Consider the following 57,671-nt stretch of genomic DNA (forward strand, 5'->3'; position numbering starts at 1 on the left):
AAGTTGATGGCGCTATCTCATTCTCTGGTGGTCTATCTGGTGAGCTAGGCATGCAGCCAGGTAAGCAAGTAACGGTTGATACTATCGACGTAACCTCTGTTGGTGGTGCTCAAGAATCTGTAGCTGTTATCGATGCGGCACTTAAATATGTAGATAGCCACCGTTCTGAGCTTGGTGCATTCCAAAACCGTTTTGACCACGCAATTAACAACTTAGATAACATCAACGAGAACGTTAATGCATCTAAGAGTCGTATCAAAGATACCGATTTCGCGAAAGAAACGACTAATATGACTAAGTCTCAGATTCTTTCACAGGCTTCAAGTTCAATTCTTGCGCAAGCGAAACAAGCTCCAAACTCAGCACTTAGCCTACTAGGTTAATCGGTTGAAAGGCCACGTTGACTTTAAGCGTTGTTGATCACAAGCGTCAACGTTAGGCTTCCACAAATTAGCTCGTGGTGAGAGATGAGCGCTAAACAGACCCAGCTTCGGCTGGGTTTTTTATTGCCTGTTATTTAGCGAAGGTATATTTGGAAAAGTGGCGTAATGCTGAAAGGAGCAAAAGCGCGATTCCCTATCACGCTCGTCTCTCGCTGTAGAGAATGACGGGATCGGGAAATGATACTTCCATCATCTATTGCATTGAAGCAGCCTTTCGTCATTCCAGAACCGAACAGAGCGAGGTATCAGGAATCTGCTTTTAGGCTTGATTCGGATTAGACATTAGGCTCTTGTTGTGGTCGAAAGACAATAAACGAGATAGCGTTAACTGCCTTTCACATAGGTGAATAACCAGGAATAAGCAATGTGGTCAACATTCGTCATCTCAAAATCGAGCTGAGCGAGATATCAGAGAGCTGTTGTCTGCTTGAAGTCATACCGCGTGATCTAACATGCAGGTTCAGCGCCTAGGATGGCGTTTAACTTGGTTTAATAACAAAGTAGGCCGGTTATTGGCAATTAAGGATTGGTATTGCTGTGGCTTATTGAGGGGCTGTCTACAATGAGGTGAAGAGCGGCAGTCAGAACCGTCGGTTAAGGAACTCGACAAATATAGCAGGCACAAAAAACGCCACCCTTAGGTAGCGTTTTAATTAAAGCAGATAAGTAATCGGGATTACTTAGTTACTTTAAGAACTGGAGTTTCGCCAACAGTTACAGAACCAGAAAGCTTGTTCAGCTCCTTGATTTCGTCCATGTTAGAGATAACAACTGGAGTAAGCGTAGATTTTGCTTTCTCTTCTAGAAGCGCAAGGTCGAAAGTGATGATAGTGTCACCAGCTTTAACAGATTGACCTTCTTCAGCTACACGAGTGAAGCCTTCGCCTTTAAGTTCAACAGTATCGATACCGAAGTGAACGAAAAGCTCAATACCGTCGTCAGACTCGATAGAGAATGCGTGGTTTGTTTCGAAGATTTTACCGATAGTACCGTTAACTGGAGCTACCATTTTATCGCCAGCTGGTTTGATAGCAATGCCATCACCAACGATTTTTTCAGCGAAAACTACATCTGGCACGTCTTCGATGTTTACGATTTCACCAGAAAGAGGTGCGATGATTTCGATTGCACCAGCATCAGCGCTGTCATCAGATACAAGCTTTTTCAGTTTGTCAAACAGACCCATTGTGTCATGCTCCTAACGTTTAGTTTTATTCTGTAGAATATACTATACCAATCTAACAAATTAGACGACTATTTTTAGCCGTCTAACTTCATTAAGCTCTTGGTGATTACTGAGTTTTCTCAGCGATGAACTTTTCTACACAAGCTTCAATTTCTGCAGCTGTAGGTAGAGATAGTGCTTCGTCAGCCATAGCTTTAACTTCAGCGAAGTTAGAGTTACGGATTACTTTCTTAACTTTAGGGATAGAGATACCGCTCATAGAGAACTCATCTAGACCCATACCAAGAAGAAGTAGAGTTGCACGCTCATCACCTGCTAGTTCGCCACACATACCTGTCCATTTACCTTCTTTGTGAGAAGCATCGATTACTTGCTTGATAACAAGAAGAACCGCTGGAGATAGTGGGTTGTATAGGTGAGAAATCATTTCGTTACCACGGTCTACCGCAAGAGTATATTGCGTTAGGTCGTTAGTACCGATAGAGAAGAAAGATACTTCTTTCGCTAGGTGGTGTGCGATTGCAGCTGCTGCTGGAGTCTCAACCATTACGCCGATTTCGATTTCTTCATCGAAAGCTAGGCCTTCAGCGCGAAGTTCAACTTTGTACTCTTCGATTGCTTTTTTCAGTTCACGGATCTCTTCAACAGAAATGATCATTGGGAACATGATGCGTAGTTTACCGTGTGCAGATGCACGTAGGATACCACGTAGTTGGTCACGTAGAATTTCACGACGATCCAAGCTGATACGTACTGCACGCCAGCCTAGGAAAGGGTTCATTTCTTGTGGAAGGTCCATGTATGGTAGGTCTTTATCGCCACCGATATCCATAGTACGGATAATCACTGACTCGCCTTCCATTGCTTCCGCTACTTCTTTGTAAGCAACGTATTGCTCTTCTTCAGTAGGAAGTGCAGTACGGTCCATGAATAGGAATTCAGTACGGTACAGACCAACGCCTTCACCGCCGTTACGCAGAATACCGTCACAGTCTTTTACTGTACCGATGTTGCCACAAACTTCTACACGGTGACCGTCTAGAGTTTCAGCATGTAAGTCTTTTAGTTTTGCTAGTTCAACTGCTTCTGCTTCGAAATCAGATTTGATTTTCTTAGCTTCTGCTAATTCAGCGTCAGAAGGGTTGATGATGATCTTGTTGTTCATCGCGTCTAGCACAAGCATGTCGCCGTTTTTAACTTGCTTAGTGATATCGTTAGTACCAACGATAGCTGGAAGCTCAAGTGAACGTGCCATGATTGAAGTATGAGATGTACGACCGCCGATGTCACAAGCAAAACCAAGAACGTAGTCTAGGTTGATTTGTGCCGTTTCAGATGGCGTTAAATCGTAAGCAACTAGGATAACTTCTTCATTGATATCTGCTAGAGATACAATGTTGATGCCTAGTGCATTTTTAACGAAGCGAGTACCGATATCACGGATATCAGTCGCACGTTCTTTTAGGTACTCATCATCAAGCGACTCAAGTGCAACAGCTTGCTCTTCGATCACTGTGTAGATCGCGTTGTCTGCGTGCATTTTGTCTTTCTTGATGAGTGCTAAAATCTCTTCTTCTAGCTCTTCATCTTCAAGCAGCATGATGTGGCCTTCAAAGATTGCTTCTTTTTCTTCGCCAAAAGTTTCAAGTGCTTTTTGCTTTACAACTTCAAGTTGTTGAGAAGATTTGTTACGAGCGTCAAAAAAACGCTGAACTTCTGCTTCAACTTGATCGTCTGAGATAGATTGAGTGTTTAGGACAATTTCATCTTCTTGAAGTAGTAGTGCTTTACCGAAAGCAATACCAGGAGATGCTAGGATGCCTGAAATCATAGCCTTACCTTAGTTGTTCAACTGTAAACGGGAGAATGTGTGACTTTAAGTCGTCGACTAATGTCGCGCTTATTGCTATCTATTTCGAATTGCTATCTATTTCGAACAAAGCCACTTTGCTGTGCAAAATGGCTTTGAAAGAAGGAGACCGTATTAGTGTAGTTGATCCATAAGAGCAACTAGGTGGTCTACAGCTTGCTGAGCTTGAGGGCCTTCAGCTGAAATAGTAACGTTAGTACCTTTTACTAGGCCTAAAGTTTGTAGTTTGAACAGGCTTTTCGCGCTAGCGCTTTTGCCGTTAGAAGTCACTGTGATGTCAGCGTCGAAAGATTTTGCTTCTTTAACAAACTGTGCAGCTGGACGAGTGTGAAGACCGTTTTCTGCTGTGATTTCTACTTGCTTCTCGTACATTTTATATACCCCAATTAATTTATTTTTTGTAAGTTTGTAACCAGATTTAGCTTAACTGCTTTAGCTCAAATGCGCTAGAGGCTAGTACGCCATGTTCGTGTTAGAACTTAGACTGGTTATAAATTTTTATCCAGCCATGGTCGTCTTTTGTTGAGTACTCATGACTTTCAGAATTTGTTTATTGCTTCTTTTATTTTGAAGCGAAAAATAAAACAGACCCGATATTACCAAAGGTGAGGCAGGGATCAACAAAAAAGCCCCTAAATGGGGCTTTTTTGGACGAAAAATTGATTTGACCACATATTATTGTTGGTTCTCTTTTTCCGTAAAGATACCAGCAAATAGGGCCGTACTAAGGTAACGCTCGCCCGAGCTTGGTAGTACAGTAACGATAGTTTTCCCTGCAAATTCAGGCAGTTCCGAAATTCTGTTTGCTGCTACTACTGCTGCACCAGATGAGATGCCCGCTAGGATACCTTCTTCTTTCATTAGGCGTTGAGCCATCTCAATAGCTTCTTCAGAAGTTACCGACTCTACACGGTCAATAATGTCTAAATCTAGGTTGCCAGGAATGAAACCTGCGCCAATACCTTGGATTTTGTGTGGTGCTGGTTTGATTTCTTCACCTGCAAGTGCCTGTGCAATCACTGGAGATTCTGCTGGTTCAACAGCTACAGAAGTGATGGCTTTGCCTTTTTCACCTTTAATGTAACGACTTGTTCCAGTGATAGTGCCACCTGTACCTACACCGGCTACAAACACATCGATCTCACCATCTGTTGCTTCCCAAATTTCAGGGCCAGTTGTCTGCTCGTGAATTTGTGGGTTCGCTGGGTTGTTGAATTGTTGCAGTAGTAGATACTTGTCTGGGTCTGAAGCAACAATCTCTTCAGCTTTAGCAATCGCGCCGTTCATACCTTTTGGTGCTTCAGTTAGCACTAGGTTTGCGCCAAGAGCTTTAAGCAGCTTACGACGTTCTAGGCTCATTGATTCAGGCATTGTTAGTGTTAGCTTGTAACCGCGCGCTGCAGCAACAAATGCAAGAGCAACACCTGTATTACCACTGGTAGGCTCAACAAGCTCGATACCTGGCTTAAGCGTACCTGCTTTTTCTGCTTCCCAGATCATGTTTGAACCGATACGACACTTAACGCTGAAGCTTGGGTTACGAGCTTCGATCTTAGCTAGGACGTTACCTTTGCTTACTTTGTTTAGGCGGACTAGAGGTGTGTTACCAATCGTTAGGGTGTTGTCTTCGTAGATCTTGCTCATGCGATATTCCTTCATTTAATGACAGAACTAAACGTAGTATATCTACCAATTTACCGTCTAGTGTCTTTCGATGTTTGTTTAGCTTGAATTTAGATTAAACAAGTTGAAAAAAAGGTAAAAGGATTAAAAAGTTATATCATATAGAGATGTCGCAGGATTCACGCCTATCTTTATTGAAATCAGAACTTCAAAAAGATAGGCGTTGTTAGAGCAGGCTGTAGAACTATAGGCGATAGCTATAGACGAGAGCGTAGGGCTTGGTCTTTAAACTCTGCAACCCACATTGCAGTAGCGCCGCAGACGGCAACTGGCATCACAATCAGGTTTAAAACTGGAATGGTAGTAAACACAGAAACAAGTGCGCCGAAGCTGTAGCTCTTACCTTGCTTTTGTTTCAAATTATTTCTCATGTCATCGAACTTGATTTTATGGTTGTCGAACGGGTAGTCAGCGTACTGAATAGCTAACATCCATGCAGTGAAAATGAACCATAAAAACGGTGCAACAGTTTGTCCTAGCGCTGGAATTAACAAAAGTAGGAACAAACCGATCGCTTTTGGCAGGATATAGACAAGCTTGCGCCATTCTCTTGCTAAAATACGAGGGGTGTCTTTAAGTACATCCAGTAAACCATCATCATTGACTTTTTTACCACTCAGCAGTTCTTCGACTTTTTCCGCGAGTAATCCGTTGAAAGGTGCGGCGATAAAGTTAGCGAGTGTACTGAAGAAATACGAAAACGTAGCCAAAACGGTTAACACAAGTAGCGGCCATAGGATATATGACAACCACGACAAGAAACTTGGCAATGCACCAATCCAGCCTTCAATCCAAGTGTTTAAGTTGGAGAAAATATAAAATAAAGCACCGCCCACGAGTAACACGTTAGCGATAAGAGGAAGCAGTACAAACTTACGGATACTCGGCGATAAGGCAATTTTTATTCCGAAAATAAAATAGCCAAAGCCAGAGCGAGGAACAGATTCAATAGTCATATTTAAATTGGGTCACATGTGAATTTGGTTAAATAGCAAACATCTCTAGTGTACTCGACCGAAATTAAGAAAAAAAGCGTGGTGAAAATCACACCAAGTAATGAACTAATTGTATTAAGTGGTTCTAAAACAGTGGCTACTTTTGATAGAGTAGTGAGATTAGCCAAATTAACCTAACTTAGTGACAGCGTGTTTATAGCTAGTTGACTAAGAAAGCTGAGAGCGAAAAATGCAGGAATTGCGATTTGTACTCATTATTGTTGGCGCATTAGCTATCGCCGCATTATTGTTCCATGGTCTATGGACGAGTAAGAAAGAAGGGAAAGCAAAGTTTGGAGATAAGCCGCTTGGTAAGCTTGATAACGACAGCTTAGATGAAGCTGAAACGATCCCAAACCGTTCATTCGCTCCTGAGGATGATTTTGAGATAATCCGAAAAGAGCGTAAAGAACCGGATTTTGCTGTCTCACCGTCTGCAACTGATCCGCTGATTGACTCAGATCCATTGTCAGCGCCACAGCAAAAAGATGCTCACGAAGACGAAATAGAATTGAATGATCTTCCTTCTTTCAGTGTTGAAGACCCGATCGAAGTTAAAGGTGAGCTTGAACAGGTTGAGGAAGAGAAGGTTGTTGAACCTGAAGTTCCTAACTTTGAATTGACTGACGAGCAAAAACAAAATCACGCAGGCTTTAAAGAGCAGTACGGTTCGTTTGAAGAAGCCTCTGATGCGGTCGCTGATCCACTACTTTCTAGCGAAGGCTTAACGCCAAGCGAACCATTTATTGGGAAAGAAGTGGTTGCTGCACAAAGTGTTACTTCGGTTGAAGAAACTAAGTTAGATAAAGATGCTAACTTAGCTGGGGAAGCTCAGTTGGGTAACGAAGTTAATTTAGCTGACGAAAGTAAGTTAGATGAAAAAGCTCACTCAAATGAAGATCTTGGCCTTGAAGTCATTGTTCTTAATGTCCACTGTGCTGGGGAGATCCCGTTTGTGGGTACTGAACTTTTCCGTAGCATGGAGAACAACGGCCTAGCTTATGGTGAAATGTCGATTTATCACTGCTTTGCACAAGCGAGCGATGAGCCAAAAGTTATTTTCAGCGTAGCAAATATGATGCAGCCAGGAACACTAGAACATGACGACCCTGCTGACTTTACCACCAAAGGTATTTCGTTCTTTATGACGCTGCCTTGTTATGGTCAAGCTGATCAAAACTTCAATTTGATGCTGAGTGCTGCACAGAAAATTGCCGACGATATGGGCGGAAACGTATTGGATGAGTCACGTAACTTAATGACGCCAAACCGTTTGTCTGACTACCGCAAGCAAATCCGAGACTTTATGACGGCAGCTAACGCCTAGCCGTATTGTTTAGCCTTGTAAATAATCTATATTTATAGAAAAGGGCTCCTAAGGGAGCCCTTTTTGATATTTCAATCACGACAGAGAATGATATGAAAGAATCGATTCAAGTTACCTTAGAGCAGTTAAGAGAAACTCTGCACTATCATGCCGTTCGTTATTACGTAGAAGATAGCCCTGAGATCCCTGATGTCGAGTACGATCGATTGATGCAACAACTGCTAAAGCTCGAAGAAGAGAACCCAGAACTTGTGACGGTAGATTCGCCGAGTCAGCGTGTCGGCGGTCAGCCTCTAGACGGCTTCACTCAAGTGACCCATGAGATCCCGATGCTTTCTTTAGATAATGCTTTCTCTGATGACGACTTAGATGCGTTCAATAAGCGCATGTCTGATCGAGCGCCAACTGCGAACCTAAAAACCTTCTGTTGTGAACCTAAGCTTGATGGTTTAGCGGTGAGCCTACTCTATGTTAACGGCACCTTAGTACAGGCGGCGACGCGTGGTGATGGTGCGACTGGCGAAAATATTACCGAAAACGTGCGTACGATCAGCTCGATTCCGCTTAAGTTACAAGGTGAAGGCTGGCCGGAACGCATCGAAGTACGTGGCGAAGTGTTTATGCCAAAAGCGGGCTTCGACAAATTGAATGAGATGGCATTGAAGAAGGGCGAGAAGGTCTTTGTGAATCCACGTAATGCCGCCGCAGGTAGCTTACGTCAGCTTGATTCTCGTATTACAGCAAAACGCCCCTTGGCTTTCTACGCATACAGTGTCGGTGTTGTACAAGGCGCTGAGCTTTCAAATAGCCACTATCAACGTTTCCTACAGCTCAAAGCTTGGGGCTTGCCTATGTGTCCAGAGACAAAGCAACTAAGTTCTCTTGAGGATGTAAAAGCCTATTACCAAGATATCATGACTCGTCGTGACACCTTGGCTTATGAAATTGATGGGGTGGTGATTAAGGTTGATGACATTGCCGCACAAGAAACTCTAGGTTTTGTTGCACGAGCACCTCGCTGGGCTATTGCTTATAAGTTCCCAGCTCAAGAAGAAATTACTCTGCTCAATGATGTTGAGTTTCAGGTCGGTCGTACAGGTGCAATTACGCCGGTTGCTAAGCTTGAACCTATTTTTGTTGGCGGCGTGACGGTGAGTAATGCAACGCTGCACAATGCTGATGAGATCGCTCGTTTAGGTGTGAAGGTCGGAGATAGCGTGATTATCCGCCGTGCTGGTGACGTCATTCCACAAATTGTAGCTGTTGTACAAGATCGTCGTCCTGAGACGGCTAAAGACATTGTGTTCCCGGACGCCTGCCCTGTATGTAATTCTGCAGTGGAGCGCGTAGAGGGCGAAGCTGTAGCGCGTTGTACTGGCGGTTTAGTGTGTCAGGCGCAGCGTAAAGAGGCACTTAAGCACTTTGTGTCTAGAAAGGCGCTGGATGTCGATGGCCTTGGCGTAAAGGTGATAGAACAGCTTGTGGATCGCGAAATGGTCGAAACGCCAGCGGACCTGTTTAAGTTGAGCGCGGGCGTGATTACGGTTCTTGATCGTATGGGACCTAAATCGGCACAGAATGTAGTGAGTGCGCTTAACAAAGCGAAAGACACGACATTGGCACGCTTCCTTTATTCTTTAGGAATTCGAGAAGTCGGTGAAGCGACGGCTATGAACTTAGCTCAGCACTTTAAAACGCTAGAGTTGGTTCAAGCTGCAACTCATGAGCAGTTGGTTGAAGTGTCAGATATTGGTGACATCGTAGCAAGTCACCTCACGAGCTTCTTCTCACAAGAGAAAAACAGAGCAGTAGTCGACCAACTTATCGAGCTTGGAGTTAACTGGCCTGCAATTGAAGCTGTTGCGGATGATCAAGAGCTACCGTTAGAAGGCAAAGTAGTTGTGTTGACTGGCTCACTTTCTAAATTAGGTCGCAGCGAAGCGAAAGCTGCTTTGCAAGCTTTAGGTGCAAAAGTAACCGGTAGCGTGTCTAAGAAAACGGATATCTTATTTGCTGGTGAAGCCGCTGGTTCTAAACTGACTAAAGCACAAGATTTAGGTATCGAAATAAGAACAGAAGAAGATCTAATAGCCCTTATTTCGTAAGTAAATACAGATAAAAAAAGCTCAAAGGCACTCCTTTCAAGGGAGTGCCTTTTTCGTTTCTGATATAAAAGTAATCACTTTTTAATTGTTGAGAAATTTGTTCCTATACGAACTATGAAATCAGGACAGTGATGACGCTCAACATTAATGAAATGTTGTTATAGTTGTTTGCTAAATGCGAGTGATATCAATTTTTAAGAGGCTGCTTTGTTAGTAAGTTTTTGTTTTTTAATGTTTTTACTCTTTGGTCCCTCGGTTTTTTCAATTAGTAGATCTGGATCACTAAGTACATGATAAATTTGCACCAACTCATATTTTTTTAGATGAAAATTAAGTTCTCATTGATCTTTTTTGGGGTGAAGTTAGTCTTATTGGCATGGATGCACATTGTGTATAACCAGAAAGGAAATCGAGAATTCGGTGTTTCAGGATTCTCAAACAAGAAAAGGTATTTCTCTCTACGGCGGCCAACTTTAGGCGGGAAATATTCAAACAGCTATATCCATTTTTAGGAGTTTTATTCCATGGAAAACAAAATTTTCAAACGTACTTTACTTGGTGCTGCAGTAGCGATGATTTCAAGTGGTGCATTCGCATCTGAATCTTCTCAAGTTGGTGTTATCTCAGATTTTAACGTTCAGGCTTACGGTGTAGCAGCAATCTCTGTTGTTAACTACGATTCAGAAAAAACTAAAAACGGCGTAAAAACTGATACAGGTACGGGATACGATTACGAGAATGAATCTCGTATTGGTTTCCGTGCAAGTAAAGACATGTTCGATAACGTGAACGTATTCATGCAAATTGAATCTGGCTACGTTGGTGAAAACGGTGACGGTGCAACACTAGGTAACCGTGATACGTTCCTAGGCCTGCAAGGTGACTGGGGTAAAGTACGTTTTGGTCGTATGCTAACGCCAATGTATGAAGTAATTGACTGGCCTTATGCTAACCCAGGTTTGGGCGCAGTATGGGACTGGGGCGGTGATGTTAAATATAACCGTGACCGTCATGGTGATATGGCTCGATACGACTCTGCTGACTTGAATGGTTTTACATTCAACCTAGCAACAGGTCGTGGTGACTCTAGTGTTAAAGATAACTACTTCTACGGCGCGGCGGCTCACTACCGTTTAGCTGATACGGTTACTTTCCACGCTGCAGTTGAATCTGAATCAGATCGTGAAACAAAAGCCGCAGGCGCTTCAGCTTGGGGTATTTGTGAGACAGCTGCTGGCTGTAAAGACAAAGGCGGTAATACTGTAGCCGTTGGTAGTAACTTCCAGTCTGCTGCAACTGCTCAAGAGCTTGCTGATACATTCGGTTACTTGATTGGTTTTGAGGCATCACTTCCTGCAGGTTTCGGTATTTCTGCAGCCTACAAAGCGGGTGAGTCAGATGTTCAAGGCGGTGCTAAGTCTGAACAGGCTTCATACTCTGTAATTGGTCAATACTGGAACGGCCCTTGGGGCTTCAAGCTAGGTTACGCGGCTAACCTAGAGTCTGAAACTGACGGTGTTAAAAACGCTGATGAAGATAGCGTAATCTCAGGTCAGCTAATGTACGTTCATAACGGTTTTGTTCCTTACATCCGTCTAGCTCAACGCGATATCAAATCTGATGGCGCACAAACAGATACGTTCGTTACACGTATTGGTTTAGAGTACGGCTTCTAATCGAACCCATGCTTTAAGTAAAGAGATGCGCTGACTTGTTAGTCGGCGCATATTCATTTCTGGCCCAGCCTAAGAAAGAAAAGGCATCGAATAATATTATGGGGAAACCCTCGAGGTTGTTAATATGAAAAAAATAGTTTTAGCATCGATTCCTTTATTCTTAATTGGATGTACAACATTAGATTCTAATAGTGATTTTACAGATTCCGTTAAAAGAATAGAGAGTAAGCAAAATTACCAAATCGTCGTTGGTGAGTCGTTGTCTCCTGATGTGCTTGAAGTTAGACAAGGTCAGCTAGTTAACTCGTCTTTAGAGCTAAATTACGTTACCCCAAACAGTACTGTAACGGTACCTGATTCATACATAACGATGGAGCTTCAGTACTTTAAAAATTACAACGAGTATCGCTCTGTCTTAGTTCAAGGTTCTGAAGGTAAAGTGCCATTAAAACCTTATGCGGCTTCAGCTGAAACATGCAGCGATATATGTACTCAAACACAGTATGTGAAATTTCCTGTATCTAATGAAATCTTCAACGAAGCACCTTTTAAAGATCTAATTTTTGATGTCCAGGTTTCAAATGCGAACAGCATTTCGTTTTCTATTCCTGCTGGCTATATCGAAGCAATCGTAAATACGGGTGATAAAAACGCAACAGCTAAGCCAGTGATAGTAGCAGCACCTGTAGCCGCAGCCGCACCTGTAGCTGCAGTTCCCGCGCTTCAGCAAGAGCCGGTAAGCCAAGCTCAAGAGATGTCAAAATATTGGTTTGAACAAATTCCGACGGAACAAAGAGACTCTGTTATTAACTGGTCTGTAGCAAATCGAAATGGTGTTGTTGATTCTTTAGGTGATAATGTCAAAGAGATTGAAATGTTCGAATATTGGTTTAACAAAGCTTCCAAAGAAGAACGTAAAGCGATAATCAAACAATTAATCGAGTTTTAAAGGAAAGGAGCCTAGGCTCCTTTTTTGTTAGTGTAGAACCTTACCATTACTATGCTTGCATATAACGATAGGCATATATTCTACAACACTACTTCCTAAGTCACATTTTATGATCGGTCCAGATGCAGTGCTTCCTACATTTTGGGCGGATACAGAGAAGCTTAAAACTAAGCTAAAAATTAACGCTAGATAACATTTCATAATGACACCTCACTAAAAATCTCTTCAAACAAGAGATATTCATTAGTATGTGAGGTATTTCTCAAAAATCAAAAAAATCAAAAAATTTCCTATGAAAAATAACGAATGCCTATTTTGCTATTTCAATCAGTAACTTGTTGATAGTTGGTGTTTGGGTTTGTTGGAAAATCTAAGCTACTCTCATCATTTGATGTAAAATAGCCATAAACAGCAGACTTTATTTTCGAACATTATATTGCTTCAATGTTTTGTTTCGGTAGCTAGCATTCCTAGATGTTTGAATAATAGTCTTAGGTTTCTAAATAGTTTTTAAGCGATATTTACTTGAGTAATATTATGAACATAAGCGAAGTTGCAAGCCTCACACAGTTATCACCTAAGTCTATTCGTTTGTATGAAGACAAAGGGGTGATATCTGCACCGTTACGTTCTGAAAATGGTTATCGGTCTTATGGTGAGAAGCAGATCAAGGAGCTCGGAATCGTAGCGAAAGCGAGAAGCGCTGGTTTTTCGCTTGATGAGTGTCGTGCGCTTGTTGAATTAGCCGACAACCCATGTCGCGAAAGTGCTGATGTTAAAGCAAAAGCGTTAAGTAAATTGGAAGAAGTGAATAAAAAAATTGAAGACTTATTGATCATTCAGAAGACATTGAAAGAGTGGGTTGAACAATGCCCTGGTGACTCAAATAGCCATTGCCCAATTATCGATTCACTTGTAGAGAAAAAGCCATAAGTTGGTTACTTATGGCTTTGAAGGAGGTTTTTCTTGATTATTGTTTAGTAGGGCTTATCGTGAGAACAATGCCATCGACAGCAGTAATCACGACTTCCTCTCCCGCATCAATATCATGTGTACTCATCGCAGACCATGAGCTATCCCCTAGCTTTATCCTGCAGTTACCTTTTTGTACCGGCTCTAAGAGGCGAGTCTTTCTTCCAATCAGTTGCTTCTCTCGCTGATTAAGGTCTCGAGTAGAGTCTGATTGCTTGTCACTAGATAGCTGTCTTCTCCACCACAGCCAAGTGGTGATAAGCGAGAAGCTCGCAAAGGATAGCCATTGCATCTGCCAACCGATTGGTAGTGCGCCTAATAGGGCCCCGACCAGCATGGCAGATATGCCTATCCATAAAAAGTAACCAGCGGTTCCAATTAGCTCAAGCGCTAACAATGCTAGGCCAAACGCTAACCAATGCCAGTAGTTTACTTGTTCGAGTAATTCGACCATATGTTAGTCCTTACTACCCTTGTCATTTTTATGTGCAAACATCTCTGCAATACCCGCGACAGAACCCATTAATCCAGTCGCTTCGAGCGGTAGCATGATGATCTTACCGTTTTCTGCTTGGCCAATAGACTTCAGTGCGTCGGTGTAACCTTGTGCAATAAAGTAATTGACGGCTTGCATGTCACCTTGAGCAATCGCTGTTGATACCATCTCTGTCGCTTTAGCTTCTGCTTCTGCTGCACGTTCACGGGCTTCAGCTTGCAGGATTGCTGCTTGCTTTTGGCCTTCCGCTTTTAAGATTTCTGATTGCTTGTGACCTTCTGCTTTCAATATCTCAGCTTGTCGTACACCCTCTGCCTCTAAGATATCTGCACGTTTGTTACGCTCGGCTTTCATCTGGGCATTCATCGCAGCAGTAAGATCGGCTGGTGGCTGCACGTCTTTAATTTCGATACGCGTAACTTTGACACCCCAAGGGTTTGTCGCTTCATCAACGATATTCAATAATTTGGTGTTAATCATGTCTCGCTGGCTGAGCATTTCATCCAGTTCCATCGAGCCCAGTACAGTACGGATATTGGTGAGAGTTAAATTACGAATCGCGTGCTCAAGATCATTCACCTCATAAGCCGCTTTAGGCGCATCGATCACTTGTACGAAACACACCGCATCAATAACCACATTTGCATTATCTTTGGAGATGACTTCTTGTGCCGGGATGTCGAGAACACGTTCCATCATACTGATGCGTTGTCCGATTTTATCGATAAATGGAATGATCAGATTCAGACCTGGTTGGAGGGTTTGTGTATAACGGCCGAAGCGTTCTACTGTCCAGTTATTGCCTTGCGGAACCGTTTTTACTCCGGCGAAAATAAACAATATTGCGACGGCAGTAAAGACGCCGATAGTAATCAATGTATCAATAGCCATACAAAATCCTTTGCAAGTTTAAGTTTTTGATAGTTCAGTATTGATACTGGCTCATATTTAAATTCTGAGCAAATTTATAAATGTAAATGGGCCATAAAATATTGATTTTATGGCCCATTTACATTATTTAATTCGATAAACTAATTGATTGAATTGTCAGTTTTCGATGAGATATACGATGCTTATCTTTAGTGCTTTTAGGGTTTAGTTAGTAGAGCAGAGAGTACAGCTGTCGGCGGTACTTACTGGCAACTGGGTTACCTTGTCCAAGCGCACTTAAGATATCCATGAACTCTTTTTTCATATCGCCATCGCAAGCATTTAGATCTTTTGCAAGGAAAGACCACAACAGTTCCATCGCTTCTTCGTTGCGATTCACTTGGTGATATTGCAATGCTAATTCAGATGCTGTCTTAGCGTCATTTGGGTCTTGCTGAAGAGTGGTTTCTAATGCTTGTATTTCAGGGCTGTCTGCTGCTTGCTTGTGAAGCTCAAGCTTTGCGACTAAGCCTTTGTAGTAATTGTCTTGATATTCTAGAGGGATAGTCGACAGTTGAGTTTCAGCTAGATCAAACTGTTGCGTTTCTAGTAAACATTCTGCGATTGCCAGTTTTACCTCGCCTTTGCTCGTCAGCTCTATTGGCAATTGTTGCATTGCTGCGAGCGCTTGTGCGTGCTCGCCTGCTTGCATTTGCTCGAGAGCCTGACGCAGTGCGAGCTCGTCTTGGCTAGGAAGATGTTTTCCTAACATTTCAACAATCGCTTCTATGCTTTGTGGGCCACCCAAACCATCAACAGGCTGACCGTTAACAAACAGTGCAATAGTAGGGAGTGCTTGTACGCCAAATTGGCTAGCAATTGCCTGCTCTTGTTCACAATTCAACAGAGCTAAAGTAAAAGCGCCGTTGTATTGCTGAGTTAATGTTTGCAGTTCAGGGATCACCTGAGCACTTTCTTGGCTCATTGGTGCCCAAAAGTGGATGAGTACAGGCGTCTGCATTGAGGTTTCTAATACTTGACGAAAGTTCTGCTCATTAAGTTCAACAATATGCGGAGATTGCATTTACGTTCCTTGAGGTGTGTTTTGTGGGTACGTTGCAAATATGGGGGGAGATGCTGGTAACTTCAAGATCTAACTTGGTTATCTCAAATAAAAAGAGCCAAAATAGAAAAACGCTATGCTTCTATGTTGATAGAGTGGTGATCTCAACAGGGAAGGCATAGCGTTATCATTGAGGTGGTCAGTGAGGCATAGCGTAAGATACTCAAAACAGAATAAACAACGTAATCGCCAGACTCACACCGACCCAATTAAGGCGGTTTAAAGTCATGAAATATCCAGATTAGGTTCATCAATTGGGAATAATTGATGAGATAGGACAATCATGACATCTTATTGTTACGGAAAAATTACATCGTTACATTAAAGTTTGCGACTGTTGATGCAAAGTTAGTAATTTATGCTGCTTTTCTCAAAATAGGGTCTAGCAAGCGACTCGGTAGAATTCTTTTCAATACCGCGAACACTTTAGTTGGGGTCGTCACTCGGTATCTGAGTTTGGGCTTATCGGCGGTGAGTGCGTGATAAACCGGTTCAATACAACTTTCAGGCGGGAGAACAAAAGCGTTGTTCGATGACTCTTTTCCGAGTCGGTCTTTTTGTTGTTGATAAGCTTCTTGATGAGCGCTGCCAGCAATGGTGATCCATTTATTGAAAGCTTTCAGGGCATTATTTCTAAATTGGGTTTCTATTGGACCTGGCTGCAATAACGAGATATGAATACCACTACCATGTAGTTCTAAACGTAAGGTATCTGTCCAGCCTTCTAGCGCGAACTTTGAAGCGTTGTAAGCGCCACGATATTTCATGGCCGCGAAGCCTAATACGGAACTGTTTTGTACGATTCGGCCTTCGCCGCGTTCGCGCATGTGCGGGAGGATCTGACAAACAAGATGGTGCCAGCCAAAGAAGTTGGTTTCGAATTGTTCTCTGAGACCTTGGGTCGGTAAGTCTTCTAGCGCGCCAGCTTGACCATAAGCGCCGTTATTGAATAAGCCAATAATCCGTTAGGCGCTAGCTCAATAGCAAGTTGTGCAGCTTGCTCAATGCTTTCTTGGTTAGAAAGGTCGAGCTGTATGCAGGTCAGTCCCTCATCTTGCAGACGCTGTACATCTTGCGGATGACGACACGATGCAATGACGTGGAAGCCACGCTTTTGTAGTGCATGCGCACATGTGTAGCCAATACCCGTTGAGCAACCGGTGATCAGAATCGACTTGTTCACGCTTAATCCTTCATTAGAGTCTTTATCGCTCTAGGGTAAAGAATTAGTCTTGATGTTGTAACAAGTTTTTTAATGCCGGTTCGATTCTTGAGTAACTAAAGATAAATCCCATTTCAGTGAGTTTCTTTGGTTTGGAACGAATGCTGTCAAAGAGCAAACAAGAAGATTCCCCCATCAGAAGCGACATTGCCCATTTCGGAGTGAATAGGAAATGAGGTCGGCGTAGTTGCTTGGCGAGTGTGCTGCTGAACAGTTTGTTGGTGACAGGGTGCGGGGCACACATATTAAATTCCCCTTGAGCGTGAGGAATTGACAATAAGTGGTTGATGGCTCTCACCATATCAAGCATGTGAATCCAAGGCATGTACTGTTCGCCTGAACCAAGTGGTCCGCCTACTCCGAGTTTGTAGGGCATTAGCATCTTCTTCAACGCGCCGCCATTTTCGCCTAACACAATCCCTGTTCTTAGTAGTATCACACGCGTCTCATCGGATTGGGCTCTCTTGGCTATATCTTCCCAGTACGCGCAGACTTTGTGAGGAAAACTTTCGTCTTCTACTCGTAGTGATTCATCAAATGGGTGTTGCTGTTGATCGCCATAGTAACCCACGGCTGAGCCGCTAATGAAAGCCTGCGGTGGGTTGCTACTGGCATGAATTAACTCGACCAGTTTTTCAGTAATGTGCCAACGACTGTTACAGATCCTCTCTTTTTGCTCTGTACTCCAACGCTTATCGGCAATCGGTTCACCCGCGAGGTTGACCACCACATCAAAGTCATTGAGATCACTGAGCTCATCAAGAGATTGAATGTAATGAAGGTTATTCTGGTTCAGGTGATTTAGGTTTTGCTTCGCTTTTTCGGGGCTCCGTGTCAACAATGTCACATCGTCAGTATTCCAACTTTTGACCAATTCAGAACCAATAAATCCCGTACCACCAGTTAACAATATCTTCATACCAATCTCCCTATTAAACATAATTATAGACATGGCTTGTTTTTGAACGCCAATCAATACGAAAAAATCACTATAACGATCATAAGGTTTCAATCGTGTGATACCCAAATTACGCCGTATCAATTTACGAAAGAATGAAATTAAATTCATCAGGTTAGGATGTATACCGCTATCACACTTATGCACTTTACTCCGATATGTTACCAACTGCGTAATATTTGTCACATAAGGAATGATAAGGATTTGCCATGATTATTAGTAATTAATAACCAGACACAATTTCAATGACTAGGAGTTGCGATGACGGCAGTGCTTGCTTTGTTTCGAGCCATGTTAGGTAGCCTAAGGGATCTCTTGCCGATCGTGGCTGTGATTGCTTTCTTCCAGCTTGTTGTTTTGCAAGAACCACTCCCTCATCTGTTGTCTATTCTAACTGGCTTAGTGCTGGTGGTTTTTGGACTGACTTTTTTTATCTTTGGCCTTGAAATGGGTCTGTTCCCAATCGGCGAGTCGATGGCTCAAGCTTTTGCTCGTAAGGGGAGCGTGTTTTGGTTATTGACCTTCGCTTTCTGTTTAGGGTTTGGTACCACCATTGCGGAACCCGCATTAACCGCAGTGGCCGCCGAAGCAGCAGAAGTGGCCGCTGAAGGTGGTGTTATTCCTAACTCTCTAGACGAAATGGAACAGTACGCCGATGGCTTGCGTTTCACCGTAGCATTGTCGGTGGGGATCGCCATCTTACTTGGGGTGCTGCGAATCTTAAAAGGTTGGCCAATTCAGTACATGATCATCGGAGGTTATATTGGAGTGGTGGTGCTCACTGCATTTGCCCCTGAAAACATCATTGGGATTGCGTACGACTCTGGCGGAGTGACTACATCGACCATTACCGTTCCGTTAGTGACCGCATTGGGAGTGGGTTTAGCCTCTGCGATTAAAGGGAGAAATCCGATGATTGATGGCTTTGGATTGATCGCCTTTGCTTCACTGCTGCCGATGATGTTTGTCATGGTCTACGGGATGGTGGTGACATGATCAGTGCTCAGCAATTTATCGACACCTTTCTTGGTACTGTCATGGATGTGATTCCGATTGCGGTGATCATCTTCGGTTTCCAATTAGCGGTGCTGCGCAAGCCAGTTAATAACTTAGGCAAAGTGCTGATAGGTTTCTTTTACGTCATTCTTGGGTTGTCGCTCTTTTTGATGGGGTTAGAGCTCGCGCTGTTTCCTTTAGGGGAGACTATGGCAATGCAACTCACCGAACCAAGTTTTTTGACTGAGTTCAAGGTCAGTTCAGGCCTTGCCTTAGTTTGGTTTGATTATTACTGGGTTTACCTTTTCGCGTTTTGTATTGGTTTCAGTACCACGATAGCCGAGCCTTCTTTGATCGCCGTTGCTATTAAGGCAAACCAAGTTTCCGGTGGCAGTATCAGTGTTAACGGGCTGAGGATCTCCGTGGCGTTAGGCGTAGCGATTGGCATATCGCTAGGTAGTTATCGCATCGTGGCTGGCGACCCTATCCATTACTACATCATTGTTGGTTATGTCATTGTGGTGATTCAGACCTTTTATGCTCCCAAATTGATTATTCCATTGGCTTACGATTCTGGTGGGGTTACGACATCAACGGTGACGGTTCCTTTAGTGACGGCACTTGGGTTGGGACTCGCGTCAACGGTGCCAGGAAGAAATCCGCTAATTGATGGCTTTGGGTTGATTGCTTTCGCGAGCTTATTTCCAATTATATCCGTGATGGGGTATGCACAAATAACGCAATGGCTAAACCGATCACAATCCTCTAAGGAGAGCAAAGATGCGCTTTAAACTTATCTTAGCGTTTGTAGAAGAGAGCAAGACCGATATCGTGCTCGACGCCGCGCGTGATGCGGGTGCAACAGGGGCAACCGTGATTAACAATGCCAGAGGGCAGGGGCTAAACCAAAAGCGCACCTTCTTTGGGTTAACGTTAGAGGTGCAAAAAGATGTGCTGCTGTTTGTCGTCGAGGAGCACCTAGCTAGGCATATTCTAGAAACTATCGGTGAAGTCGGGGAGTTTGACCAAGAGTCAGGGCAAGGGATAGCAGTGCAGATCGATGTCGAAGATGCAGTCGGGGTCGCGCACCAAGTTGAAACATTAACTAAGGTTGTGGAGGACGAGTTATGAGTGGCAGTGAAAAAATCCGAGTAAGCGATGTAATGGCTAATACGTATGTGATTATCGATGGACTAACCACTGTGTTGGAAGCGATAGAGATGGCTAAGAAGCACAAAGTGAAAGCTATCATTGTCGATAAGCGCCACGAAGATGACGAATACGGCATCGTATTGATGAATGATATTGCCAAGAAAGTACTGGCTAAGAACCGTTCTCCGAAGCGAACCAATGTTTATGAGATCATGACCAAGCCAGCGCTAAGCGTGTCTGCCGATATGAATGTGAAGTACTGTGCACGCTTGTTTGAGCGTTTTGGTATCAGTCGTGCCCCTGTGGTCAGTGACCATAAAATAGTCGGTATGGTTAGTTACAATAATATCGTGATCAACGGTATGGCGAGAGATGACGTGTAGCTGTTAGATACGTACAATAGGCTCATAAATTTTATGGAGAAGTACGTGTGAAATTATTTTTTGCTTCAGACCTACACGGTTCGCTGCCAGCAACAGAAAAGGTATTAGAACTCTACCAAGCGTCTGGTGCGCAATATTTAGTGCTATTGGGTGACATTCTGAATCATGGTCCAAGAAACCCGATCCCTGAAGGGTATAACCCGCCAGCGGTTGCAGAGAAGTTGAATGCGTTTTCTCAAGAGATCATTGCCGTTCGTGGTAACTGTGATAGCGAAGTGGATCAGATGTTGTTGTCTTTTCCAATGATGATGGATTACTCGTGGGTGCTATTAGAATCAGGCCAACGTATCTTCCTAACCCATGGCCATTTGTACAACACCAATAAACGCCCTGCGCTGAAGGCGGGCGATATTATTGCCCATGGTCATACTCATATTCCTGTTGCTGAATACCAAGATGAGATCTTTATCTTTAATCCTAGCTCGGTGACATTCCCACGAGATGGTCACGCGGCTAGCTACGGTGTATATGAAAATAAAACGTTCAAAGTTATTAGCCTTGAGGGTGACGTAATTGTGAGTGGCGAGCTTTAAATAAACTCAATCGGCGGCGTTAGAAAAGGCTTACTTTGAGTCTACGTGGCCGAGGTCCCTGTCTGGAGCAATGATGTTTCGCACTCTTTGCTTCAGAACTTTAGCTTCAGGAAAACCGTCGTCCGCTTTTCTTTCCCAAATCTGTATTCCATTACAAAAAACCTCAAATCGACCTCCGGTATCAGGGTGTAAACTCACTTGCTCTATCTCTTCACTGAAAGTATGCAGTAACTCTTGGCATAACCAACTAGAACGAAGCATCCAATTGCATTGACGACAATAGTGTATTGCGATGGTTGCCTTGGTGATTGATGCACTTACCGAGCTTGGTTCTGTATTCATAGATACCCCTAAAAATCCTAAAACAGTAGTTTGATGTCAACAGTTAATAAAAAAGGGGCATCATGCCCCTTTCTATTGGTATATCGTTTAATGATATACAGTAAATCACTGTTGAGTTTTAGCTTAATCTGATTTTAGTTTGAGACAATATTAGTTTGAGAATAACACAGTAGAACCATGATTTAAGCTAGTGAGCAGCAGTGCTTTCTGATTAATAATATCAATGCGTCGGCTTTGCTCTGCATCCATCTTAATCACTTGAGTTATCAGTTCTAGCTGCTCTTCCGAAAAATCTTGGCGCTCAGCAGAAGTCACATCTTTAAACTCCGTTGGCGAAATCAGTAAATAGTTATCGTTGATATCCCACTGACCTGTTTCGGAGATATTGATGACGTTTGCGGGTGCAGTCTGAGTGCTATACAACCTAACCACTGACATTCTCAAATACGTACCATTTGGTAGGTATTTTGCATTCGATGACAACTCAACTTTACGCAGTGGTCCGATTGAATCCTCTTGCTTGAGATCGCTAATCAGCGTCACCATTTTCGATTGCCATTCGTGTTGTGTCAGCAAACGCTCTACTTTTGCATCGCTACCCCAGTACAACCAACCGCTAAAGAAAGCAGAGATAACCAGTAAAATAATGGATACTTTTAATTTCATGTTACTGACCACCGTTACAAATGTCGTTTACATCCGACTGGTTTGCGTAAATTCTTAGAGTTACATTCTCGCTCGAGTAATCTTGAGGGTGAATATAGTTTAGAGCTAGATTGTTACCTTGCCCGCCTGTTGCAATCACCTCAGTTGGCTTTAGCATGCCTGTGTGGTTGGTGTTGTAACGCAATACACATTTCTCTATCGCTGGTAGCCAACTAGTCAGAGTCGGGTGGTTAATAGGTGTTTGAACTTTGACACCATTGACCTCTGCTAATGTTCGAAACTCTGACTCTGCTGGGTTCGTTAACGTCAAAACGAGTACTGGCATGATGAAAGCGACAAGCAGTATTCCAAACGTTAACCATTTATTCGAACTTTCATCTTTAGGTTTAACCTGATTGGTTACTGGCTCGACTTCGACATGATTTTCTTGAGCCTTTGCAGTTGGCTCTGGATCAATAGTTTCAGTGATGACCTCATCAGCTAATGTGGTATTAGCAAATGTTAAAATAGGCTCTACGTCACTTTCTGCAATTTCAGCTGTTGTTGGCTGATCGTTTGATGATAGTGGTGCTGAGCGCTCAACAGTCGCGATAAATTGATAACCACGTTTAGGAACGGTTTTTACAAATGCTGGAGATTTGGTTGAGTCTTTTAGCATTTTTCTGAGTGTCGATACCGCTTGCGTTAAGCTGGAGTCGTCCACCTCAAAGCCTTGGTCTCGCCAAACATATTCGTGTAATTCGTTACGAGTGATAACTTCATTGGGTCTTTCTGACAGCATCAGGAGAATGCGGCTTTCATTGCTGCCAAGACGTACGACTTCACCGTCGCTCATCTGATCAACAAGTGAGTTGCTATTTGGGTCAAATACGAACCGCTGTGCGAGAATAAACTTTGTGCCGATATTGCTCATTGAACTCTTCTATTTTGGATGATTTGGGGTGCGAAATAGACAAATCTCAGGTGAAGTTCTGTTAATTCTTCACCAAATCATGGCTTCTTTTATGTTCTTTTATATTTATAACACTCAAGGATAATAAAAACAGATCAAAAAAACAGTGTTTTTATGCTTTTTGACCTTGAATTTACATTTGTCATCCTCATGTTAATGAACAGAAGAGCGGCATAATGTGCAACGCCCCTATGATTATTCAACATAAAGTATAGATGTTTTGGAGTAAAAATGAGCGAAACGGCAACGCAAAATAAAGAGACTCGTGGCTTTCAATCTGAAGTAAAACAACTACTTCATCTAATGATTCACTCACTGTATTCAAATAAAGAAATCTTTCTACGTGAGCTGATCTCTAACGCATCTGACGCGGCTGATAAGCTTCGTTTCCAAGCGCTATCAAATGGCGAGCTTTACCAAGGCGATGCTGATTTAGGTGTGAAACTTTCGTTCAACACTGAAGCAAATACTTTAACGATCTCTGATAACGGCATAGGTATGAGCCGCGACAACGTTATTGAGCATTTAGGTACTATTGCTAAGTCAGGCACAGCTGACTTTTTCTCAAAGCTGTCTGAAGACCAAAGCAAAGACTCTCAGCTTATTGGCCAATTTGGTGTTGGTTTCTATTCTGCATTTATCGTTGCAGACGCAGTGACTGTTCGCACTCGAGCAGCTGGACTTGCTAATGACCAAGCCGTGCAATGGCACTCTGCGGGTGAAGGTGATTACACTATCGAAGACATCACGAAAGAATCTCGTGGTACAGACATCATTCTTCATATGCGTGAAGACGGCAAAGAGTTCTTAAATGAATGGCGTCTGCGTGAAGTGATTGGTAAGTATTCTGATCACATCGGTATCCCTGTCTCCATCTTCACAGCGGTGAAAGATGACGAAGGTAAAGACACCGAAGAGAAGCATTGGGAGCAGATTAACAAGGCTCAAGCGCTTTGGACTCGTAACAAGTCTGATATCGAGAAAGAAGAGTACCAAGAGTTTTACAAGCACGTATCTCACGACTTTGCTGATCCACTAACGTGGAGCCATAACAAAGTTGAAGGTAAGAACGACTACACAAGCCTACTTTACATCCCAGCTAAAGCACCTTGGGATATGATGAATCGTGACCATAAGAGCGGCCTTAAGCTTTATGTACAGCGCGTATTCATCATGGATGATGCAGAGCAGTTCATGCCATCTTACATGCGTTTCGTTCGCGGCTTGATTGATTCAAACGATTTACCATTGAACGTGTCTCGTGAAATCCTTCAAGATAACAAAGTGACTCAGTCTCTTCGTGGCGCATGTACTAAGCGTGTACTCACTATGCTTGAGCGCATGGCGAAGAATGACAACGATAAGTACTTGGAGTTTTGGAAAGAGTTCGGCCTAGTATTGAAAGAAGGCCCAGCAGAAGACATGGCGAACAAAGAAAAAATCGCTGGTCTACTTCGTTTCTCATCAACGGAAGTGGATTCTGTTGAGCAAACCATCAGCCTAGCTTCTTACGTAGAACGTATGAAGGAAGATCAAGACAAGATCTATTACCTAACGGCAGACAGCTATGCTGCAGCTAAGAACAGTCCACACTTGGAGCAGTTCAAAGCAAAAGGCATTGAAGTGGTTCTAATGTACGATCGTATTGATGAGTACGTAATGAATTACCTGACTGACTTCGACGGCAAACAGTTCCAATCGATCACTAAAGCGGGCTTAGACCTAAGCAAGTTTGAAGGCGAAGAAGAGAAAGAGAAGCAAAAAGAGACAGAAGAAGAGTTCAAATCTGTTGTTGAGCGCACTCAATCTTACCTAGGTGGTCGTGTTAAAGAAGTTCGGACTACGTTCAAGTTAGCAACAACACCTGCGGTTGTGGTGACTGATGACTTCGAAATGGGCACGCAAATGGCTAAGCTTCTTGAAGCTGCGGGTCAAGCGGCACCTGAAGTGAAGTACATCTTTGAGATTAACCCTGAGCACGCACTTGTGAAACAGATGGCTGATGAAGCGGACGAACAAGCGTTTGGTCGTTGGGTTGAGCTACTACTTGGTCAAGCTATGCTGGCTGAAAAGGGCTCAATGGAAGATCCGTCACAATTCTTAGGTGCAATCAACGAACTACTGACAAAACGTTAGTCTTTCGACTTTGGGCTAAGCTCATAATTATAATTAAAAGCTCGCTAATGCGGGCTTTTTTTATGAACGTCGCTTAACTTCATCGAAATGTCACTAAAGTTGCTAACAAGACAAACGCAAACGCTGTCGATACATTCTTTAGTCTTAATTTAAGCAAAATTGAATATTAATGTGATAGAATGCTCGACCTAATCAGCTGGTACTATGAACCTATCATCTCCAGTTGTATGATTTTTAAACGTTATACCGAAACTTACCGTTTTGCTTCTGTTTACAGTTGTGCTTAGCCTCAGTTGTTACCTAACCTCTCTTGTTCGACTTAAATTGAACCGGAAAGGCGGGATAGTGAGCTTCGGTATAAATCATAATTTTTATAAGAGGATTAAACATGCGCATCATTCTTCTAGGTGCTCCTGGCGCGGGTAAAGGTACTCAAGCTAACTTCATCATGAACAAATTTGGTATCCCTCAAATTTCAACTGGTGACATGCTACGTGCTGCTATCAAAGCGGGTACTGAGCTTGGTAAGCAAGCAAAATCAGTAATCGACGCTGGTCAGCTAGTTTCTGATGAAATTATCCTTGGTCTAATCAAAGAGCGTATCGCTCAAGATGACTGTGAGAAAGGTTTCCTACTAGACGGTTTCCCACGCACAATCCCTCAAGCTGATGGCCTAAAAGAAATGGGTATCGCAGTAGACTACGTTGTTGAATTCGACGTAGCTGACGATGTGATTGTTGAGCGTATGGCTGGTCGTCGTGCTCACCTTCCTTCTGGCCGTACATACCACAATGTGTACAACCCGCCTAAAGAAGAAGGTAAAGATGACATCACTGGCGAAGAGCTAGTGGTTCGTGATGACGACAAAGAAGAAACAGTTCGTGCACGTCTAGGTGTATACCACGATCAAACAGCTCCGCTTATCTCTTACTACGGTAAAGAAGCTGAAGCAGGTAACACTAAGTACCTTAAGTTCGACGGTACTAAGCAAGTTGCTGAAGTTAGTGCAGAACTTGAGAAAGCACTAGCATAATTGGCTAACAGCCAGTTTTAGAATTTGATATATTGGAAGCGACCTTAAGGTCGCTTTTTTTGTTTCAATTTTTAGTCATATACCAATCTAGATAAACTCGATTGTGCACTGTTTCCGTGGTACGGCTTAGATTCGCGCGGCTAACGATCAATGTGATGTTGTGATCACCTAGGTTAAGAACGATTATTCTTAAATTTAGTAGCACAACAATGATCTTAAACTTATGTAGATTAGTATATTACGTTCCAGAAAATCACATATTGGTCTCAGGTATCTATGGAAAATAATAAAAAGCAGGGCGTTTTACTGGTGAACTTAGGAACACCAGACTCAGCGACCCCAGCTGGCGTTCGTCGATTTTTGAGTGAATTCTTACACGACAAGCGAGTCGTAAACTTAACGCGTTGGTTGTGGTGTCCTATTTTACATGGGGTGATCTTACCGATTAGAGCGCCGAAAGTGGCTAAGCTGTATCAGTCTGTTTGGATGGATGAAGGCTCACCACTGCTTGTGTACTCTCAAAGACAAGCCGAAAAGCTCCAGAAAAAATTACAGATACCCGTAGCGCTGGGTATGACCTATGGTAACCCAAGCCTTAAAACGGGCGTTGAGCAATTAATGGATCAGGGCGTTGAAGACATCATCGTATTGCCTTTATATCCTCAATACTCAGGCACAACCACAGCGGCCGTATCTGATGGCTTAACCAAGGCCTTTAAGCAGATGCCAGTGATTCCGAGCTATCGCTTTATTCGCGACTACTACGCGCACCCAAGCTACGCAAAAGCATTGGCTGAAAGCGTGCGTAGCCATTGGGATAAAAATGGTAGAGCCGATCATTTAGTTTGTTCTTTCCACGGTATTCCGAAACGATTGGCTGATGAAGGCGACATCTACCCACAGCATTGTGAAGCGACAACAGAGCTCCTTGCTGCTGAGTTAGGCTTATCAGCGGACGATATCACCATGACATACCAATCTCGATTTGGTCGAGAAGAGTGGTTGAAGCCATACACTGACGAGACACTTGAATCATTGCCAAGCAAAGGCATCAAAAAAATCGATATTATGGCGCCTGCATTTTCTGTGGATTGTTTAGAAACGTTAGAAGAGATTTCGGATCAGTGTAAAGAGACCTTCATTGACGCTGGTGGCTCAGACTTTAGCTACATTACGTGTCTGAATGATAGAGACTCGCACATCGATATGATGGCGGAGTTAGTGGCGCTGTATCGTTAAATACGACTTCGCCTAAACTGTCATGCACATCTAAAAATAACAAAAGGGCTGCTCATTGAGCAGCCCTTTTTGATCTGGATGTTTCTTCTTGAAATAGGTCTAGATATTAAGCAACCGAAGTTTCTGCTTTTGGCTCTGCTTCAAGCATCATGTTGCTTTCTACGCCATGCATCCATGATACAAGCTTGCCAGCACAAAGAAGAAGTAAGACGCCACTTATTGTCGCTGTAATTGCGATACCACCGAAGATAGACATTGCGCCAAGCTCACCAACGTGAGAACCCACAAGGCCAGCTACGTAGTTTGCGACAGCGTTGAAGCCAAACCATGCACCCATCATTAACGATGCGAGACGAAGCGGAGCTAATTTAGTGACCAACGACAGGCCAATAGGAGATAGACAAAGTTCGCCAAGGGTATGGAAGAAGAAAGCACCGACTAGCCACAGCATTGATGTTTTCACTGTTAGGTCGCCACCTTGCTCCATTACAGCGCCCATCATGCACACAAAACCAAGAGCTAGGAAGAACAAAGCCATTGCAAATTTCACTGGAGAATTTGGTTCACGCTTACCAAGCTTAACCCAAAATGCAGCAATGATTGGTGCAAGTGTAATGATGAAGAATGGGTTCAGAGATTGGAACCACGCCGCTGGGACTTCAAAGCCACCAATCATGCGGTCAGTATATTGTTGAGTATAGATATTCATCAGACCGCCAGCTTGTTCAAAGCCCGCCCAGAAAACTATGACGAATAGACCCATAACCAGAATAACTTTTAATCGATCGAACTCTTCTTTGGTTAGTGGCGTTTTTTCTTTTGATTTGTTCAGTGCTTTTGCTCGCGCAGCTGCGGGCACTGAACCAATGTTACCTAACCAAGATTGAGCCATTGTCATTTGCATGATTAAGCTAATAACCATACCAATACCAGCGGCTAAGAAACCTGCTTTCCAGCCGAAAGAGTCGACAGCAGCGCCTGAAATCAAGCCACCTAATAATGCACCTAAGTTGATGCCCATGTAGAAAATGGTGAATGCACCGTCACGGCGGTTATCGCCTTCTTGGTATAGGTCGCCAACCATGGTCGAGATGTTTGGCTTAAACATACCGTTACCACTGATAAGTAGTGCTAAACCTAGATAAAGAGCATTTACTTGGTCTAAGCCAATAGCGCCGTTAGGAAGAGCGAGTGTAAACTGGCCGAGTGCCATTAATACACCACCCACTAGGATCGATTTACGTTGTCCTAAGTAGTTATCGGCAATCCAGCCACCGATCAATGGCGTGATGTAGACTAAGCCAGTGTAAATACCGTAGAGATCAAGTGCGTCTTTCGTTGACCAACCAAGTCCACCGTTGAGGGTCGTGTCAGTCAAAAATAAAACAAGGATGGCACGCATCGCGTAGTAGGAGAAACGTTCCCATAGCTCTGTGCTAAATAATAAAAATAGGCCTCTAGGGTGGCCAAAGATGTTGTGATTGCTTGGCATAAGTTTTACTAATTTTAGGTATTAAAAGATTTTATAGTCATTCATGTATACACAGTAGGGTAAAAGTCTGCAATAGGCGTATTTTGTGGTCACGATAACTTGGTTTTGCTAAGGTGTTGATATTAAATAAATTTACTTTTAATGTGGCCCATTCTACTTGTGCTGCAAACTAATTTTCCATATTTGACCTGGTTGGTTAGTAACCTTTTTTAAAACCCTATCCAATAAAAATGTTTAGATCTATTGCCCTAGCCTATCGTTATGATCTTATAGGGAATGTTATTCATATTATCTGCGATATACATATGCTTACAGCAATGAGTCTTTTGATCTCTAAATGTTCCTTGTACAATGACTGACCAAATTTTTTACCTATGACTTTTTGGTTGATAAGTCTGTCTATTCCGCGTAATTTCTCGCTTATCAGGACTCATTTATTAACGGCGACTAAACTGTTTTAGGCTGTGGTTAAATGTCCAAAGAACGAAGATGGCGAGTTAAATGAAACGTTGGTATTTACTTTACTGTAAGCGTGGTGATCAAAAACGCGCTCAACAGCACCTAGAAAACCAGGGGGTAGAGTGCTTTTACCCTCAAATAGAAGTCGAAAAGGTAGTGAGAGGGAAAGAGAAGCTGGTCCAAGAACCGCTGTTCCCATCCTATATCTTTGTCCGTTTTGATTATGAGCAAGGCCCAAGCTTTACTACCGTTCGTTCAACTCGTGGTGTTGTCGACTTTATTAAGTTCGGTGCAAGGCCGTATGAAGTCCAAGGTGATTTGGTTTTTGAGCTAAAAGAGTTCGAGAAGTGTTGTAGTAGCGAAGTTGAAGATTGTTGTGTTGAATTTGAGACTGGGCAAGTTGTCAAAATTAATAGTGGCCAGTTTGCGGGTGTTGAAGCTATTTACCATCAGAAAGATGGCGAAGCTCGATCCATTATGCTCGTAAAAATGATCAGCCAAGTGGTTCCGATCAGTATTGAAAACGAAGCACTACAAGCTCACGTATAAGTTAAATATTAAAAAGTAAAAACTAGGCTTAAAACAAAAAGGCGCATAATGCGCCTTTTTTAGTATTTGATTTTTCAAACGCTTAAGCGTTGTAGGCGTCGTTGTGAACGGCTTGTACCGCACGGCCTGATGGGTCTACACAGTTTTTGAATGACTCATCCCACTCGATCGCTTTTGCTGATGAACAGGCAACTGAAGGGCCGCCAGGTACACACTCTGCCGCCGATTCTAGAGGGAATAGCTCCTCAAAGATTTCACGGTAAGCATAACCTTCTTTGGTTGTTGGTGTGTTGTAAGGGAAACGGAACTGAGCAGCTTCCATTTGTTGATCCGTTACTTTTTCTTCAGCCGTTGCTTTCAATGTATCAATCCAGTCGTAGCCAACACCATCAGAGAACTGTTCTTTTTGGCGCCATGCGATTGAATCTGGTAAGTAGTCTTCAAAACACTCACGTAGGATGTGTTTCTCCATTTTACCGTTACCGCACATTTTGTCTTCAGGGTTTAAACGCATAGCCACATCGATGAACTCTTTATCCAAGAATGGTACACGACCTTCGACTCCCCATGCTGCAAGTGATTTGTTTGCACGAGCACAGTCAAACATGCTTAGAGCAAGAAGTTTACGTACCGTCTCTTCGTGGAACTCTTTTGCGTTTGGCGCTTTATGGAAGTACAGGTAGCCACCAAAGATTTCATCAGCACCTTCACCAGAAAGTACCATTTTGATACCCATTGCTTTGATCTTACGAGCAAGCAAGTACATTGGCGTCGATGCACGAATGGTCGTTACATCGTAAGTTTCGATGTGGTAGATAACATCACGGATTGCATCTAAGCCTTCCTGAATGGTGTAAGTCATCTCATGGTGTACAGTACCGATTTTGTCCGCAACTTCACGTGCAGCAATCAGATCGGGAGCATTTTCTAGGCCAACAGCAAATGAGTGTAGTTGTGGCCACCAAGCTTCTGATTGCTCGTCATCTTCGATACGCATTGCTGCAAAACGTTTAGCGACTGCAGAAGTGATTGATGAATCAAGGCCACCAGATAGAAGTACACCGTAAGGAACGTCAGTCATTAGTTGACGCTTAACAGCAGCTTCTAGCGCTTCAGTTAGCTCTTCTTTGCTTGTGCTGTTACCTTGAACGGCTGCGTATTCGTTCCAATCGCGGATGTAGTAGCGTTGAGGTTCTGCATCTTTAGAAGAGTAGAAGCTACCAGGAGGGAACTCACTGATCGTCTTACAAACTGGAACCAGTGCTTTCATCTCTGAAGCAACGTAATAGTTGCCGTGCTCATCGTAGCCTTGGTAAAGCGGGATGATGCCAATATGGTCGCGGCCGACTAGGTATTCGTCTTTCTCTTCGTCATATAAAACGAAAGCGAAAATACCGTTAAGTTCTTCTAAAAGGTCGGCACCCATCTCTTGGTAAAGCGCAAGAATGACTTCACAATCAGAGTCAGTTTGGAACTGGTATTTATCTTCATAGCGAGCGCGAAGTTCTTTGTGGTTATAGATTTCGCCATTGACTGCAAGAATGTGTTTTTTGTCTTGGCTATATAGTGGTTGAGCACCACTGTTTAGGCCGACGATAGCTAGACGCTCGTGAGCAAGGATAGCTTTTTCACCAGCATAGATACCAGACCAGTCTGGGCCACGGTGACGAAGCTTTTTAGACATTTCTAAAGCAATAGGGCGAAGTGCTGCGGCATCACTTTTAATGTCGAGAATGCCAAATACTGAACACATAGAACTTCCTTTTAAATAATTTCTAAATCAACTGCATTCAATTTGCCATTCTGGCTAAAAAAAGCAACCGAATGTGAGCAAAAAAATAATATAAAGGGGTTTATATTAGAAAATATCTAATTTAAAGGTGGTTTTGGTGAGTGATGTCTAATTGTGGTTGGTTTTTTGAACAAAAACCTCTCAAAAGTGCAAAAAAAACGCAATTTTGAGAGGTTAAATGTAACATGTTGAATATTATATTTTGTTGATGTTCGGATTCAATTGTTCACAAACATGTCGGGCAAAACCGCTGCCAGCTTCGCTGTAAATGTTAAATGCCGCATCGACGCCATTCTCTTTCAGTGTTTCGAGCTGATCTGGATATTCGGCAATTGCTGCTATTTGACCTTTAAAGTTTCGTGATTTTAATTGTTCTAAGGCGGTTTGATTACCCTGGTGGTGAGGCATAGCCAAGATCACCAGTTTTACGTTTGCTGTGTCTAAGATTCGTTCCCAGAAATCCGGGTCAGTTGCGTCACCAGAAATAACGTTTCTGCCATGGCTTCTGTGGTTATGTGCCGCGTCTTCACGAACTTCGACACCTAAACTCACTTTGCCGTAGCGTGAGCGTAATTCGTCGTAGGCACCAGTACCAATGCGTCCCATACCAAGAATTAGAACCTGAGCCCGACCTGGGTCAATTCGTTTGTCACGTTGGTGGAGCTTCTCAGCAGCGTGCTCTTTTAACCAGCGACCTGACTGTTGATAAAGTTTGTGACCCGCTTTGTTGAGAGGTGCAGCGATTAAGAACGACAATGAAACGGCTATAGCCACTGCCACCAAGATGTCGCCAGACATCCAGCCCATCTTAAAAGCAAGGCCACCGACGATGAGGCCAAATTCACTGTAGTTAAACAGTGACAAAGAAGTGAGTAGGGAGGTTCGAACACGGAACTTGAATCGGTTTAGTACCAAGAAGTACAGAACGCCTTTCACTGGCAGTAACAATAAGAACAAGACTGCAAGCATAAAACCCTGAATAGTTGGCTGTTCTGACAAGCCAATATTCAAGAAGAAGCAGACGAGGAAAAGCTCTTTAAGGTTAAACAGCGACTTCGATAGCTCTGAAGCTTTTGGGTGACCGGCTAACAGCATACCTAGGATAAGGGCACCTAAGTCTGGTTTTACTCCTACAAACTGGAACAAGCCAGCACCAACAACTAATGCGAAGAAGATACCGAATAGCACCAACATTTCACCGTGCCCAACCCAATCGAGGACTTTGTAGAACAATGGGCGAAAGAAAGGCAAAGCGAACAGTGCGATCGCATACCACTCTGGAATTTTGCCCGTCGATGCAGTCAAGAATACGACAGCAAAGATATCTTGCATGACCAGAATGCCAATCGCTAGTGTGCCATAGGTAGCATTCATTTCCCCTTTCTCTTGTAGAGACTTGACCGCAAATACAGTACTAGAAAATGAAAGAGCAAAACCGAGTAGAACGATCTGTTCTATTGACATGGCTGCTAGAGATGAAATACCTAGAAACTTAAAACCAAATAGAGCGGCTGCAAAAAACAGAGTGGATAAAAGATTGTGGATTGTTGCGCCAGCCCAGATCTCTTTAGAGAGTAGGGTTTTGATGTCCAGCTTTAAGCCAATAGTAAATAAGAGAAGGGTGACACCAAGGTCAGCCAAAGTAATGATGGTGTCATTGGTTTCAAAGCCAAGGGCATAAAGCCCGAAACCTGCAACCAAAAAACCAACTAATGGGGGGAGGTGGCATTTTAAAGCAATAAATCCTGCGATAAACGCAGTGGATATTAATATAAGTTCCATAACTTGTTGTTGTAGTTCCCTAGCTTAAAAAAACGGGCCGTGTTTATACAAACACGGCCCGCGGAAAATCAGAATTGTTTTCTTTAGTCTTCAAGAAGCTTTTGCAGTAACACACCGTTGAGCATGGCGCGCTTAATCATGGCAAAGGCTCCCATCGTAGGATGTTTATCGATCTGTGATGCTACAATAGGCAGGCCGCTATGGAAAGTCGTTAACGACTGATTCTCTACATTGCGCTTAATTGCAGGGAAAACAATCTCTTGTGCCTTAGTAATATCACCAGCAATGATTACTTTCTGAGGGTTAAACAGGTTAATCGTCATCGCGATAGCCTTACCTAACTGGTTTCCTACTCGGACTAAGCTTTGCTTCGCGAGTTCATCGCCATTGATTGCGTGGTCACAAACATCTTGAATCGTAATATGTTCAAGTTCCGTTAAAGAAGATTCATAGCCTTGCTTAATGAGCTTCTGCACTCGATCAACGATGGCAGGGTTTGCCGCTACGGTTTCAAGACAACCGAAGTTACCACACTGGCACTGTTCCCCTAGCGGATCAATTTGGATATGACCAATTTCACCCACGTTACGGTTATGGCCTAAGAAAACCTGTCCATTAACGATAATACCAGCACCCGTACCACGGTGCACACTGACCAAAATAGAATCTTGACTGTCTTTACTTGCACCGAAGTAGTGCTCAGCAAGCGCCATTCCTCTAACGTCATTACCAACAAAACAAGCCACATGGAAAGTGTCGCGAATAATGTCGCTCAATGCGAGGTTATCGATGTCCGTGTTTGGCATGTACTCAACAACACCGGTCGTTGGGTTGACCAAGCCTGGAAGGGTGACACCAATGGCAATCAGTTGGTCGATCTTTGGCTGATGCTCAGCAATGAAAGCCTTGAGGTTATTGACCAAGCCTTGTGTAAGGTCTGATTGGTCTGAATAATCTAGGTCTTGTTGTTGGAAAGCTAATTCACGACCACCAAGGTCATGAAGGCTTATTTGAATATAGTCTCTACCTAAGCGTACAGCGACAGAATGAAAAGGGTCGACTTCTGTGGTTAGGGAGATCGCGCGTCTACCGCCAGTAGACGCTTGTTGCGCAACCTCTTTAATGAGGCCGCGCTCCAAAAGTTGGCGGGTAATTTTTGTAACACTTGCCGGTGCGAGTTGGCTTACATCAGCCACTTGTATACGACTGATAGGCCCTTGCTGGTCTATTAGTCGGTATACCGCCGCACTGTTTAGTTGTTTAACTAAGTCTACGTTACCTATTTGTCCGCCATTCATACTTAATTGTGCTCGTATTGTCCATTAACAACAGTCGCTTTAACGTTAAAGTCTCGGTCAAATACAGCTAGGTTTGCAACCATGCCTTTTTTGATTCGACCTAGCTTGCTTTCTACACCGATAGCCGTAGCTGGGTATAGCGTAGCCATGCGAAGAGCTTCGTCTAAAGCGATACCAGCGTGCTCAACTGTATTCTGAACTGCTTCAATCATAGTCAGAGCTGAGCCGCCCAGTGTGCCGTTTTCATCAACACACTTACCATCTCGGTAATATACTTTCTTACCGACAAAAATAAAGTATTCCATGTCAGCACCTGCAGGAGCTGTGGCATCCGTCACTAATACTAGCTTTTCTCCCTTGATTTTGTGCGCAATTCTGATGTTTGCGTAATCAACGTGGAAGCCGTCGGCGATGATACCAGCATAAACTTCTGGCGTGTCGTAAATCGCACCAACAACGCCAGGTTCACGACCGACCATAGGGGTCATTGCATTGAATAGGTGAGTAGCGAAAGTGATACCAGATTCGAAACTTTGTCGAGCTTCTGCGTAAGTCGCGTTTGTATGGCCGATTGAAACGACAACGCCAGCTTTGTGTAGGCGCTCGATATGTTCTGGATCATTAAGCTCTGGTGCCAATGTTACTTTTGCAACTAGGTCGCTGTTCTCGCAAATCAGTTCAATCATTTCGCTGTCTGATTTACGAATGTGATCGACGCTGTGGATGCCTTTTTTTGCAACGTTTAGGTATGGACCTTCAAGGTGCAGACCTAGTGATTGGTTTTGGTACTGGTTGTGATATTCACGAGCTGCAGTAATAACTGCACGCATATCTTCGTCTGAAGAAGTGATGAGCGTTGGCAAGAAGCTAGTACAGCCTGATTTAAGGTTTGCTTCGTGCATGATCTGCATTGTTTCTGCCGTGATCTCATCGTTAAGCATTACACCGCCACAACCATTCAGTTGTAAGTCAATGAAACCTGGGCTTAGGTTTGCTCCGTTTAGATCGCGAACCTCGATTCCTTCTGGCAATTCAGAGATAGGACAGACTTTTTTGATCAGTTCATTTTCTATTACGACGGCATGATCGGTTAGAACATCACTACCAGTGTAAATTTTACAGTTACTTAGCGCGTACATAGTCAGCTAATCCTTATTTCGTGAGATCTTTTAAATTTGTTCGTTACCTAAATGTGGACTTAGTTTGCGAGCATCATTTACGTAACGATTTATCTTTTATGGGCGAACGGCTTCAAAATGGGAAGCTATTTAAGTTGTTGAAAAACATATGAACAATTGATCTTTATTATACATTTAGGTTCATTGTTAATGATTATTCATAGGGTAATCTAAAGTTAGGAATATCATGTTTTTGCCTAAGGATTAGATTTGAATTTTATCTATAAACGCTCATTTTTTTGAATGATAAAATAAGTTTTATGATCTCGCTAGCAAAAACCTCTGGATTTGGTAAAAACTGGTGATTAGGATCACAAATGGTAAGGTTTTAATTTGCGGGGCAAAATTAATTGAATACACTGAATAGGACTAAATTGAGCGACTAAAATAAGTTTCTCAAATGAATTCTAAAAAATCCTATAGGGGGAAACAACTGGTGAATATTCTAGGATATGCACAGAAGCTAGGTAAGGCATTAATGCTACCTATCGCAACACTTCCGATTGCGGCGCTTCTACTACGTTTAGGTCAAGGCGATCTACTTGATATTCCATTCATGGCAGAAGCTGGTGGAGCTATCTTCGGTAACCTACCATTGCTATTTGGTCTAGGTATCGCGATTGGTCTTTCTAAAGACGGTAACGGCGCAGCAGGTCTTGCTGGTGCAGTTGCTTACTTCGTACTAACAGCGACAGCAACAACAATTAACGCTGACGTAAACATGTCATTCTTCGGCGGTATCTTCGCTGGTATCATCGCAGGTCACTCTTACAACGCTTTCCATGCAACACGTCTTCCTGAGTGGCTGGCTTTCTTTGCGGGTAAACGTTTAGTACCTATAATGGCTGGTCTATTTGCACTTGTTGCAGGTGCTGTGTCTGGTGTGGTTTGGCCTGGCGTTCAATCTGGTCTAGACGCACTGGCTCACGCAGTATCAACATCTGGCGCTATTGGTCAATTCGTTTACGGTACTCTTAACCGTGCACTTATCCCTGTAGGTCTACACCACGTATTGAACTCATACTTCTGGTTCGGTATGGGTACATGTCAAGAAATCATCGTTGCTGGTCAAGGCGCATTCGCTAACATCACTCAACTTTGTGTTGACCCATCACTAGCTAAAACTCTAGTTGTTGGCCAAGAGCACACATTCACATTCGCTAACTCTGTGACTCCAGAAATCACTACTGTAGTTAAAGAAGTGACTGAAACTGTTAAATCTGGCGACCTACACCGTTTCTTCGGTGGCGATAAAGGCGCTGGCGTGTTCATGAACGGTTTCTTCCCAGTAATGATGTTCGGTCTACCAGGTGCTGCACTTGCAATGTACCTAGCTGCTCCTGCTGAAAAACGCAGCCAAGTTGGTGGCGCACTGTTCTCAGTTGCATTCTGTTCATTCCTAACAGGTATCACAGAGCCGCTAGAATTCATGTTCGTATTCCTAGCTCCTGCTCTATACGCAATGCACGCTGTATTTACAGGTCTGTCTCTAGTAGTTGCAAACATGTTTGGTACTCTGCACGGTTTCGGTTTCTCTGCTGGTCTTATCGACTTCGTATTGAACTGGGGTCTAGCAACTAAACCATTCGTACTACTACTAATCGGTCTTGGTTTCGGTGCTCTATACTTCTTCACTTTCTCTTTCGCAATCCGCGCTTTCAACTTGAAATCGCCAGGTCGTGAAGATGATGACGAAGCTGTAGCAGCTCCTGCTGGCGACGCACCAAAAGGTGAAGTTGCACGTCAATACCTGAAAGCACTAGGTGGTCACGACAACCTAACTTCAATCGACGCTTGTATCACTCGTCTACGTCTAACTCTTAAAGACCGCTCTATCGCAGATGAAGCTGTTCTTAAGAAGCTTGGCGCTAAAGGTGTGGTTAAACTAGGTGAGAACAACCTACAGGTTATCCTAGGCCCACTAGCTGAAATCGTAGCTGGCGAAATGAAAGCTATCGGTGCAGGTGAAGACCTATCTGATGTAAAACTTCCATAGTGACGGAAGTGCTTAATTAAGAAGTAAAGTTACTCTTAAGTAAGTTTCAAATTGAAAGCCTCCCAAACGGGAGGCTTTTTTGTGCCTACTGTTTAAGGTCAATGAACCCGGTTCGTTCTATTCTTCATCGAATAGCAGAAATAATCGCAATTAACGGACGGTTCTTATTGTGCAAAGGCGAAGAATTGTGGATGATTAGCAACAATGATCTTTCTATCTTTGACAGGCGCTGTAAGCGACCATTTTCATTGGTACAAAAGATAACTTTCTCTGACAATACTAAATACATAGAGGTGCTATAGATGAGTGAAGCTGAGGCTCGTCCATCGAATTTCATTCGCCAAATTATCGATAAAGATTTAGCGGATGGTACACACAGTAGCGTGCATACTCGTTTCCCGCCGGAGCCAAATGGCTACCTGCACATTGGTCACGCTAAATCTATTTGCTTGAACTTTGGTATTGCTCAGGACTACCAGGGACAATGTAATCTTCGTTTCGATGATACAAACCCTGAAAAAGAAGACGTTGAATACGTTGAGTCAATTAAGAATGATGTAAGCTGGTTAGGCTTTGAATGGTCTGGTGATATTTGTTACTCATCAAACTACTTCGATACGCTTTACGCTTATGCTGTGGAATTAATTAATAAAGGCTTAGCGTACGTTGACGAGCTAAGTCCTGATCAAATCCGTGAGTACCGTGGCACGCTAAAAGAGCCAGGTAAAGCGAGCCCATACCGTGATCGCAGCCCTGAAGAGAACTTAGCGTTGTTCGAAAAAATGCGTGACGGTGGCTTTGAAGAAGGTAAAGCGTGTCTACGTGCTAAGATCGACATGAGCTCTTCATTCATGGTTATGCGCGATCCTGTTATCTACCGTGTTCGTTTTGCTCACCACCATCAGACTGCAGACAAGTGGTGCATTTACCCAATGTACGACTTCACTCACTGTATCTCTGATGCGCTAGAGGGTATTACGCACTCTATCTGTACTCTTGAGTTCCAAGACAACCGTCGTTTGTATGACTGGGTTCTAGATAACATCACGATTGATTGCCAACCTCGTCAGTACGAGTTTAGCCGCCTGAATCTTGAATACACGGTAATGTCGAAGCGTAAGCTGAACCAACTTGTGGTTGAAAACCTAGTTCAAGGTTGGGATGACCCGCGTATGCCTACTATCTCTGGTTTGCGTCGTCGTGGCTTCACTTCAAGCTCGATTCGTGAATTCTGTAAACGTATTGGTGTGACTAAGCAAGAGAACATGATTGAGTTCGGTTCACTTGAATCTTGTATCCGTGATGATCTGAACGAAAATGCACCTCGTGCAATGGCTGTTCTTGACCCTATCAAGGTCGTGATTGAAAACTACGACGCTGATACAGTAGAAACATTAACGGTAGCAAACCACCCGAACAAGCCAGAAATGGGTACTCGTGAAGTACCATTTACACGTGAAGTTTGGATTGAGCGTGATGACTTCCGTGAAGAAGCAAACAAAAAGTACAAGCGTTTGGTTCTAGGTAAAGAAGTTCGTCTACGTGGTGCTTACGTGATCAAAGCTGAACGTATCGAAAAAGATGCAGAAGGCAACATTACGACTATCTTCTGTTCTTACGACAATGAAACATTGGGTAAGAACCCTGCAGATGGCCGTAAAGTGAAAGGCGTTATTCACTGGGTATCGGCTGATAAAGCGTTGCCTGCTGAGATTCGTTTATACGATCGTCTATTCACAGTGCCAAACCCTGCCGCTGCTGATGATTTCGCTGCAACGCTAAACCCTGAATCACTTGTTACGCTAAACGGTTTTGTTGAACCTAGCCTAGCAGAAGGTGTGGCAGAGCAAGCGTACCAGTTTGAACGTACAGGTTATTTCTGTGTAGATTCGAAAGACTCTAAAGCAGACGCGCTAGTATTCAACCGCACGGTTGGTCTACGTGACACTTGGGGTAAAACTGAGGCTTAATGGCTTTGTTTTTCTCTACTCTATTTTTCCAAGCTCTGTTTCTCGGAGCTTAGTTTCTCAAGAGACGCTTAATAAAAAACCGGCTTAGAGCCGGTTTTTTTGTGTCTGGGAAATAACCAAATTGTGGGCCAAGCTACTGTGATTCTTAATACAATATCAGCCCAAATAAAAAACGCCGGCCTAAGCCAGCGTTCTGTGTTACTTTTTCGCTTTATGTGCGTCTGGGTTGCCTTTGCAATCCCCAGTGATGCTTTTACCATACAGATACAAACTGTGGTTAGTTAGCTGTACATTGTAGCGTTGAGCGATTTCTTTTTGTCTTTCTTCGATAAGATCATCAGAGAACTCGATAACTTCACCGCAGTCTAAACATACTAGGTGATCGTGGTGATGCTGTGTTGAAAGTTCGAATACAGACTTACCACCTTCAAAGTGGTGACGAGTTACAATGCCTGCATCATCGAATTGGTTTAGTACGCGATAAACGGTCGCAAGACCAATCTCTTCACCTAAGTCGATCAGCTTTTTATATAAATCTTCAGCACTAATATGTTGGCAGTCTGGTTGTTGTAATACTTCTAAAATTTTGAGCCGTGGGAGGGTCACTTTAAGACCAGCATCTTTTAGCGCTTGATTATTGTCTGACATATACTTTCCTGTTGATGATCTGCAGCAATTAACAGAATTCAATATTAATACCATTATAGTTTAGTCAGGCATAACAATAAACCACGAACTTCAAAGGGTTACTCACTGACATCACAATCTGTTTTGTAAATTGGAAGTATCTCACTTATAGTGGAGGTACGACCAGTCAGGTGACGGTGTTTTTTGATATGAACATGGATTGTTGTTATGAATAAGCAACTCGCAAAAATATATAAACCTAATATTGTAAAATTTGCACTCAATATTTGGCCTCCCTTTTGGGGCTCGGGAATTCGAATAGCCCACATTAGCGCTGACTTTAGGGTTGTTAAGACTGTGCTCAAGTTGCGGTGGTGGAATAAGAACGCTAATCGGACTCAATATGGAGGCAGTATCTTTTCTCTTACCGATCCCGTTTACTCGTTAATGTTAATGGGGATTTTAGGTGAGCGATATTATGTTTGGGATAAAGAGGCGAGTATTAACTTTATCAAGCCTGGTCAATCCGACTTGTATGCAGACTTTGAGATAAGCCAAGGGCAACTTGAGGATATCTATCGTCAGACACAACTTGGTGAGAAGTGTTTCCCCGAATTTATCATCCACGTTAAAGATAAGCAGGGAAGTGTGGTTTCGGAAATTCAGCGAACTCTCTATGTGAGAAAGAAGCCACAATTTAGAGAGGATGACGAAGCATTAGAAGCTGAGTGTTGATTGATAAATATTGAATAGAAAAAAACCTCCTATAAGGAGGTTTTTTCATATCTACATAACGGTCATTAATTGTAACAATTAATGACCGTTAATGAATTAGTCTTCAAGCTCTGCTAGGCACATCTCTTCGTGGATTTGTTTAACCCAGTTAGATACACGCTCATCAGTCAGCTCAGGTTGACGGTCTTCATCGATACATAGACCAACGAACTGGCTGTCATCGCCTTCAACTAAACCTTTCGATGCTTCGAATTCGTAGCCTTCAGTTGACGTGTGACCTAGGATAGTACCGCCTTTTGCTTCAACGATATCACGGATAGTACCCATAGCATCGCAGAAGTATTCTGCGTAATCTTCTTGGTCGCCACAACCAAAAATAGCAACAAGCTTAGTTGAGAAATCAATAGCTTCTAGCTCAGGGAAAAAGTCATCCCAATCACATTGTGCTTCGCCGTAGTACCACGTAGGGATACCAAGCAGCAGCAGATCGAAGTTATCGATATCTTCTTTGCTGCTTTTTGCAATGTCTTGAACTTGAACGAGCTGCTTGCCCAATTGCTTTTGAATCATCTTAGCAACAGCTTCAGTGTTACCTGTATCGCTACCAAAGAAGAGACCTACACTTGCCATAGAATCATTACCTTTCATTTTGTCTGTTGTCGGTGTAATAAAGTTCGGAGGAAATCGTTAGATTCCAGTTCCTTCCCAGCTTAGTTGGATTATCCCTTTTGCGATAAAACCTGCGCAGCCAAGGAAAAGTACTAACCATACGATACGACGACCAAATGCAGGAACATTTCCCTGCTTTAGAACGTCTTTAATTGCCATTCCGATTAGAAAGAAAATCGCGGCAAACAGAAGATCTAAACCAACAGATTCAATGATGTTCATGTAGTCGTAAAGCATGGGAACCTTATATACCAAATTTGCTTGGGCGCACTATATCACTGTTGTGAGATAAAGTTAATCTGCTGTGATTACACAGCTCTCATTTATATCGACTAATCAACCCATCTAAGTGATGAATTTTCTTATTGCACGGAGCACTTCAGCGGGCTTTTCCGCGTGTAGCCAATGTCCAGTATTGGCGATAACATGTGCCTTTGCGTTGGAAAACTGCTGTTGAACGGCGGTTTGATGTTCAGTCGTCAGGTAATCTGAGTCACCACCCTTGATTAGCAAGGTTTTGACCGAGGTTTTGTCAATCGGTTCCCAACCAATAATCTGTGGGTAGTTGTTTAATAGCGAGGCAACATTGAAACGCCATTCCATGATGCCTTGTTCTGATTTGAACAAAGATTTCGCTAAGAACTGGCGAACCCCATCAATTTCGATATGTTTTGCGAGGACCTTAAGCGCCTCTGAGCGTGATGTCGGTTTTTCTTCTATCACAGCTTGTAGGCCTGCGAATACGTTGTCGTGACGACTTTGGGTGTACGCGACTGGTGCCATATCTAAGACAATCAATTTACGCAGCGTCAGATGTTGTGTCAGTGCCATCGCTACCTTGCCACCCATCGAGTGACCAATCACAGTGACATCTTCTAGCTCAAGAACATTCAGCAGTTGAGCCACATCTTGTGCCATAGCTTGATAATTATGAGTGTCATTATGGAAAGATTGACCGTGGTTACGTAGATCGATGCTAAGTACCTGATGATCGGCTTTTAGATCCCTAGCGAGCAAGCCAAGGTTGTCCAAATTTCCGAATAATCCATGGATCAAAACAATGGTGTGACCCTCACCTTCAATTTTATAGTTGAGCTGTACTGACATTTTTATCTTATTCATGGTGGGTTTGACGTAGAGTATCCGCGCGGATCTCGCTATAATCCCTCAGAGTTTAAACATTGAGATTGTGAAAAGCGAATGAAAACAATTGAGGTTGATGAGGACCTATACCGTTTTATTGCGGGTCAGACAGAACGTATTGGCGAAAGCGCTTCAGATATTCTGCGCCGCTTGTTACTGGTTGATAACCAAGGCACGGTTCCGATCGAAGAGATCGTTGAGCCAAAAGGTATCGTTGTTAGCAAAGAGGTAGGCTTTACTCCAGAGAAGTTCGATGGCGTTAAAGAAATGCGCTCACTACTAATATCAGATGAGTTTGCATCACTAAAGAAAGCCATTGATCGTTTCATGCTTGTGTTATCAACACTGCATAAAATCGACCCTTTAAGCTTTTCAGAAGCAACTCAAGTAAAAGGCCGTAAGCGTGTTTACTTTGCAGACAACGAAGCGACGTTGTTAGCAAACGGCAACACAACTAAGCCTAAAGCTATTCCACAAAGTCCTTTTTGGGTTATTACGAATAACAATACAAGCCGAAAAAGACAGATGGTTGAACAGCTTATGAGCCGCATGAATTTCCAAGCAGAATTGATAGAAAAAGTAACAGGTTCAATTTAACGAAATCTGATTTAAACCTCATAATATCCATGGCTAAGAAGATATTATGAGGTTTTTTTGTTTTTAAATTTTATATAAGGATGTCGATAATGGCTATGCACCCTCGTGCCGGGCAGAAAGCTCTGCAGGAAGATCTTCATAATATCCCGGCTTTAGTTGCAAACTATTTCTTACAGCAACCGGATGCTACTAACCCAGATCATAAAGTACTGTTCGGTACTTCAGGTCACCGCGGTACAGCAGACAAATCAACATTTAATGAAAACCACATTCTAGCGATCGCACAAGCGGTTGCTGAGGTTCGTGCCGATCAAGGTACAACAGGCCCACTTTTCTTAGGCAAAGATACTCACGCTCTATCTGAACCTGCTTTTTCTACGGTTATTGAAGTGCTAGTTGCAAACGGCGTTGAGGTTATCGTTCAAGAAAACAATGGCTTTACTCCAACTCCAGGTATCTCGCACGCGATTCTTACGCACAATCTAGTGAATGATAAAAAAGCTGACGGCATTGTTATCACGCCTTCACATAACCCACCTCAAGACGGGGGCATTAAATACAACCCGACACACGGTGGCCCTGCTGAAGCTGAACTGACTCAAGCGATTGAAGATCGTGCGAATGTGATTATTGCTGAGCAAATGCAAGGCGTTAAGCGCACTCCTATCGCACAGGCTAAACAGTCTGAGCTAGTGAAAGAAGTTGATTTAGTTGCTCCTTACGTTGCTGACTTGGTTAACGTGGTTGATATGGAAGCAATCCAGAAAGCAAACATCAAGATTGGTGTTGATCCACTGGGTGGTAGCGGTATTGATTACTGGCGTCAAATTGGCAAAGCGTACAACCTAGACCTGACTCTGGTCAGTGAAGCGGTTGATCCTTCGTTCCAATTTATGTCTCTAGACAAAGATGGTGTGGTTCGTATGGACTGTTCTTCTCCATACGCAATGGCAGGTTTACTGGCTCTTAAAGACGACTATCAACTAGCATTTGGCAACGACCCAGACTACGATCGCCACGGCATTGTTACGCCAAAAGGCTTGATGAATCCAAATCACTTCCTAGCGGTGTGTATTGACTACTTATACCGTAACCGTGAAGGTTGGGGTAAAGACGTTGCAGTGGGTAAAACATTGGTATCAAGTGCTCTGATTGACCGCGTTGTTGCTGACTTAGGTCGCGAGCTTTGCGAAGTGCCAGTGGGATTCAAATGGTTCGTTGATGGTCTTTATAACGGTCAGTTTGGTTTCGGTGGTGAAGAGAGTGCGGGGGCATCTTTCTTACGTAAAGACGGTACGCCTTGGTCAACAGATAAAGATGGCCTGATTCTTTGCCTACTTGCCGCTGAGATCACAGCAGTAACGGGTAAGAACCCACAAGAATACTACGAAGAACTTGCCGCTAAACATGGCGAATCTAAGTACAACCGTATTCAAGCAGTAGCTAACGGCGCACAAAAAGACGTGCTTAAGAAGCTATCTCCAGAGATGGTTTCAGCTGAGACGCTTGCTGGTGATGCGATTACTGCACGCTTAACGCACGCTCCAGGTAATGGTGCTGCGATTGGTGGCCTAAAAGTGACGACTGAAAACGGTTGGTTTGCTGCTCGTCCATCAGGTACAGAAGACATCTACAAGATCTACTGTGAAAGCTTTAAAGGTGAAGAGCACCTGAAAGCAATCGAAGCAGAAGCTCAAGAGATTGTTAACCAAGTATTTGCAGCCGCTGGCCTATAATCGAATACAGATTAGTAGAGTTACAAGATAAATAGTGAAAGGGTTGATGTGAAAGCATCAGCCCTTTTTTATAGTTTGTGGATAAAGCGGCTAGGACTAAGTGGTTGAATAACTGAATAGATTATCCGTGTGGCCAACTTTGTGGCATCACAAACCAAAACTGCCCTGATTTAGTTTGTCCATGAACGAAGCGATCACCAAACTCGGTGATAGGCTCGCAGGTGAAATCATCAGTGCCCGCTGCCCATTGCTCTTTGGTGAGAGGGTAGAGCACTTCCGTAATTAAATGAGTTTGGTTTTGATAGCACCAAAAACCGTTTACTTGGCTCGAATTAATGTCATAGCCCAAACATTCAGTAGGTACTTTTTGATCTAAGAAGGGGTTGGTATATAGGCGACCCTGCATGAGGAGGTGCTTTGAGTCGACATCAATCTCTGGATATTGCTCAACAAAGGCCGTTGAAGACGACATACCCAGCTGGTGGCTCAACATACGATCGAGCTTCTTATCCAATTGATCATGAGAGTTTGGCCCAAACCATGTTTGTTCATGGAGCAGGTAAAACTTAATCGCCACTTCCCAATGTTGCAGTTTTTGGCTGCTCTCTTCTTCAAGAATAAAGTCGATTGCCCCGAGAGTTCTACCTTCCACATTGATCTGAATCTCGTCGTGCTTTATCGAGTAATTCGGTGAGGCAACGATGACTTGTTCGCATAGATGCTGGTAGAGGAAACCTAATCTAGGATTACCATCATAAGTATGTGATGAGTCGATGGCATGGTGGCTAGAGAATGCACTGAGATCCGAAACCGGTGGCTTGATTTCTAGTAATGGCGGTGAGTCGATGACCCATTGGTAAAAACGTTGCAGTGCTGTCATCTGTTCCTCATAAACTAGCTCTTTATAAACATAACCCTGGGGCTTTCGACATTCTACCCGTAAATTGATATAACGACGTTATTATAAAGGTAAGCTGGAAATAAAAATGAATAACTTACAATTAGAAAAGCTACTTAACGAAAAACTGCAGCCACAGCAAATTAAAGATTACTGCCCGAATGGTTTACAGGTTGAAGGTGCGTCAGAAGTAAAGCGTATCGTTACTGGTGTCACGGCCTCTCAAGCCTTGATTGATAAAGCGGTAGAACTGAACGCAGACGCTTTGTTAGTCCATCACGGATTTTTCTGGAAAGGCGAGTCAGAAGCAATTCGTGGCATGAAGGGTAAGCGCATTCGTACCCTGATTAAAAACGACATCAACCTTTTAGGATACCATCTCCCACTAGATATCCACCCTGAGCTTGGTAACAACGCCAAGCTTGCAGAGTTGCTTGATATCGAAGTCGAAGGCGGTTTAGAAGGGCACCCACAATCTGTTGCGATGTTTGGCAAGTTGAGTGCACCAATGACGGGTGCAGAGTTTGCTGCAAAAATTGACCAAGTTCTAAATCGTAAACCACTGCATATCGCTCCAGAAAACCAAGTCAAAATGATTACGACTGTCGGTTGGTGCACTGGTGGTGGTCAAGACTACATTGAGTTAGCTGCGTCTCAAGGTATTGATGCATTTATCTCTGGTGAAATTTCAGAGCGCACAACTTACTCAGCACGTGAGCAAGATATCCATTACTTTGCGGCAGGCCACCACGCAACAGAACGTTATGGTGTGAAGGCATTAGGTGAGTGGCTAGCGAAAGAGCATGGCTTAGCTGTTGAGTTTATCGATATCGACAACCCGGTATAAAAAGAAAATATGGGATGTAGGATACGAGTCACTATAAATTTGTACCCGTCGATGAGACTGGCTAGTTAGAACTCTAATGGATTTTATTTCGAGAGATCTCACGTAATTCGTCATTCCCTAGACTGACGAAGGAAGGAGTAGGGAATCTCTAAAAACTTGTCGATACAATTAGTGAGATCCCTAACTCGCTCGTCCCTAACTCGCTCGTCCCTCACTCTTGAGGATGACGGAGTTGAGAGCATATAAAAGAAAAGGGTTGATGTTAATACATCAACCCTTTTTGATTTTAATCGATTAGAAAAGTCAAAACTTTACTATTCGCGCTCGTGTAGAGCTTGGAAATCACGCTGTTCTTCACCAGTGTACAACTGACGAGGACGACCGATGCGGTTCGTCGGATCGCTGTGCATTTCGTTCCAGTGTGCAATCCAACCGATAGTACGAGACATCGCGAAGATTACTGTGAACATTGATACCGGAATGCCGATCGCTTTCAGAATGATACCTGAGTAGAAATCTACGTTCGGGTATAGTTTCTTCGATACAAAGTACTCATCAGAAAGAGCGATGCGCTCAAGTTCCATTGCAACGTCAAGTAGTGGATCTTGAATGTTCAGCTCTTTAAGTACTTCGTGGCACGCTTCGCGCATTACCGTTGCACGCGGATCGTAGTTCTTGTAAACACGGTGACCGAAGCCCATTAAACGGAACGGGTCATCTTTGTCTTTTGCTTTTGCTACGTACTCTTCAATGTTGTCTACGCTACCGATCTCTTCAAGCATCATTAGACAAGCTTCGTTAGCACCGCCGTGAGCCGGACCCCACAAAGAAGCGATACCAGCAGCAATACAAGCAAATGGGTTTGCGCCCGAAGAGCCAGCTAAACGAACTGTTGACGTTGAAGCATTTTGTTCGTGATCTGCGTGTAACGTAAAGATTTTGTCCATTGCGCGAGCAACAACAGGGTTCACTTCATATTCTTCACATGGATTCGCATACATCATGTGCAGGAAGTTTTCTGCGTAGCCTAGGTCATTGCGTGGGTAGATAAACGGTTGACCGATAGAATATTTGTAACACATTGCAGCCAGTGTTGGCATTTTTGAAATTAGGCGGTATGCCGCAATTTCACGGTGTGTGTCGTTATTAACATCTAATGAATCATGATAGAACGCAGCAAGCGCACCTACCACACCACACATAACAGCCATTGGGTGAGCATCACGGCGGAAGCCGTGGAAGAAACTAGCAATTTGCTCATGAACCATGGTGTGACGCGTGACAGTCGTCTTGAACTCTTCGTATTGAGCTCGAGAAGGAGCTTCGCCGTATAAAAGAATGTAACAAACTTCTAAGTAATCAGCGTTATTGGCCAGTTGATCAATTGGATAACCACGGTGTAGAAGGATACCTTTTCCACCGTCAATATAAGTGATTTGCGATTCACAAGATGCAGTGGCAAGAAAACCAGGATCAAAAGTGAAAAAACCATTAGAACCCAGTGTACGAACGTCGATGACTGGAGTACCAAGTACACCTTCTGTAATCGGCAATTCGATCGGCGCTTGACCTTCAATATGAAGGGTAGCTTTCTTATCCGCCATAACAATCTCCTTTGTTATTATTAATCCGTCCAGGATGTTTATGTGCCATTTTTTTACTGGTCTTACGTCAGAAAGTCAATTTTTCTGCAGCTTTGTGTGCACTTGTTAGTGTTTTTTACATTAAATTCGTTAAAAGTCTGTGCTGTGTAGCATTATTTGTTGCATCAATTGTATTAGAATGTTGCCAGCCGTATAGTGGCGCTGAAAAGTTTGGTTAAAACCTTATAAATGCAAGGCTAAGAAGAAATGTGAGGTGTCTTCGGAAACCTAGCTGTTAACAATTATTTTACAATTATCTAAGGCTCAACTTACGTTATTTGTTAAGTTAATGTTAAATTTTGAGGGTTTGCAATCAAATTTTGTCCATAACAATACATAAGGTTATTTAATGACCATCATGCTCAATGGAGCTGAGTGAGCGAGCCCGTGAAAGAAAGAAAGACAAGACCTGTTAATTTAGATTTACAGACCATCCACTTTCCTATCACAGCAATAGCTTCCATCCTACACCGTGTGTCTGGGGTGATTACTTTTGTTGCGATCGGAATTCTGCTTTGGTTACTATCCATTTCCCTCTCTTCCCCTGTAGGCTTTATGGAAGCTAGCGACATTGTCGACGGTTTCTTCGTGAAGTTTATTCTGTGGGGCATTTTAACCGCTTTGGCTTACCACATTGCTGGTGGTATTCGTCACCTTCTTATGGACCTTGGTCACTTTGAAGAGCTGGAATCTGGCGCTAAGAGCGCGAAGGTTGCATTCGCAGCAACAGCGGTATTGTCTCTACTAGCGGGGATCTTAGTATGGTAAACAACGTTTCTACTTTTGGTCGTAATGGTGTGCATGATTATCTATTGATTCGTGCAACAGCCATCATTATGACGCTTTACACTATCTACCTAGTGAGCTTCTGTGCTTTCTCAGGTGATATTTCTTACGCATCTTGGACGCAATTCTTTGGTGGTACTTTCACTAAAGTCTTCACCATGTTAGCGCTTACTTCAATTTTGGTTCACGCGTGGATCGGCTTGTGGCAAGTACTAACTGACTACATCAAATGTGCAAAATTGCGCGTTGGTCTTCAAGTCGGTGTTGTTGCGGTTCTTCTAGGATATTTCTTCTCTGGTCTGTTTATTTTGTGGGGTGCGTAAGTGACTATTCCTGTTCGTGAGTTTGATGCTGTAGTAATTGGCGCTGGTGGTGCTGGTATGCGCGCCGCGCTACAAATTTCTGAGCAAGGCCTATCTTGTGCGTTGCTTTCTAAAGTTTTCCCAACTCGTTCTCATACTGTATCTGCGCAAGGTGGTATCACCGTTGCTCTTGGTAATGCGCATGAAGATCACTGGGAACAACACATGTACGATACGGTAAAAGGTTCCGATTACATCGGCGACCAAGATGCTATCGAATACATGTGTAAAAATGGTCCTGAGTCGGTTATCGAACTAGAAAAAATGGGTCTTCCATTTTCTCGTTTTGATAACGGTAGTATTTACCAACGTCCGTTTGGTGGCCAATCTAAGAATTTTGGTGGTGAGCAAGCGGCTCGTACCGCAGCGGCAGCCGACCGTACTGGTCACGCACTGTTACACACGCTTTACCAACAAAACATTAAACACAAAACGACGGTTTTCTCTGAGTGGTATGCACTGGATCTTGTTAAAAACGAAGATGGTGCAATCTTAGGTACTACCGCGCTTTGTATGGAGACGGGTGAGGTTTGCTACTTCAAAGCGAAGGCAACAATCCTTGCTACTGGTGGTGCTGGTCGTATTTACGCATCAACAACCAATGCTCACATTAACACTGGTGACGGTGTTGGCATGGCGATTCGTGCTGGCGTTCCAATGCAAGACATCGAAATGTGGCAGTTCCACCCAACGGGTATCGCTGGCGCAGGTGTTTTGGTAACAGAAGGTTGTCGTGGTGAAGGTGGTTACCTTCTCAATAAAGACGGCGAGCGCTTCATGGAACGTTATGCTCCGAATGCTAAAGATTTAGCAGGTCGTGATGTTGTAGCTCGTTCGATGATGGTTGAGATTCGTGAAGGTCGTGGTTGTGATGGTCCATGGGGTCCACACATCAAGCTGAAACTCGATCACCTAGGTAAAGAGACGCTTGAATCTCGTCTACCGGGTGTATGTGAGCTTTCTCGTACGTTCGCTCACGTTGATCCTGTTAAAGAACCAATTCCTGTAATCCCAACGTGTCACTACATGATGGGTGGTGTTCCTACACAGGTTTCTGGTCAAGCAATTAAACAAACTGAAGACGGTACAGACGTTGAAATTCAAGGTCTATTCGCTTGTGGCGAAATCGCTTCAGTATCCGTACACGGTGCAAACCGTCTAGGTGGCAACTCGCTACTTGATTTGGTTGTATTCGGCCGTGCGACAGGTCTTCACCTTGGTGAGACTTTGAACAAACAAGCTGAAGCAAAACCTGCAACTGAAGCTGACATTGAACGTTCACTAGAGCGCTACAATCGTTGGGAAAACAGTACTGACGGTGAAGATCCTGCGGTAATTCGTAAAGACCTTCAGCAATGTATGCAGAACAACTTCTCTGTATTCCGTGAAGGTAAAGCGATGGCTGACGGCTTAGAAGAGCTGAAAGTGATTCGTGAGCGTCTTAAAAATGCACACCTTTCAGACAAGTCGACTGAGTTCAACACGCAACGTATTGAGTGTTTAGAGCTTGAAAACTTGATGGAAACGGCATTCGCAACCGCGGTTGCAGCAAACTTCCGTACAGAGAGTCGTGGAGCGCATGCTCGTTTCGACTTCCCAGATCGTGATGATGAGCAATGGCTATGCCATTCTCTGTACAACCCTGAATCAGAAAGTATGACTAAGCGTGGCGTGAACATGGAACCTATCCATCGTGAAGCATTCCCGCCGAAAGCACGTACGTACTAAGGAGATATGACCATGAAACTGAATTTCTCTTTATACCGTTACAACCCAGATGTGGACCAGAAACCTTACATGAAAGAGTACACCCTAGAGGTGGAAGAAGGTTCTGACATGATGCTTTTGGACGCGCTTATTCTTTTGAAAGAGCAAGATCCAACGATTTCATTCCGTCGCTCATGCCGTGAAGGTGTATGTGGTTCTGATGGTTTGAACATGAATGGTAAAAACGGATTGGCGTGTATCACGCCACTGTCTGCACTTTCTGGCCAAGATAAGATCGTAATTCGCCCACTTCCAGGTTTGCCTGTTGTGCGTGATTTAATCGTAGACATGACTCAGTTCTACGATAACTACGAAAAAGTTAAGCCGTTCTTAGTGTCTGATGGCAATGTGCCACCGGCTCGTGAAAACCTACAAAGCCCTGATGAACGTGCTCATTTAGATGGTTTGTATGAATGTATTATGTGTGCATGTTGTACGACTTCATGCCCATCATTCTGGTGGAATCCAGATAAGTTCATCGGACCAGCTGGCCTACTTGCAGCATACCGTTGGCTAATAGATAGCCGAGATACGGCGACAGACGAACGTCTGTCCGATCTTGATGATGCATTTAGCGTTTTTCGTTGCCATGGCATAATGAATTGTGTAAGTGTTTGTCCTAAGGGATTAAATCCGACGAAAGCGATTGGTCACATCAAGACCATGCTTGTGAATCGTTCGGTTTAAGTTATATAAAAATTGCCGCCCTAGAAGTTTTGGGGCGGCCTTTTAATAGCTCGGCATAGACCGCAGCAAACGTGAAAACTACTGGTTAAGGGAAAATATGCACAACGGCGTGATGAAGGCATGGCTCGAGTCTTCACACTTGGCTGGCGCCAATGCAACGTACGTAGAAGAACTCTATGAACTGTATCTTAGTGACCCCGATTCGGTAAGTGACGAATGGAGAAGCGTTTTTGAAGAACTGCCTGTGCAAGCTTCAGAAGCGGTGGAACAACCACACTCTCGTGTTCGTGAATACTTCCGTCGACTCGCTCAAGAAACAAAGCATTACAGTGTCCAAGTTAGTGATCCAGATGTCGATGCGAAACAAGTAAAGGTTCTGCAACTTATTAATGCCTATCGATTCCGAGGGCATCAATCAGCAAATCTAGACCCCCTAGGTTTATGGGAAAGAGATACAGTCGCTGAACTGGACCCTTCTTTCCACACTCTTACCGAAGAAGACCTCAACGAGACGTTTAACGTCGGCTCTTACGCCATTGGCCAAGAGACGATGGTGCTTAAAGATCTCTACAAATCTCTAAAGCAAACGTATTGTGGTTCGATTGGTGCTGAATACATGCACATGACTAATACAGAACAAAAGCGTTGGATCCAACAACGTTTAGAGTCTGTATCTGGTCAACCCTCTTTCAATAAAGAAGAAAAGCAAGCTTTCCTAGAAGAGCTAACGGCTGCTGAAGGTCTTGAGCGCTATCTTGGTGCGAAATTCCCAGGCGCAAAACGCTTCTCGTTGGAAGGTGGTGATGCTCTTATCCCAATGACGAAGGAAATTATTCGTCATGCTGGTGGACAAGGCATGCGTGAAGTTGTTGTTGGTATGGCTCACCGTGGTCGTCTAAACATGCTGGTCAATGTGCTTGGTAAAAAGCCACAAGACCTGTTTGACGAGTTTGCGGGCAAGCACAGCGATGACTCGTGGGGCACTGGTGATGTGAAATACCACCAAGGTTTCTCTGCGGATTTCGCAACACCAGGCGGCAACGTTCACTTAGCACTCGCATTTAACCCATCTCACTTGGAAATCGTAAACCCGGTAGTTATCGGTTCAGTACGTGCTCGACAAGATCGTCTAGACGATAAAGACGGCAGCCGTGTACTTCCAATTACTATCCACGGTGATTCAGCTATCGCTGGTCAGGGTGTAGTGCAAGAGACGTTTAACATGTCTCAAGCGCGTGGTTTCTGTGTTGGTGGCACGGTTCGTATCGTTGTAAACAACCAAGTTGGTTTTACAACGTCTAACCCTCGCGATACACGTTCTACGATGTACTGTACAGATATCGCGAAAATGGTTCAGGCTCCGATTTTCCACGTTAATTCAGATGATCCAGAAGCGGTTGCGTTCGTAGCGCGTCTTGCATTGGATTACCGTAATACCTTTAAGCGTGATGTTGTTATTGATTTGGTTTGTTACCGTCGCCACGGTCACAACGAAGCCGATGAGCCGAATGCAACACAGCCTTTGATGTACCAAAAAATCAAGAAGCATCCAACACCACGTAAGCTTTACGCTGACGTGCTAATGGAGCGTGGAGAGTTTGGTATTGATACAGCAACTCAGCTAGTTAACGAATATCGTGATGCACTTGATCACGGTGAAGTTGTGGTTAAAGAGTGGCGCCCAATGGCACTTCACTCTGTGGACTGGTCTCCTTACCTAGGTCACGACTGGAACATCGAGTGGGACAATAAGATTGATATCGAGCGCCTGAAAGAGCTTGGTACTAAACTTTGCCAATACCCAGACAGCCACAAGCTGCAAAGCCGAGTAAATAAACTGTACAACGATCGAACTGCCATGGTGAATGGTGAGAAACAAGTCGATTGGGGTATGGCTGAAACTCTGGCTTACGCAACACTTGTTGATGACGGTAAGCGTATTCGTATCTCTGGCCAAGATTCAGGTCGTGGTACGTTCTTCCACCGTCACTCAGTACTGCACAATCAATCAGATGCAAGCACGTATGTTCCTCTTGCGAACATTCATGATAAACAAGGGTCATTCCAAGTGTTTGACTCTGTGTTATCTGAAGAAGCGGTACTCGCATTTGAGTATGGTTATGCGACAGCAGAGCCAAGCGGTCTCACCCTTTGGGAAGCACAATTTGGTGATTTCGCAAACGGTGCACAAGTTGTTATCGACCAATTCATTTCATCAGGTGAGCAAAAGTGGGCACGTCTATGTGGTCTAACTATGTTGCTTCCTCACGGTTATGAAGGCCAAGGCCCAGAGCACTCTTCTGCGCGTCTTGAGCGTTACCTTCAGTTATGTGCTGAACAAAACATGCAGGTTGTTGTTCCTTCAACACCGGCACAGGTTTACCACATGATTCGCCGTCAGGTTGTTCGACCAATGCGTCGTCCACTGATTGTAATGTCACCTAAGTCATTGCTTCGTCACCCTCTGTGTACATCTTCTCTTGAAGATTTGGCAGAAGGCACGTTCCAACCAGCTATCGCAGAAATTGATGATCTGGCTCCTGAGAACGTAAAACGCGTCGTGTTCTGTTCAGGTAAGGTTTACTTTGACCTTCTTGACCAAAGACGTAAGAACGAGCAAGACGATGTCGCTATTGTGCGTATTGAGCAACTTTACCCGTTCCCTTATGAGGACGTGAGAGCTGCGATAGCTCAATACACAAATGTAGTCGATTACGTTTGGTGTCAAGAAGAGCCACAAAACCAAGGTGCTTGGTACAGTAGCCAACATAATTTCCGAGCTGCTATCCCAGTGGGTGCTGATATTCAATACGCAGGTCGTCCTGCATCAGCGTCACCAGCTGTTGGCTATATGTCGGTACACTTGAAACAACAAAAAGCGTTAGTAGACGACGCTTTGACCCTACTTAAGAACTAGAAGTAAAAGGAAAATACAGACATGACAATTGAAATTCTGGTTCCAGATTTACCTGAATCTGTGGCTGATGCAACAGTAGCAACTTGGCACAAAAAACCAGGCGAAGCCGTTGCACGTGATGAAGTCATTGTAGACATCGAAACAGATAAAGTAGTTCTAGAAGTACCGGCTCCTGAAGCGGGTGTTCTGGAAGCTATCATTGAAGAAGAGGGTGCTACGGTACTTTCTAAGCAGCTTCTTGCGAAAATCAAGCCTGGTGCTGTCGCTGGTGAACCAACGAAAGACACGACTGAAGATACAGAAGCTTCTCCTGATAAGCGCCACAAAGCGGCACTTACAGAAGAAAGCAACGACGCACTAAGCCCTGCTGTTCGTCGTCTTCTTGCAGAACACAACCTACAACCTGCTGACGTTAAAGGCACTGGTGTTGGTGGTCGTATTACTCGTGAAGACATCGACGCACACCTAGCAGCAGCGAAAGCGGCTCCGGCAGCAGCATCTGCACCAGTAGCTGAAGCGCCAGCAGCAGCTCGTAGCCAAAAACGCGTGCCAATGACTCGCCTACGTAAGACAGTTGCAAACCGTCTTCTAGAAGCGAAGAACAGCACAGCGATGCTGACTACTTTCAACGAAGTGAACATGAAACCAATCATGGATCTTCGTAAGCAGTACAAAGACCAATTTGAGAAGCGTCACGATACGCGTCTTGGTTTCATGTCTTTCTACGTGAAAGCAGTAACAGAAGCACTGAAACGTTTCCCAGAAGTTAACGCTTCTATTGATGGTACAGATATCGTTTACCACAACTACTTCGACATCAGCATGGCAGTATCAACGCCACGTGGTCTAGTAACTCCAGTACTGAAAGACTGTGACACACTAGGTTTCGCTGACATCGAAAAAGGCATCAAAGAGCTAGCAATCAAAGGCCGTGACGGCAAGCTAACTGTTGATGAGCTGATGGGCGGTAACTTCACTATCACGAACGGTGGTGTATTTGGCTCTCTAATGTCTACGCCAATCATCAACCCGCCTCAAGCGGCAATTTTGGGTATGCACAAAATCCAAGATCGTCCAATGGCTGTTGATGGCAAGGTTGAGATCTTACCAATGATGTACCTAGCGCTTTCTTACGATCACCGTCTAATTGATGGCCGTGAATCAGTTGGCTTCCTAGTGACAATCAAAGAGCTTCTAGAAGATCCTGCACGTCTGCTATTAGACGTTTAGTATCTCTAAAACGTCTAGTTAACCCCGTTAGCTAGACGTAAAAAGTTTCAAAGGCTAGGCTGCTCAACGTCTGGCCTTCACTTGAACTGTAAAGCCATTAGAAAATGGACAGCAGTTGATTTGAGAAGACCCTACAGACGTACCACAGGAAACTGTGTCGTTATGGAAATAATAATCCCTTAAGGGAAAATAAACGGAATATCAAAATGAATTTGCATGAATACCAAGCCAAACAGCTGTTTGCAGAATTCGGTTTGCCTGTACCAGAAGGTTTCGCATGTGATACAGCACAAGAAGCTTTCGAAGCTGCAGGCCGTATCAGTACAGCCAAGAAAGTCGTTAAGTGTCAAGTGCATGCTGGTGGTCGCGGTAAAGCGGGCGGCGTAGAGCTACATGACACTAAAGAAGGCGTTAAAGAGTTTGCACAAAAGTGGCTAGGTAAAAACCTAGTGACTTACCAAACAGACGCTAATGGTCAGCCTGTAACAAAGATCCTAGTTGAAGAAGCATCGAACATTGCTAACGAGCTTTACCTAGGTGCTGTTGTTGACCGTGCAACGCGCAAAATTGTATTCATGGCGTCAACTGAAGGCGGCGTGGACATTGAGAAAATCGCTGAAGAAACTCCAGAGTTGATTCACCAGTCAGCGATCGATCCTCTAGTGGGTCCTCAAGCTTACCAAGGCCGTGAACTTGCGTTCAAACTTGGTCTAGTTGGCGATCAAATTAAACAGTTCGTTAAGATCTTCATGGGTCTTGGCCAAATGTTCTCTCAGTACGACCTAGCTCTACTAGAAATCAACCCGCTTGTAATTACCGGCGAAGGCAACCTGCTTTGCCTAGACGGCAAGATCAACATTGACTCAAACGCAATGTACCGTCAGCCAAAGCTTCGTGAAATGCACGATCCTTCACAAGAAGACGAGCGTGAAGCGCACGCAGCTCAGTGGGAACTGAACTACGTAGCACTTGATGGCAACGTTGGCTGTATGGTTAACGGTGCAGGCCTTGCGATGGGTACGATGGATATCGTAAACCTACACGGCGGCAAGCCAGCAAACTTCCTTGATGTAGGCGGCGGCGCGACAAAAGAGCGTGTAGCTGAAGCATTCAAGATCATCCTTTCTGATGACAATGTTAAAGC

Annotated in this window: 51 protein-coding genes and 1 pseudogene (1 of these 52 running past the window's edge); 28 read left to right on the plus strand and 24 right to left on the minus strand. The window is 43.7% G+C overall.

Going from position 1 to position 57,671, the window contains the following annotated elements; translation table 11 throughout:
- Nucleotides 1–383: flagellin (locus ACED25_RS17550; RefSeq protein ID WP_371695787.1), on the plus strand; the 383-nt coding region annotated here is incomplete at its 5' end.
- 736 nt (nt 384–1,119) lie between these two features.
- Here ACED25_RS17550 and crr read toward each other — a convergent pair.
- From crr to cysZ, 5 genes are all read right to left on the minus strand, one after another.
- A complete protein-coding gene (gene crr, locus ACED25_RS17555; protein ID WP_009847364.1) occupies nt 1,120–1,629 on the minus strand; it encodes a PTS glucose transporter subunit IIA in 510 nt (169 codons plus the stop codon).
- A 106-nt stretch (nt 1,630–1,735) separates the two neighbouring features.
- Complete coding sequence (gene ptsI / locus ACED25_RS17560) at nt 1,736–3,460, minus strand: phosphoenolpyruvate-protein phosphotransferase PtsI (RefSeq protein ID WP_009847363.1); 1,725 nt, start codon at nt 3,458–3,460, stop codon at nt 1,736–1,738.
- Between the two features lie 153 nt (nt 3,461–3,613).
- A complete protein-coding gene (locus ACED25_RS17565) occupies nt 3,614–3,871 on the minus strand; it encodes an HPr family phosphocarrier protein (RefSeq protein ID WP_004734263.1) in 258 nt (85 codons plus the stop codon).
- A gap of 303 nt (nt 3,872–4,174) precedes the next feature.
- Nucleotides 4,175–5,143, minus strand: coding sequence for a cysteine synthase A (gene cysK, locus ACED25_RS17570; RefSeq protein ID WP_012604562.1), 969 nt, complete (start codon nt 5,141–5,143; stop codon nt 4,175–4,177).
- Nucleotides 5,144–5,379: 236 nt separating this feature from the next.
- Entirely contained in the window at nt 5,380–6,138 is a 759-nt protein-coding gene (cysZ, locus tag ACED25_RS17575; protein ID WP_012604561.1) for a sulfate transporter CysZ, read from the minus strand.
- A 229-nt stretch (nt 6,139–6,367) separates the two neighbouring features.
- Here cysZ and zipA point away from each other — a divergent pair, with 229 nt between their 5' ends.
- The 5 genes from zipA to cueR all read left to right on the plus strand — a co-directional run bounded on the left by zipA (nt 6,368) and on the right by cueR (nt 13,167).
- Nucleotides 6,368–7,504: a cell division protein ZipA gene (gene zipA / locus ACED25_RS17580; RefSeq protein WP_012604560.1), complete on the plus strand. Its 1,137-nt coding sequence runs from the start codon at nt 6,368–6,370 to the stop codon at nt 7,502–7,504.
- Between the two features lie 92 nt (nt 7,505–7,596).
- Entirely contained in the window at nt 7,597–9,609 is a 2,013-nt protein-coding gene (gene ligA, locus ACED25_RS17585; protein ID WP_371695788.1) for an NAD-dependent DNA ligase LigA, read from the plus strand.
- A gap of 524 nt (nt 9,610–10,133) precedes the next feature.
- Entirely contained in the window at nt 10,134–11,285 is a 1,152-nt protein-coding gene (locus tag ACED25_RS17590; RefSeq protein WP_102250403.1) for a porin, read from the plus strand.
- A 124-nt stretch (nt 11,286–11,409) separates the two neighbouring features.
- The gene (locus ACED25_RS17595) at nt 11,410–12,234 is read left to right on the plus strand and encodes a DUF2057 domain-containing protein (RefSeq protein WP_065679049.1); all 825 of its coding nucleotides are present in this window, start codon (nt 11,410–11,412) and stop codon (nt 12,232–12,234) included.
- A gap of 537 nt (nt 12,235–12,771) precedes the next feature.
- Nucleotides 12,772–13,167, plus strand: coding sequence for a Cu(I)-responsive transcriptional regulator (gene cueR / locus ACED25_RS17600; RefSeq protein WP_009847356.1), 396 nt, complete (start codon nt 12,772–12,774; stop codon nt 13,165–13,167).
- A gap of 37 nt (nt 13,168–13,204) precedes the next feature.
- On the opposite strand, the gene ACED25_RS17605 is transcribed toward cueR, so the two are convergent.
- From ACED25_RS17605 to ACED25_RS17625, 5 genes and pseudogenes are all read right to left on the minus strand, one after another.
- Complete coding sequence (locus tag ACED25_RS17605; RefSeq protein ID WP_009847355.1) at nt 13,205–13,660, minus strand: NfeD family protein; 456 nt, start codon at nt 13,658–13,660, stop codon at nt 13,205–13,207.
- 3 nt (nt 13,661–13,663) lie between these two features.
- Complete coding sequence (locus ACED25_RS17610) at nt 13,664–14,593, minus strand: SPFH domain-containing protein (protein WP_009847354.1); 930 nt, start codon at nt 14,591–14,593, stop codon at nt 13,664–13,666.
- 208 nt (nt 14,594–14,801) lie between these two features.
- Nucleotides 14,802–15,656 carry a co-chaperone YbbN gene (locus tag ACED25_RS17615; protein ID WP_371695789.1) on the minus strand — a complete coding sequence of 285 codons (855 nt, stop codon included), beginning with the start codon at nt 15,654–15,656 and terminating at the stop codon, nt 14,802–14,804.
- Nucleotides 15,657–16,051: 395 nt separating this feature from the next.
- Nucleotides 16,052–16,878 (minus strand): annotated as a pseudogene (locus ACED25_RS17620) (SDR family oxidoreductase).
- Nucleotides 16,879–16,921: 43 nt separating this feature from the next.
- On the minus strand, nt 16,922–17,836 hold the full coding sequence (locus tag ACED25_RS17625; protein WP_371695790.1) for a TIGR01777 family oxidoreductase: 915 nt from the start codon (nt 17,834–17,836) through the stop codon (nt 16,922–16,924).
- Nucleotides 17,837–18,136: 300 nt separating this feature from the next.
- Between ACED25_RS17625 and ACED25_RS17630 the strand changes: the two genes are divergently transcribed.
- Genes ACED25_RS17630 through yfcE form a run of 5 tightly spaced genes read left to right on the plus strand, consistent with a single transcriptional unit; the run spans nt 18,137 to nt 20,999 of the window.
- Nucleotides 18,137–18,871 (plus strand): DUF1538 domain-containing protein, encoded by a 735-nt coding sequence (locus tag ACED25_RS17630; protein WP_017096852.1) that lies wholly within the window; start codon nt 18,137–18,139, stop codon nt 18,869–18,871.
- The gene (locus ACED25_RS17635) at nt 18,868–19,662 is read left to right on the plus strand and encodes a DUF1538 domain-containing protein (RefSeq protein WP_017096853.1); all 795 of its coding nucleotides are present in this window, start codon (nt 18,868–18,870) and stop codon (nt 19,660–19,662) included. The genes ACED25_RS17630 and ACED25_RS17635 overlap by 4 nt, the downstream gene beginning before the upstream one ends.
- Complete coding sequence (locus ACED25_RS17640; protein WP_009847348.1) at nt 19,652–20,002, plus strand: P-II family nitrogen regulator; 351 nt, start codon at nt 19,652–19,654, stop codon at nt 20,000–20,002. Before ACED25_RS17635 ends, ACED25_RS17640 begins: the two co-directional genes overlap by 11 nt.
- Nucleotides 19,999–20,406, plus strand: a complete 408-nt coding sequence (locus tag ACED25_RS17645) for a CBS domain-containing protein (RefSeq protein WP_009847347.1) — start codon at nt 19,999–20,001, stop codon at nt 20,404–20,406. The genes ACED25_RS17640 and ACED25_RS17645 overlap by 4 nt, the downstream gene beginning before the upstream one ends.
- A 47-nt stretch (nt 20,407–20,453) precedes the next feature.
- Entirely contained in the window at nt 20,454–20,999 is a 546-nt protein-coding gene (gene yfcE, locus ACED25_RS17650) for a phosphodiesterase (RefSeq protein ID WP_102250398.1), read from the plus strand.
- Nucleotides 21,000–21,029: 30 nt separating this feature from the next.
- Here yfcE and ACED25_RS17655 read toward each other — a convergent pair whose 3' ends face one another.
- The 3 genes from ACED25_RS17655 to ACED25_RS17665 form a co-directional block, all read right to left on the minus strand.
- Complete coding sequence (locus tag ACED25_RS17655; RefSeq protein WP_017096855.1) at nt 21,030–21,341, minus strand: SelT/SelW/SelH family protein; 312 nt, start codon at nt 21,339–21,341, stop codon at nt 21,030–21,032.
- 150 nt (nt 21,342–21,491) lie between these two features.
- Nucleotides 21,492–22,007: a regulatory protein ToxS gene (locus ACED25_RS17660; protein ID WP_029223803.1), complete on the minus strand. Its 516-nt coding sequence runs from the start codon at nt 22,005–22,007 to the stop codon at nt 21,492–21,494.
- Nucleotide 22,008: 1 nt separating this feature from the next.
- The gene (locus tag ACED25_RS17665; protein WP_371695791.1) at nt 22,009–22,920 is read right to left on the minus strand and encodes a transcriptional regulator; all 912 of its coding nucleotides are present in this window, start codon (nt 22,918–22,920) and stop codon (nt 22,009–22,011) included.
- A 270-nt stretch (nt 22,921–23,190) separates the two neighbouring features.
- Here ACED25_RS17665 and htpG point away from each other — a divergent pair, with 270 nt between their 5' ends.
- From htpG to hemH, 3 genes are all read left to right on the plus strand, one after another.
- Nucleotides 23,191–25,095, plus strand: a complete 1,905-nt coding sequence (gene htpG, locus ACED25_RS17670) for a molecular chaperone HtpG (protein WP_371695792.1) — start codon at nt 23,191–23,193, stop codon at nt 25,093–25,095.
- A gap of 388 nt (nt 25,096–25,483) precedes the next feature.
- Nucleotides 25,484–26,128, plus strand: coding sequence for an adenylate kinase (adk, locus tag ACED25_RS17675; protein ID WP_009847341.1), 645 nt, complete (start codon nt 25,484–25,486; stop codon nt 26,126–26,128).
- Nucleotides 26,129–26,404: 276 nt separating this feature from the next.
- A complete protein-coding gene (hemH, locus tag ACED25_RS17680) occupies nt 26,405–27,367 on the plus strand; it encodes a ferrochelatase (protein ID WP_012604545.1) in 963 nt (320 codons plus the stop codon).
- A 106-nt stretch (nt 27,368–27,473) separates the two neighbouring features.
- Here the strand turns inward: hemH and ACED25_RS17685 are convergent, their stop codons facing one another.
- Nucleotides 27,474–28,859 (minus strand): peptide MFS transporter, encoded by a 1,386-nt coding sequence (locus ACED25_RS17685; RefSeq protein WP_012604544.1) that lies wholly within the window; start codon nt 28,857–28,859, stop codon nt 27,474–27,476.
- A gap of 501 nt (nt 28,860–29,360) precedes the next feature.
- On the opposite strand from ACED25_RS17685, the gene rfaH reads away from it, so the two are divergent.
- On the plus strand, nt 29,361–29,867 hold the full coding sequence (rfaH, locus tag ACED25_RS17690; RefSeq protein WP_012604543.1) for a transcription/translation regulatory transformer protein RfaH: 507 nt from the start codon (nt 29,361–29,363) through the stop codon (nt 29,865–29,867).
- An 82-nt stretch (nt 29,868–29,949) separates the two neighbouring features.
- Here rfaH and asnB read toward each other — a convergent pair whose 3' ends face one another.
- The 4 genes from asnB to nagA all read right to left on the minus strand — a co-directional run bounded on the left by asnB (nt 29,950) and on the right by nagA (nt 35,878).
- The gene (asnB, locus tag ACED25_RS17695) at nt 29,950–31,620 is read right to left on the minus strand and encodes an asparagine synthase B (RefSeq protein WP_012604542.1); all 1,671 of its coding nucleotides are present in this window, start codon (nt 31,618–31,620) and stop codon (nt 29,950–29,952) included.
- A 234-nt stretch (nt 31,621–31,854) separates the two neighbouring features.
- Nucleotides 31,855–33,441, minus strand: a complete 1,587-nt coding sequence (locus ACED25_RS17700) for a cation:proton antiporter family protein (protein WP_009847336.1) — start codon at nt 33,439–33,441, stop codon at nt 31,855–31,857.
- 83 nt (nt 33,442–33,524) lie between these two features.
- Nucleotides 33,525–34,739 carry an ROK family protein gene (locus tag ACED25_RS17705; protein WP_009847335.1) on the minus strand — a complete coding sequence of 405 codons (1,215 nt, stop codon included), beginning with the start codon at nt 34,737–34,739 and terminating at the stop codon, nt 33,525–33,527.
- A gap of 2 nt (nt 34,740–34,741) precedes the next feature.
- Nucleotides 34,742–35,878: an N-acetylglucosamine-6-phosphate deacetylase gene (gene nagA / locus ACED25_RS17710; RefSeq protein ID WP_012604541.1), complete on the minus strand. Its 1,137-nt coding sequence runs from the start codon at nt 35,876–35,878 to the stop codon at nt 34,742–34,744.
- Nucleotides 35,879–36,353: 475 nt separating this feature from the next.
- On the opposite strand from nagA, the gene nagE reads away from it, so the two are divergent.
- Both nagE and glnS read left to right on the plus strand, forming a co-directional pair.
- Nucleotides 36,354–37,913 (plus strand): N-acetylglucosamine-specific PTS transporter subunit IIBC, encoded by a 1,560-nt coding sequence (nagE, locus tag ACED25_RS17715; RefSeq protein WP_029222967.1) that lies wholly within the window; start codon nt 36,354–36,356, stop codon nt 37,911–37,913.
- 302 nt (nt 37,914–38,215) lie between these two features.
- Complete coding sequence (gene glnS, locus ACED25_RS17720; RefSeq protein WP_017103235.1) at nt 38,216–39,883, plus strand: glutamine--tRNA ligase; 1,668 nt, start codon at nt 38,216–38,218, stop codon at nt 39,881–39,883.
- Nucleotides 39,884–40,081: 198 nt separating this feature from the next.
- Here the strand turns inward: glnS and fcrX are convergent, their stop codons facing one another.
- Complete coding sequence (gene fcrX, locus ACED25_RS17725) at nt 40,082–40,531, minus strand: ferric iron uptake transcriptional regulator FcrX (protein WP_004734226.1); 450 nt, start codon at nt 40,529–40,531, stop codon at nt 40,082–40,084.
- A gap of 207 nt (nt 40,532–40,738) precedes the next feature.
- Between fcrX and ACED25_RS17730 the strand changes: the two genes are divergently transcribed.
- Complete coding sequence (locus ACED25_RS17730; protein ID WP_009847330.1) at nt 40,739–41,245, plus strand: DUF4442 domain-containing protein; 507 nt, start codon at nt 40,739–40,741, stop codon at nt 41,243–41,245.
- A 96-nt stretch (nt 41,246–41,341) separates the two neighbouring features.
- Here ACED25_RS17730 and fldA read toward each other — a convergent pair whose 3' ends face one another.
- The 3 genes from fldA to ACED25_RS17745 form a co-directional block, all read right to left on the minus strand.
- Nucleotides 41,342–41,875 carry a flavodoxin FldA gene (gene fldA / locus ACED25_RS17735; RefSeq protein ID WP_009847329.1) on the minus strand — a complete coding sequence of 178 codons (534 nt, stop codon included), beginning with the start codon at nt 41,873–41,875 and terminating at the stop codon, nt 41,342–41,344.
- A 57-nt stretch (nt 41,876–41,932) separates the two neighbouring features.
- Nucleotides 41,933–42,151, minus strand: coding sequence for a DUF2788 domain-containing protein (locus tag ACED25_RS17740; protein WP_009847328.1), 219 nt, complete (start codon nt 42,149–42,151; stop codon nt 41,933–41,935).
- Nucleotides 42,152–42,259: 108 nt separating this feature from the next.
- Entirely contained in the window at nt 42,260–43,021 is a 762-nt protein-coding gene (locus ACED25_RS17745) for an alpha/beta fold hydrolase (RefSeq protein WP_371695794.1), read from the minus strand.
- A gap of 93 nt (nt 43,022–43,114) precedes the next feature.
- Here ACED25_RS17745 and seqA point away from each other — a divergent pair, with 93 nt between their 5' ends.
- Nucleotides 43,115–43,654 carry a replication initiation negative regulator SeqA gene (gene seqA, locus ACED25_RS17750; protein ID WP_012604536.1) on the plus strand — a complete coding sequence of 180 codons (540 nt, stop codon included), beginning with the start codon at nt 43,115–43,117 and terminating at the stop codon, nt 43,652–43,654.
- Between the two features lie 89 nt (nt 43,655–43,743).
- A complete protein-coding gene (gene pgm / locus ACED25_RS17755) occupies nt 43,744–45,390 on the plus strand; it encodes a phosphoglucomutase (alpha-D-glucose-1,6-bisphosphate-dependent) (RefSeq protein WP_009847325.1) in 1,647 nt (548 codons plus the stop codon).
- A gap of 121 nt (nt 45,391–45,511) precedes the next feature.
- Here the strand turns inward: pgm and ACED25_RS17760 are convergent, their stop codons facing one another.
- A complete protein-coding gene (locus ACED25_RS17760; protein ID WP_371695795.1) occupies nt 45,512–46,270 on the minus strand; it encodes a DUF1853 family protein in 759 nt (252 codons plus the stop codon).
- A 106-nt stretch (nt 46,271–46,376) separates the two neighbouring features.
- Here ACED25_RS17760 and ACED25_RS17765 point away from each other — a divergent pair, with 106 nt between their 5' ends.
- A complete protein-coding gene (locus ACED25_RS17765; protein WP_371695796.1) occupies nt 46,377–47,135 on the plus strand; it encodes a Nif3-like dinuclear metal center hexameric protein in 759 nt (252 codons plus the stop codon).
- A 314-nt stretch (nt 47,136–47,449) separates the two neighbouring features.
- On the opposite strand, the gene ACED25_RS17770 is transcribed toward ACED25_RS17765, so the two are convergent.
- Nucleotides 47,450–48,739 (minus strand): citrate synthase, encoded by a 1,290-nt coding sequence (locus tag ACED25_RS17770; protein WP_004734217.1) that lies wholly within the window; start codon nt 48,737–48,739, stop codon nt 47,450–47,452.
- A gap of 414 nt (nt 48,740–49,153) precedes the next feature.
- Between ACED25_RS17770 and sdhC the strand changes: the two genes are divergently transcribed.
- From sdhC to sucC, 7 genes are all read left to right on the plus strand, one after another.
- Nucleotides 49,154–49,546 carry a succinate dehydrogenase cytochrome b556 subunit gene (gene sdhC, locus ACED25_RS17775; protein ID WP_012604532.1) on the plus strand — a complete coding sequence of 131 codons (393 nt, stop codon included), beginning with the start codon at nt 49,154–49,156 and terminating at the stop codon, nt 49,544–49,546.
- Nucleotides 49,540–49,887, plus strand: a complete 348-nt coding sequence (gene sdhD, locus ACED25_RS17780; protein WP_004734215.1) for a succinate dehydrogenase, hydrophobic membrane anchor protein — start codon at nt 49,540–49,542, stop codon at nt 49,885–49,887. Before sdhC ends, sdhD begins: the two co-directional genes overlap by 7 nt.
- The gene (gene sdhA, locus ACED25_RS17785; protein WP_009847321.1) at nt 49,888–51,654 is read left to right on the plus strand and encodes a succinate dehydrogenase flavoprotein subunit; all 1,767 of its coding nucleotides are present in this window, start codon (nt 49,888–49,890) and stop codon (nt 51,652–51,654) included.
- 12 nt (nt 51,655–51,666) lie between these two features.
- Nucleotides 51,667–52,380: a succinate dehydrogenase iron-sulfur subunit gene (locus tag ACED25_RS17790; protein ID WP_009847320.1), complete on the plus strand. Its 714-nt coding sequence runs from the start codon at nt 51,667–51,669 to the stop codon at nt 52,378–52,380.
- A gap of 97 nt (nt 52,381–52,477) precedes the next feature.
- Complete coding sequence (sucA, locus tag ACED25_RS17795; protein ID WP_371695797.1) at nt 52,478–55,297, plus strand: 2-oxoglutarate dehydrogenase E1 component; 2,820 nt, start codon at nt 52,478–52,480, stop codon at nt 55,295–55,297.
- A 21-nt stretch (nt 55,298–55,318) separates the two neighbouring features.
- A complete protein-coding gene (gene odhB / locus ACED25_RS17800; RefSeq protein WP_371695798.1) occupies nt 55,319–56,527 on the plus strand; it encodes a 2-oxoglutarate dehydrogenase complex dihydrolipoyllysine-residue succinyltransferase in 1,209 nt (402 codons plus the stop codon).
- A 206-nt stretch (nt 56,528–56,733) separates the two neighbouring features.
- Nucleotides 56,734–57,671, plus strand: the 5' portion of a protein-coding gene (sucC, locus tag ACED25_RS17805) for an ADP-forming succinate--CoA ligase subunit beta (protein ID WP_009847317.1). Its footprint extends 229 nt past the window's final position; the window shows 938 of its 1,167 coding nt (coding positions 1–938); the start codon lies at nt 56,734–56,736; its stop codon lies beyond the right edge, outside the window.

Origin of the sequence: Vibrio sp. 1F263 (genome assembly GCF_041439035.1) — a bacterium.
Taxonomy (GTDB): Bacteria; Pseudomonadota; Gammaproteobacteria; order Enterobacterales; family Vibrionaceae; genus Vibrio; species Vibrio tasmaniensis_A.

Excerpts from the sequence above, each read along its gene's own strand:
- ACED25_RS17595 (WP_065679049.1), top strand. The coding sequence starts at position 11,410 with ATGAAAAAAATAGTTTTAGCATCGATTCCTTTATTCTTAATTGGATGT.
- odhB (WP_371695798.1), top strand. The coding sequence starts at position 55,319 with ATGACAATTGAAATTCTGGTTCCAGATTTACCTGAATCTGTGGCTGAT.
- ACED25_RS17660 (WP_029223803.1), bottom strand. The coding sequence starts at position 22,007 with ATGAAATTAAAAGTATCCATTATTTTACTGGTTATCTCTGCTTTCTTT.
- ACED25_RS17625 (WP_371695790.1), bottom strand. The coding sequence starts at position 17,836 with ATGAAGATATTGTTAACTGGTGGTACGGGATTTATTGGTTCTGAATTG.
- ACED25_RS17655 (WP_017096855.1), bottom strand. The coding sequence starts at position 21,341 with ATGAATACAGAACCAAGCTCGGTAAGTGCATCAATCACCAAGGCAACC.
- ACED25_RS17665 (WP_371695791.1), bottom strand. The coding sequence starts at position 22,920 with ATGAGCAATATCGGCACAAAGTTTATTCTCGCACAGCGGTTCGTATTT.
- fcrX (WP_004734226.1), bottom strand. The coding sequence starts at position 40,531 with ATGTCAGACAATAATCAAGCGCTAAAAGATGCTGGTCTTAAAGTGACC.
- htpG (WP_371695792.1), top strand. The coding sequence starts at position 23,191 with ATGAGCGAAACGGCAACGCAAAATAAAGAGACTCGTGGCTTTCAATCT.
- sdhD (WP_004734215.1), top strand. The coding sequence starts at position 49,540 with ATGGTAAACAACGTTTCTACTTTTGGTCGTAATGGTGTGCATGATTAT.
- ACED25_RS17745 (WP_371695794.1), bottom strand. The coding sequence starts at position 43,021 with ATGTCAGTACAGCTCAACTATAAAATTGAAGGTGAGGGTCACACCATT.
- ACED25_RS17605 (WP_009847355.1), bottom strand. The coding sequence starts at position 13,660 with ATGGTCGAATTACTCGAACAAGTAAACTACTGGCATTGGTTAGCGTTT.
- ACED25_RS17635 (WP_017096853.1), top strand. The coding sequence starts at position 18,868 with ATGATCAGTGCTCAGCAATTTATCGACACCTTTCTTGGTACTGTCATG.
- ACED25_RS17615 (WP_371695789.1), bottom strand. The coding sequence starts at position 15,656 with ATGCAATCTCCGCATATTGTTGAACTTAATGAGCAGAACTTTCGTCAA.
- ACED25_RS17640 (WP_009847348.1), top strand. The coding sequence starts at position 19,652 with ATGCGCTTTAAACTTATCTTAGCGTTTGTAGAAGAGAGCAAGACCGAT.
- ACED25_RS17760 (WP_371695795.1), bottom strand. The coding sequence starts at position 46,270 with ATGACAGCACTGCAACGTTTTTACCAATGGGTCATCGACTCACCGCCA.
- cueR (WP_009847356.1), top strand. The coding sequence starts at position 12,772 with ATGAACATAAGCGAAGTTGCAAGCCTCACACAGTTATCACCTAAGTCT.
- ACED25_RS17765 (WP_371695796.1), top strand. The coding sequence starts at position 46,377 with ATGAATAACTTACAATTAGAAAAGCTACTTAACGAAAAACTGCAGCCA.
- ACED25_RS17610 (WP_009847354.1), bottom strand. The coding sequence starts at position 14,593 with ATGGCTATTGATACATTGATTACTATCGGCGTCTTTACTGCCGTCGCA.
- crr (WP_009847364.1), bottom strand. The coding sequence starts at position 1,629 with ATGGGTCTGTTTGACAAACTGAAAAAGCTTGTATCTGATGACAGCGCT.
- ptsI (WP_009847363.1), bottom strand. The coding sequence starts at position 3,460 with ATGATTTCAGGCATCCTAGCATCTCCTGGTATTGCTTTCGGTAAAGCA.
- cysK (WP_012604562.1), bottom strand. The coding sequence starts at position 5,143 with ATGAGCAAGATCTACGAAGACAACACCCTAACGATTGGTAACACACCT.
- asnB (WP_012604542.1), bottom strand. The coding sequence starts at position 31,620 with ATGTGTTCAGTATTTGGCATTCTCGACATTAAAAGTGATGCCGCAGCA.
- ACED25_RS17700 (WP_009847336.1), bottom strand. The coding sequence starts at position 33,441 with ATGGAACTTATATTAATATCCACTGCGTTTATCGCAGGATTTATTGCT.
- ACED25_RS17705 (WP_009847335.1), bottom strand. The coding sequence starts at position 34,739 with ATGAATGGCGGACAAATAGGTAACGTAGACTTAGTTAAACAACTAAAC.
- nagA (WP_012604541.1), bottom strand. The coding sequence starts at position 35,878 with ATGTACGCGCTAAGTAACTGTAAAATTTACACTGGTAGTGATGTTCTA.
- ACED25_RS17590 (WP_102250403.1), top strand. The coding sequence starts at position 10,134 with ATGGAAAACAAAATTTTCAAACGTACTTTACTTGGTGCTGCAGTAGCG.
- rfaH (WP_012604543.1), top strand. The coding sequence starts at position 29,361 with ATGAAACGTTGGTATTTACTTTACTGTAAGCGTGGTGATCAAAAACGC.
- ACED25_RS17630 (WP_017096852.1), top strand. The coding sequence starts at position 18,137 with ATGACGGCAGTGCTTGCTTTGTTTCGAGCCATGTTAGGTAGCCTAAGG.
- cysZ (WP_012604561.1), bottom strand. The coding sequence starts at position 6,138 with ATGACTATTGAATCTGTTCCTCGCTCTGGCTTTGGCTATTTTATTTTC.
- ACED25_RS17685 (WP_012604544.1), bottom strand. The coding sequence starts at position 28,859 with ATGCCAAGCAATCACAACATCTTTGGCCACCCTAGAGGCCTATTTTTA.
- pgm (WP_009847325.1), top strand. The coding sequence starts at position 43,744 with ATGGCTATGCACCCTCGTGCCGGGCAGAAAGCTCTGCAGGAAGATCTT.
- zipA (WP_012604560.1), top strand. The coding sequence starts at position 6,368 with ATGCAGGAATTGCGATTTGTACTCATTATTGTTGGCGCATTAGCTATC.
- hemH (WP_012604545.1), top strand. The coding sequence starts at position 26,405 with ATGGAAAATAATAAAAAGCAGGGCGTTTTACTGGTGAACTTAGGAACA.
- glnS (WP_017103235.1), top strand. The coding sequence starts at position 38,216 with ATGAGTGAAGCTGAGGCTCGTCCATCGAATTTCATTCGCCAAATTATC.
- seqA (WP_012604536.1), top strand. The coding sequence starts at position 43,115 with ATGAAAACAATTGAGGTTGATGAGGACCTATACCGTTTTATTGCGGGT.
- ligA (WP_371695788.1), top strand. The coding sequence starts at position 7,597 with ATGAAAGAATCGATTCAAGTTACCTTAGAGCAGTTAAGAGAAACTCTG.
- ACED25_RS17645 (WP_009847347.1), top strand. The coding sequence starts at position 19,999 with ATGAGTGGCAGTGAAAAAATCCGAGTAAGCGATGTAATGGCTAATACG.
- ACED25_RS17770 (WP_004734217.1), bottom strand. The coding sequence starts at position 48,739 with ATGGCGGATAAGAAAGCTACCCTTCATATTGAAGGTCAAGCGCCGATC.
- ACED25_RS17790 (WP_009847320.1), top strand. The coding sequence starts at position 51,667 with ATGAAACTGAATTTCTCTTTATACCGTTACAACCCAGATGTGGACCAG.
- ACED25_RS17565 (WP_004734263.1), bottom strand. The coding sequence starts at position 3,871 with ATGTACGAGAAGCAAGTAGAAATCACAGCAGAAAACGGTCTTCACACT.
- adk (WP_009847341.1), top strand. The coding sequence starts at position 25,484 with ATGCGCATCATTCTTCTAGGTGCTCCTGGCGCGGGTAAAGGTACTCAA.
- fldA (WP_009847329.1), bottom strand. The coding sequence starts at position 41,875 with ATGGCAAGTGTAGGTCTCTTCTTTGGTAGCGATACAGGTAACACTGAA.
- sucA (WP_371695797.1), top strand. The coding sequence starts at position 52,478 with ATGCACAACGGCGTGATGAAGGCATGGCTCGAGTCTTCACACTTGGCT.
- ACED25_RS17730 (WP_009847330.1), top strand. The coding sequence starts at position 40,739 with ATGAATAAGCAACTCGCAAAAATATATAAACCTAATATTGTAAAATTT.
- ACED25_RS17740 (WP_009847328.1), bottom strand. The coding sequence starts at position 42,151 with ATGCTTTACGACTACATGAACATCATTGAATCTGTTGGTTTAGATCTT.